The following is a 54,809-nucleotide window of genomic DNA, read 5'->3' as shown; positions in this document are numbered from 1 at the left end:
CCCCGGGCTTCTCGCTGCCCTCAACCTCCGGCAGCACCGTGAACCTGAGCGACTACCGCGGCAAGACAGTGCTGCTGTACTTCCATGAGGGTCTGGGCTGCCAGCCGTGCTGGGACCAGATCCGCGACCTGGACGCGGCCCGGCCGGAGCTGAAAGCAGCCGGGATCGACCAGCTCCTGACCATCACCAGCGGACCGGTCAACCTCATCGCCCAGAAAATGGACGATGACAAGCTCTCCGCCATCGCCCTGGCCGACACCCGACTGGACATCTCCCGCACGTACGAGGCCAATAAGTACGGCATGATGGGCGATTCCCGCGACGGACACAGCTTCATCCTGGTCGGGGCGGACGGAACCATTCAGTGGCGGGCGGACTACGGCGGAGCCCCCGACTACACCATGTACGTTCCGGTCAACAAGCTCCTGTCCGACCTTCTCAATGGAAAGACAACCAAGTGACCGATCCGCAAACGACAGACATCACCATCCTCACCAAGGCCTCGTGCGCCTCCTGCGTGCAGGCCAAGGAGGTCCTCTCCGGGCTGCGCCAGGACTACTCCCTGGAGATCCGCGAGGTCAGCCTGGAGACCGAAGAGGGACGTGAACTCGCCGGCCGGACCGGCGTCGTCTTCGCGCCCGGCATCCTGATTAACGGGAAACTGTTCAGCTACGGACGGTTATCGGAAAAGAAACTCCGCCGCCACCTCACGCACCCCCCGCCCCCCGTTCAATAAGCCGCATCTGGCCGGAGGAGCAGAGGAGCAGCCAGAAGGAGGCCCCGGCATGTGACTGGCCCGCCTACAGGGCTCAGAGAACGGCAAGCCCTCGTGGCGGAAATGCGGCCCAAACAGCAGCGGCAGGAATTGCGGAGGGCGCTGGGATCTACGGAACCGCGGCCGTTTTCATCCTTGCCCTGGCGGCCGCGGTGCAGGAATAGTCCAGACCACTACTGGAGCGTCCCGGCCAATCAATGGGCGTCCAAAGCTTTGGCGGGCTGGCCGAAACCTCTCCGCCAGCGGGCCGCCCTACCCGCAGACACCGCCGATCGGCGGGGAACCTGCACCTTGATGGCTCAGTTGCGGGACCTGCACCCGGCCGGTCAGCCCTTGGCCAGTGGTGCACTCCCTCGGAACACGGCGCCGTCTGGCTCATCTACTGCCCGGACCTGCGGAAAGGAGCAGATCGACGTACTGGCCAAGACGTATTGGCCAAGCAGGCGGCAGCGGGCTGCCGAGCCCTTTCCCGGGCCTTCAGTCAGCGGTGGTGGCCGGCGCTTGGGGCAAGCAACTGATGCTGGAGAGCGCCGGTTACCCCCACCTGCAGGCGGGTCCTGAAGTCACACCTTCAGGGCCTGCAGACTCCGGAGCCCGGCCGGCATCCAGGGCTGAGCCCCACTGTCCGCTAAGAAACCGCGCCGGTGTCCCTCTGGGATACTATGGAGGATAGTTCAGTGCGGCCGCCCTGGCCGGACTAAGAAAGGCTCGTCCCGTGGTGCGTCAGCTCGGAGAACTCGAAAAGTTGGTCATGGACCGGGTGTGGTCCTGGGATCATCCTGTTGCCGTGCGGGAGGTCCTTGAAGACCTCCAGCGCGACAGGGTCCTGGCCTATACGACGGTCATGACCGTCATGGACAACCTGCACCGTAAGGGTGTGCTCACACGGCAGAAGGACGGGCGGGCCTATATGTACCGTCCCGCGCAGACCCGCGAACAGCACACGGCTGCCTTCATGAGCGAGGTCCTGGCCGGCAGTGCTGACCGGGAGGTGACCCTGCTCCATTTCCTGGAGCAAATACCCCCCGAAGAAGCAGCCCGCCTGCGCCAGGCACTGGGTGGACACGCCCCGGACGGAAGCGCACAATGATTGCCCCGGTCGTCCTGACCCTTCTCGCCGTGGTGCTTGCCGTGTTTGGCCCGATGCTGCTGAAGCGAAGCAGCTGGCTGGAGCGCGCCCCGCGGATCGGCATTGCCGCGTGGCAGGCCCTGAGCATCTCCCTGCTGTCTACGGTCGTGCTCGCTGGGCTGGCCCTGGCTGTTCCCGTGATTCCCTGGACGACAGACCTGGCACAGCTCGTCCGCGCCTGCGCGATGGCCCTCCTGGAGCAGTATTCCACCCCGGGCGGTGCCATTGTCAGCACAACCGGCCTCGTCGCCGCCGGCGCCGTACTGGCCCGGGTTGGTTACAGTCTTGCCAGGGGCCTGACGAATGCTGCCCGGAGCAGAAGGCGGCAGCTGGAGGCACTGGCCATGATCGCCAGCCCGCACGAGAACCTGGACGCGCTGGTCATCGAGCACACCGCCCCTGCCGCCTACTGCCTTCCCGGGCGGAACAGCCAGATCGTTCTGACCAGTGCAGCCCTCTCGGCCCTGGACCCGAATCAGCTCGACGCGGTGCTTGCCCACGAACGCGCCCACCTGAGCGGACGCCATCACCTGATACTCGCAGCGGCCGATGCCCTGCTGCACGCCTTCCCCGGAGTTCCCGCGTTCCGCGAGGCCCGCGCTGCGCTCGGACGTCTGGTGGAGATGCTGGCCGACGACGACGCCGCGGAAAGCAGTGACCGCCTGACCGTGGCCACGGCCCTCGTCCGCCTGGCCGAGCGCAGCACGACCCCCGCGGCGGCCCTGGGCGCCGGCAGCGAGGCTGCCATGAGCCGTGTCCGGCGCCTCGTCGCCCCGGCCCGTCCTCTGGGCACGGGACGCACTGTTGTGGCAACGATGGCAACGGGCGCCATCCTGGCCCTGCCTATGTTCTTCGCCATTGTCCCGGCAGCCGCCGCAGGGACCATGCCCCCCTGCCCGGTGGACGGCATTTCGACGGCTGCATAACGCCCGGGCTGCGGATGGTCGGGTGCGCCCCCGGCACCGTACCCGCTCCTCAAGCGGCGGGTACGGTGACCGCTGATCAGGATGTGGCTGCCAGCAGGATGACGGCACCCAGGACGAGGATGCACACCGCGATCGTCAGTGTCCGTCCCCACAGGGTCCTGGAGTCCTCGCGTAGCGGGAACAGCAGTTGCCGGCCGAGGGTGTAGGCGGTCACGGTTGTGATGAAGACCAGTCCTGGAATGTTCGGCGGCCCCGCCAGCATGAAGGGCAGCGACCCGAGTCCGATCAGCAGTGCCAGGAATGCCTCGTACAGCTGGACAGGGTGCCTGCGGCGGCCCAGCCGCCTGTCGGAGGACCATAGTCCCCACCGTGAGGCGGTGGGGCGTCCGGCGCAACAGCCTGTGAAGAAACAGCCGGGCCGTCCCAGTGCCATTCCGAAGAAGAGTCCGGCCGCCGTTGCATCGAGGATTCGCCCCACGGGCAGGCCAAAGATCAGCGAACCGACAATGACGGTGGCCAGTGCGCCGGCCAGAAAGCCCTGGATGCAGGCACCTGCCTGAAGAAAATTACCCAGCGGCTGGCGTTTCAGCGCCAGCCACCAGAGCCGCGCGCCCACTCCTCCCACGGTATTCGCAAGTACTGTCAGCCAGAGCGCTCCAACAGGGTCAATGCCCTGCAGTGTCAGGAAAATGGCCTGGAGCACTACGGCCAGGATGGCACCCGAACCCACCAACAGCGGCCACGAGGCGAGATTGACGCCTGGTCCTTGGGCGAGGGCGGCAAACCGGGTCTGAACTGTCGAGGATGCCGGCGCCGTCCCTGGCAGCGCTGTGCGCGCGGCGGGTGATGCTGCGCGCTCGGCCCGGGGAACAGGTGACAATGTGAGGTTCCAGGTGCCCGCGCGGATGCCGGTCACCCGCGATGTGACCGCGATCCGACCGGTTCCGGGCATGATGGAATCCACGTCTTCGTACGTCTCGAATTGTTCGGGAGGTGCTCCGGGTTCGCTGGCGGCCCTGGTGCCGGAGAACCGCACCGACACGATTTCTGGGCCCTCCCACGTGTCGGTGTCGATCCAGTACGTCCCCGCCAGCCCCTGCGGGTCCAGGCTGTCGAAGAATCCGCGGTGATCCTTGTCTGCGGTGGGAGCCGGGACTGAGTCTGCGGGCGGAGCCGGCACAGGCGCGACCGTCGAAGCCGTCGCGGACGCGGCCGCCATGCGCAGGGCAGGGCGTGGCGCAGTTTTCGGGAAGGGATGGGGGCTGCGTGGTGCGTCGGCGGGTTCGTCCGTCCGTCCCCGTGCCCCGGCGGGCGCGCTCTGCCTGGCGGCTACGGCTGCGACGATGTCGATTCCCCCGGGATGGCCGGGAACGGGACGGGGTGCCCCGCGGGGATGGTTCGTGGTGGCCTCGTACGGCCTCTTTTTTACCGGCCTGTGCTGTTTCTTGGTCATGGTGAAAACGTGTCCTTTAAAATGATGGGCCGGGAATTTTTCGCTGTTAGGGTCCCGGAAGGGTTGGCGGGTTGCCGCAGAGGGGCAATTGCGAGATCAGTTGGGAACTGACGACTGCCGGGGCAGGCCGGAATGAACGCGGCGGCCAGGGCAGCGGGACCATCTGCGGGCAGCAAAGCCACGGCGGACGGATCTGGATGGGGGCTCTATGTCCGGCTGATCGAAAGCTGCGTCAGAGACGGTGTGCTTGGGGGGCGTGTCCGGATAACCCGTGTCGCCCCGGGAAGCGCGTGCGGAGCGGCCATTGCGCGGGAGATCGGCGTCGCGTCAGCCAGCTGGGCCAACTGGGCCGGCTGGGCCTGGTCCCGTGCGCTGGCGGGGACAGGAATGTCACTGGCGCACGGTGCAATCGGAGCGGGTGCGGCAGCCTTCTCGCTTCCCGGGGCGGTGCATGATTCGTCCGGAGCCGGTGTCGCCGCTGCTGATTGCACGGCGGGAAGAGGTGCCGCCGCAGAGCCCGGCACCGCGGAGAAGTCGGTGCCGGACGGAGGAAAGTTTGTGGCACACACAAAAGAGAGGGCCAGCGCGATCAGGACCAGCAGCGCCGAGGCTGCAGGGGTCAGCCGCTGTCCTGCCAGCCGGCGCCTGGATGGACCCGCCGAGCGGGCGGCCGTCACCGCAGGCCCTTGCCGACGGCGAGCCCCGCGGGCCTGTCAGGGTCAACGGGCGGGAAAGGACCAGTCGCGGGGCACAGAGCGGCAGAGGCCAAGCCAAAACAGCTCCGCGGCTTAGAACCGGACATGGAGTTTCCTTGCGGTTAGGGGGGCGGTGGCTGGCCGGGCTACTTGGTTTCCGGCATTGCCGACTGCGTGCGCAGGGCGGTGATCTCGGCTTTAAGGCGCGCAGCTTCCTCTGCGGCCGCGGGGTCCTGGCACGCCGTGCCGCTACCGGAGACCGTCTGGCCCATAGCGCAGCTGCCCTTGCGCATGGGCCGGACGCAGAAGAAGTAAGTTGCTCCAAGAGAGAGCAGCAACACCATGAGGGCGATGACGGTTCCCGTCATCGGGGTCCCTTGTCGGCAGCGCCGCTTTCATGAGCGAGGCTCTGGCCCGCGCGCAGCCTGTCAAGATCTGCTCGCAGCTGGGCGAGTTCGGCCGCGGACGCTTCAGTAGGGGCGGCATCTCCTGACGTTTTTTTGCCCGAACGCATCATCAGCCACATCATCGCGCCCATGCCCAGGGGGCAAGCCAAAACTGCCAGGCCGTAGAAGATTTGTTCCATTGTTGTGCTCCTCGAGTCAGTGATTGATAAAGACGTTCTACTACGTTACATAGTAGTCCATGCGGGCTGCAGTCGTCGAGTGCTTGCGTCCCGCCGAACCTCGCCCGACCCCTTACGGACCGTCCAGCACGGTAAGGCGCCGCCTGAACTCCTCGTCGTCAATGTCGCCCGCCGCGAAGCGCCGCCGCAGGATCTCACCGGCCTCCTACCCTCCGCCCCCGACCCCTCCCTGCGCGGCGGGCGCCCGCCGGACGAGCCAGGCGACCAGCAGCGCCACGGACGCCACGGCGGCCAGCACCAACATCAGGGCCAGAATGCTCCATGTAAGGGACCAGCCGCCCATCATGGAATTCCCGTTCCAGCCGCCCATCATTCCGTCGCCGTAGCCCATCATCCCGATCTCACTCTCTCTCGCGCTGCAGTTGCCATCACTATAATACTATTCCCCATAGTAGATGGGAAGAAGCAGCATGCGCACGTCGGGTTGGAAAGCAGCAGCAGCCGGCGCCGAAGCGGTGCCGAGGCAGGTTTCACCGGCCGCGGGATCCGTGCTTTGCGGTGATTCGCTGTAGCGGCCCAGTGAATATGTCAGTCTGATCGGAGCCCACCAGGACGGCCCGAACGGTACCCACCTAAGCGAGATACCGGACCTGATGACGGCTTGAATGGTACCCACCTGTTGAGCGTTGATTCCATCAATATCGGGGTCAGGTGCAGGAGGGCCGGGATGTAGTTGTTCGCGAGTATCCGCAGGGACGCCAGAATCGAGGGCGCGTCGATCCGGGAACTTGCGCGCAGGCACCACGTGGCGAGAAAGACTGTGCGGAAGGCTTTGAACTCCCCACTACCGCCGGAGCGAAAATCTCCGGTACGGTCCTTGCCCCGTCTCGATCCGTTCAAAGCAGCGATCAACGCAATGCTCATCGAAGACACCACGGCGCCGCGGAAGCAGCGCCATACCGCCCGCCGGCTGGCTCTATGACCGGATCGGGTTGAAGGTACTCCTTGCTCTTCCGGTACTCGCCGCGGCCGTCCCGTGGCTCGGTTTCAGCAACAGCACGCCGCTGGCAGTCATGGGAGTGCTGCTCTGGGGAGCCGCAATGGGCGTTCAGGAAAGCACCATGCGGGCCGCCGTCGCCGAGCTGGCCCCGGCAGGAAGGCGAGGCAGCGCCTACGGCATCTTCACCGCCTGCTACGGCATTGCCTGGCTGGCCGGAAGCGTACTCATCGGGGTCCTCGACGAGCAGTCCGTCTTCGCCCTCGCCGTCACCCTGACCACCATCCAGGCCGCCGCCCTGGCCATATTCATCGCCGTCAGGCCCCATCGGGCTGCAAACGGCGCCTAATCCAAGACCTTGTTCTGATGTGAACCCCGCAAGTTGGAGTCGCAGCAAAATCAAGGATTTACCCGAGGGCTTGGAAGAGGGAGGTCCTGTCCGGTGCAGACCTCATTCGTGATCCGGGTGGATTCAGTCCCCTTCGAGAGAGCCTGCGGAAATGTTGCTAGCCGTGGCTCCAGACTTTGATCGAGGACAGCAGCAGGAGCAGGACGAGGAGGGGAATGAGGACCACGCTGGGAACAATTCCCAGCAGGAGACCGCCGACCACGGTCCCGCTGATCGAACCCAGGGTCATCGCAACGAGGAAGGGCTTGTTCTGCCCCAGGACGGAGAAGCTTTTGTCTCTGCTGAAGCGGGCGAACGCTACGAGCATCGTGGGAAGTGAAACGGCCAGGGACAGGCTTCCTGCGATCTTGATGTCGGTGCCAAAGAGCAGGACGATCGTGGGGATGAGCAACTCCCCGCCGGCGACGCCCATCAGGGCCGCCACGATGCCGATGATGATCCCGGCCGCGATGCCCAGCACGGTCCTGGGGGCCGGGGCAATGTTGAGCGGGTCCATCGCGAAGAAGTGGGTGACGAAGAGCAGAGCCGCGATCAGCACGAGCAACACCGCGATCACGCGGTAGAGCGTTTTGGATTTGAGCCGGGTGGCCCAGTGCGCCCCGATCCAGGCACCGAAAAGACTTCCGGCCAGGAGGTTCAGGACAATGAACCAGTAGGGCGAGAGCTCGCCGAGGGGAACGCCGACGAGGCGGGCCGGCAGGGCCGTGATGACCACGATAAGGCTCATGGCCTTGTTCATGATCACAGCCTGCAATGCGGCGAAGCCGAAGACCCCAATGAGCAGGGGCAGCCGGAATTCGGCACCGCCCAGGCCGATCATGCCGCCCAGGACACCGATGATGGCACCGGCGAGGAAGACCAGGGCCAACAACTGTTGTCGTGCCGGCCCTGGTGGTAACAGCGGCAAAGCAGTGCTTTCCATGCCTAGAAATTATCAGCTTCACGCCTTTAGACATGGCGCCCGGAATTGGTGCTGACACATTCGTGAAGCTTTTGCCCTGGCAGAACTGCCTCAACCCTGCCAGCAGCTTGATGTACGAAAGGAGGGCCCCGCCAATTCAGCGGGGCCCTCAGCGCAGCTATCGTAACCGGCCGGCGTCAGCAGCACGCGTTGCCGCATTCCTCCGGCGAGCAATTACCGTCCTGGCAGCAATCATTCATGTGAGATCACCTCCTCCCTCTGGGAACTCTGCGGGGAAGCCTTGTTCAGTCATCGTCATCGTCGTCTTCGACGAGTTCGCCCTCCCAGGCTTCTTTGCCTTCGTGGATGGCGAAGGCCGCGATGATGAACCCGGCCACGGGATCGAGCCAGGCGGCGCCGGTGAGCATAAAGATTCCAACACCGAGCAGGGTGGAGATGCTCAGGAGCACGCAGATTTTCGTTTCGGCCGCGTCGGCAAGGATCAGCTTGTCGTTCAACCTGGTCCCGACGCGCCTTTTCATTACGGCAAGGAACGGCATCACGATCAGAGACAGCACCAAGATCCCGATGCCCAGGGGTGAACTTTCCGGGGCCTCCCCGCCCACCAGAGACCGGATGCCTTCGAAGACGACGTAGGCGGCCAGGATGAAGAAGCTGACGGCTACCAGCCTAAGGGCCAGGCGTTCCTTGCGTTCGTCCGCATGGCCGTGACGGAGGCGGGCCGCGAGCCGAATCCCCACCAGGACCGCGGCGATGGATTCAATGCCCGAATCAATGCCGAAACCGACCACGGATACCAGGCCTGCCAGCACGCCGGCAGTGACCGCGATGATGCCTTCAACGACGTTGTAGCCGACTGTGAACTGGGCCAGGCGCAGCCCTTTGCGAGTGAGCTGTTCGGTATCTTCGGCGGTAAGGGTCGCTGCCGTGTCCACCTACTTCCCTCCTGCTTCCGGAGTGCCGTAGTTGGAGCAGAGCGCGACCTTGTATCCGGTGGCGGCCAGCAGTTTCTCTGCCGAGGCCAGGGTATCGATCAGCTCCGGCCGGCTCAGCACGTAGAAAGTCTGGCGTCCTTCAGGACGACCCTCCACCAAGCCGCAGTCCCGCAGGCACGCCACATGGGCAGAAACCGTGGACTGCGCCAGCGCGAGGTGTTCCACCAGATCACTGACGCGCTGCTCGCCCTGGGCAAGCTGCTGGATAATCGCCAACCTGGCAGGGTCCGCCAGGGAACGGAACAATGCGACAGCAGGGGAAACGTCGGGCTTGCACTCTTGAATCGTCACACGCCGATAATATCGTTAAACAACGATCAATAGTAGCGGGGCTGCCGGGCATAACTCATGAGAAGTGGGTCGGGCTGCAAAGAGAGCTTGTTCACTTCCTCGACCGCAGCTGACATCCCATATCCCGGCCGATTCAAGCTCTGATTGATCAACGCTCACAGGTGGGTGACCATTCAAGCCGTCATTAGGTCCGGTATGTCGCTTAGGTGGGTACCGTTCGGGCCGTCCCGGCGGGCTCCGATCAACTTGACACAATCAGCCCAGACCGGTGTTGTGCTCAGACCGGTGTTGTGAAGGTCCCGATAAGGTTCTGGAGCCGGTAAATCCACTGGGTCCAGACGCCGGAGACCATGAGCAGACCCAGGGCCGCCAGGATGATGCCGCCGCCGATGTTGAATTTACGAATGTGCCGCCTGATGAACGAGACCGCTCCGCTGACCCAGTTAACACCCAGCGCCACCAGGAGAAACGGGATGCCGAGGCCGATGCAGTAGGCGAAGGCAAGCAGGGCGCCACGCCAGGCAGAGCCGCTGGCGGTACTCAGAGCCAGGACGGCACTGAGTGTGGGTCCGATGCACGGCGTCCAGCCCAGACCGAAGACAACACCCAGGAAAGGTGCGCCCGCAATCCCGGACGATGGCTTCCACGGCAGTTTCACTGTCCGCTGCAGGAAGGGCAGACGGCCTATGAGCACAAGACCCATCACGATGACCACGAGGCCCAGAATTCGGATCAGCAGATCCTGCCACCGGGCCAGCCAGCCGCCGACCGCCCCGAAGGCAGCACCGTAGAGCACAAAAACCACCGCGAAGCCCAGAACGAACAAACTGACCCCGAGGACGATCCGGCGCTTTGCCCGTGCATGGTCCGCGCCGGCCAAGCCCGATACGTAGCCAAGATAGCCTGGCACCAAAGGCAGCACGCAGGGGGAGATGAAGGAAACGATCCCGGCGATAACGGCCAACGGGACCGCGATCAGGAGCGCACCGGACAGCGCCGTCTGCGCGAAGAATTCACCGGGACTCATTGTGCTCCTGTAATTCATCGGGAACTGGAGGCCCGCTAATACTACCGGATATAGTACTGGCGTTCTGTGAGGGCACCCGTCCAGGAGAGCGCGCCTTCCCGGCAAACGCCTATTCCGGCACGCCGGATGCCGGTCCACCCGGCGGTTGGTCCGAAGACCTGGGCCCCTGCAGCGGGGAACCACGATCAAGGATTCGGCCGGGCGCTCCATGAAAGGTCAGCACAGTAGCTTAAGAACGGGGGAGTCACACGGGAGCAGGAAGCCACCAGGCGGCGTCCCGCTTCAGGAAGGTGGGTAACCTCGGATGGCGGTTCTTGTGAAATATTCCCTGATCCGGTCCGGCTTGCCCTCTTCGTGCCACTGCTTTCCCTGTTCGTATTCCTGAAGTTGGGTTGGCTGTTGGCCGTGGTCTGCGCGGGACTGATGTCCTACGCCATCACCTACCTGTTTTTCCAGAAGCAGCGCGATGCCGCTGTTTGCGAGGCAATTTGCCCTTAGGATCGGGGGCGGCAGCCGGTGTCCGGACAGCGCGCCCTTAGGCACGGGCAGTCTCCTAGGAAAAATCAGGGAGAGAACAGGACGGGCCGGACGTTAGGAAACTGTGCAGGCAATCAACGACTTCATCCTGGCGGCCGCGGCCCAGCCTTGGGTGCTCCTGCTCGTGCTGGCCTGCAGCACCATTGACGGCTTCTTTCCTCCGATTCCCAGCGAATCCGTCGTGGTGGGGCTGGCCGCCCTTTCCGCAAGCGCCGGTGTGCCCAACACGTGGCTCCTGTTCCTCCTGGCAGCTGTCGGCGCATTCACGGGCGACAACATCGCCTACCTCATCGGTCGGAAGGTGGGCCTGGAACGCTATCGTTGGATGCGGTCCGGGCGCGCCCGGGCCGCCTTCCGGTGGTCCGGCAGGGAGCTACGCCGACGTCCGGCCTCGGTGATCATCGTCGCCCGGTTCGTCCCGGTGGGCAGAGTCGCGGTCAATCTCACTGCCGGCGCGACGCATTACCCCCATAGCCGTTTCACGGCATTGACAGCCGTTTCCGGAGTCCTCTGGGCAGGCTATTCGGTGACGATGGGATTGTTCTTTGGGCAGTGGTTCAGCGACAACCGTCTTCTGGGCGTTGCTCTGGCAATCATCTGCGCCGTCACTCTTGGCATCGTGCTGGATGTGGTCATCAGCCGGTTCCTGAACAGACGCCCTGACGGCATGGAGGAACCTGCAGCGGACCCCTAGGCTCCTCCCGGAAACATGCCCTGAGCCCGCCTGGTCACCTCACCCTTTGTGACCATACGAGGAACAGCAGCCTTCACTCCAGCCGTGCCAACTGCGATCCGCATACAGCGCGGCTCCCGCCAGGCCGGTTTAAGCGCCGGCACGCGGCCATGGGTTTTGCGTGTGGACATGAAAGGGCCTCTCCCTATGCCTGCGGGGTGAGCTGTGGCGTTCGGGTGGGAGACACCCGGCCGTCCGCCCTGCCCAAGGCGGGGGCGCGGCTTCCCCCCGCGGCCAGCGGAAGCTGGCCAAATTGTCGTTCCCCGTCTCTGCCGAACGAATTGTGCGAAGGGGTCCCGCGGCGGCGAGTTAGGCAATGCGGCTCGGGAGTGCAGTCCTGAAGATAACCGGCACGGACCCGACCGTACGTGAAAGCTTCCCATTGCCACATTTGGGTAACGGTGGGGGAGTGTCGCATCTGGATGACACCAAAAGCGCAGGGATGGGGCGGGCCGGAGGCGCACCTTGACCACTATGCACGATAGTATTCAAGGGGCGGCGCTTGCGATACGGCCCAGGTGGCCTGGGCCGCCCGCTTCGCTGGCGGGGCCGCCGCCGCGACGTCAAAAGGGCCGGCCCGTCACCGTGCAACTGCGGAGTCGGGACGGGTAGTGGCAGAGTTTCGTGGATGGGAGAAGGGCAATGGACCTTGTCGATGTTGTGGTGATTCTCGCTGGCGTGGTCCTGGTGGGGTTTCTTGCCTGGTTCTTCTTTGCCCCGCGCCGGGCGGTTTCGGCGCATCCTCGCGGCGGTGTGCAGGTCGTCGACATCGCAGTCCGGGGTGGATACTCGCCTAACTTTGTGCGCGTCACCGCTGGGGTTCCGGTGCAGCTTCGCTTTGACCGGCGGGACAACAGCGACTGCACGAGCCGGGTGGTGTTTCCGGATCTGCGCAAGAGCGTCTCGCTGGCAGCCTTCGACACGACGGTCCTGGACCTGACCGTTGATGAGCCGGGCGAGTATCCCTGGGCGTGCGGGATGAACATGCTCCATGGCCGGCTGCTCGTTGAACCCGATGGCGGCGCGGCGGGCCACAGCACCCGGAATGATGACACGGATGAGCCCGCGGCGCCGACGGGCCCCACCGCTGCCGGCGGCACACCGGCAGCGGAGACGCATGTCCCGGGCGGGGAGACCGCACGGGCCGTCGGCGTCGGTCCGGTGGTTGAGCCGCAGGACCGGCCCGAACGGGCGGAGTTCATGCTTCCCGGTGCACTGCGGAGCATGCCGATTGATACCGGCCGGGCTGAGGGGGTCCTCCGCCGGATCCCGGGCGTGGACAGCGCCACCGTCAATTTCGGTGCTGAGCGGGCCGTGATTCTCTATGATCCGCAACAGGCCGATGTGCGGGACCTCGAACGGGCCGTCGCCGACGCCACAGGTTTTCCCGCCCGGCTGCGGGCCGAGCCGGGCTCGGCGGAGACTGAGGACGCGGAGGCCCAGGCACGGGAGGCCGAACTGCGTGATCTGCGCTGGCGCGTGGGCCTGGGAACGCTGTTGACCCTGCCGGTCCTGTACGGGGCAATGGCGCCATATTTTATCGACGAACTGTTTGTGCCGGATATCCTGCAAAGTCCGTGGGTGCAGCTACTGCTGACTCTGCCGGTCATGGTCCTCGTCGGATGGCCGATACACAGGATCGGATGGCGCGCCCTCGCCAACCGTTCGGCGGAGATGAACAGCCTCATCACCCTGGGCACTACGGCCGCCTTCGCCTACAGCCTTCTCGTTACCTTTGCTCCTCAGATTTTGCCTGCCGATGTCCGCGACGTCTACTACGAGGTCGTGTCCTTCATCATTACGCTGATTCTCCTGGGCCGGCTCGTGGAGGCCAGGGCGCGGGCAGGCACCGGCAATGCCATCCGGGCGCTGATAGCCCTCACCCCCGCAACCGCGAAGGTCATCCGGAACGGACAGGAAATTGAAACGGCAGTCGAAGATGTCCGGCCCGGGGACGAGATCCGGGTCCGGCCGGGTGAAAAAATCCCCGTCGACGGTGAGGTCATCCAGGGCCGATCCGCGGTGGACGAATCCATGGTGACCGGTGAGAGCCTGCCGGTGACAAAGCAGGCCGGCGACACCATCATCGGCGCCACCGTCAACGGCACGGGGACCTTCAGTATGCGCGCCACCCGTGTCGGCGCCGACACGGCGCTGGCGGAGATCATCCGGCTGGTTCAGGAGGCCCAGAGCTCAAAGGCTCCGATCCAGCGGCTTGCAGACGCTGTCTCCGGATACTTCGTGCCCGCCGTGGTGTTCATCGCGATCGCCACCTTCGTTCTGTGGTTTACGGTGGGAGATTCCCTCTCGCTGGCCGTCGTCGCGGCTGTCAGCGTCCTCATCATTGCCTGCCCGTGCGCGCTTGGGCTCGCGACGCCATTGTCCATCATGGTTGCCACCGGCAAGGGCGCAGCACTGGGCGTGCTCGTCAAGGACGCCGCGGCCCTGGAAACAGTAGACAAGCTCCACACTGTGGTGCTGGATAAAACCGGCACCTTGACGCGCGGCGAACCTGCACTCACTGACACCGTCCCAACCCCCGGATACGAGGCCGGGCAGCTCCTGCGCCTGGCCGGGGCGGCGGAAGCGGACAGCGAACATCCGCTCGCGGCGGCCATCGTCGCCGCGGCCCGCAAAAACGGCGGCCTTCCGCAGGCAACCGCCTTCGACTCGATCACCGGCAAAGGGATCCGGGCAGCAGTGGAACACCACGAAGTGCTCATCGGAAACAGCCGCCTTCTGGCCGATGCCAACATCCCAACCGGCGCATTGGAGGCCGAGGCGGAACGGTTGGCCAAGGACGGGAAAACACCCATGTATGTTGCCGTGGACGGAAAACCGGCCGGAATCCTCGCCGTGGCCGACACCCTCAAGCCCGGCTCCGCTGCCGCCGTCGCCCAGCTGCAGCAAAGGGGGCTGGAGGTGGTCATGATCACCGGTGACAACAAGGGGACCGCGGAGGCAATCGCGCGTCAGACCGGCATCACCCGCGTGCTCGCGGACGTGCTGCCCGCGGACAAGGCAACGGCAATCCGGTCCCTCCAGGATGAAGGGAAACTGGTGGCGATGGTAGGTGACGGCATCAACGACGCCCCCGCCCTGGCCCAGGCCGACGTCGGCATAGCCATCGGCACCGGAACCGACGTTGCCATCGAGGCCGCCGACGTCACGCTGATGTCCGGTGAACTCTCCGGCCTGATCACCACAATCGCGCTCTCCCGGTCCAGCATGCGCAACATCCGGCAAAATCTTGTGCTGGCCTTCGGCTACAACACCGCCGCAATCCCGCTGGCGGCCGGCCTGCTATACCCAGTGACGGGCGCACTCCTGTCCCCTATGGTCGCCGGAGCCGCCATGGCGCTCTCAAGCATCAGTGTTGTCCTCAATTCCACCCGCCTGAACGCCTTCAAAGCCCCTCCTATCACCGGATCCCGACACGACGACGAAGCCCAAAGCCGAAAAATGGCCCAAGAAAGCCGCTAATAATCTCATCAGTCAAACAAGCATGAATCACGAACAAGCCGATCCGTCCCCTTCAATCTGCGGGGCGGCCAGCGGGCTGCAGAGCGCACAACGGCCCCCGCAATTTCCTCCCCGCCCCGGCACGACCCGCACCGCCGGTGCCCTGCCTCCGCAGGATCCGCTCCCAGTTCCGGCAATCCGCATCCCTTCACACAGCCCCGTCCCTTCACCCTCACCATCACTTCCAGGAGCCTCCATGCCGTCCAGCCCCCGTTTGCTCACCATCCGATACGCCAGCATCCCGGCGACCGCTGCCTCGCTGCTGCTGGTACTGGCCGCGTGCACCGCACCAGCAGGAGCCCCGGAGTCATCCTCGTCCGCCGCCACCGGCTACCCGTCCGCCCACGTCCATGGCATCGCTGTTGACGAGGCCACCGGAAAGATCATGGTGGCGACTCATGAGGGCCTCTTCGATGTCACCGCCCGGCCGGCGGTCAAGATCAGCCCGACCATCGACCTGATGGGGTTCTCGCCCACGGAAGATCCGGACGTCTTTTACGCCTCCGGCCACCCGGGGAAGGGCTCGACCCTTCCGAATCCCGTGGGCCTGATCCGATCCGGCGACGGCGGCAAGACTTGGGAAGAGCTTTCACGCCAGGGCGAGTCCGATTTCCATGCCATGACCATGACCAAAAGCGGCGTTGTAGCCTTTGACGGAATCCTGCGCACCAGCCCGGACGGGAAAACCTGGAACACGTCCTCCGCAGGGTTCCAGGCCGCCGTGCTGGCCGGCAACCCCGGCTCCGACACCGTCCTGGCCACCACGCAGCAAGGACTGCAGCGCTCCACCGACGGCGGCAAGACCTGGCAACTGCTGGGTTCGGGGCCCCTCGTTCAGTTCGCCGCGTTCGCCACCAACACCGACGCGATCGGCATTGAGCCCTCCGGCGCGGTGCACTACTCCGCAGATGGCGGCGCAACGTGGGCCCCCAAAGGCAGCCTCAACGGGGAGATCCAGGCGGTCACCACGGCCAAAGCGGCCGATGGTCAGCTGAACATCTGGGCCGCCACCGGCGACGGTGTGCTCGTTTCCAAGGACAGCGGCGCCAGCTTCACCCCGTATGACCCGTCCTGACTGACTTCCCTTCGAGGGTTTTCTTCCCTCACATGAGGAGAAGCCACCGTCCAGGCCTAGTCTCGCGAACAACTGATCGCGAAACCACAAGCCAGGCCCGCCGCCGTTCTCATGAAACTGGCGCTGCGGTGTTTTCCTGGCACAGGATGACCTGAAGCACGGCCGGATGCAGGACAATACCGGGACGGGCCGCCACTGTTCCCCACGGCCTGCCGGCAAAGTTGAGTTTCATTCCCTCTGTCATCTGCAGGACAGGGCGGGGGCCTCGCTGCGCGCATCCGCAGACATCGGTCCGGGCGCCTGAATCACTGGATTGCAGGGCTGACCGGCAGCGCCGTTTTGCTGTCAGCCGTCGACGCCGCCGGTGCAGACGGCGCCGGGTTCGGGGGCCTCGGGGCTCTGCCGGTATTTTTTAATGAAGGTGGCGATGCGTTCGTCGCTGCTGCTGTCCACCGAGAGCTGTTTACCCCAGGCGGTCGCGGTAACGGGCGAGGTCTGATCGGTGACCGGGCTGAGCAGAAGGTAATCCTGGGCGCCGGCCAGTGAGGTCAGTTCGGCAACCTGGTCCTTGGGAAGGTCCTGCCGGTAGGAAAGCCAGACGGCCCCGTGTTCAAGGGAATGCACCGCCCGCGTCGGTTCGATCGGGGCGGTGTAGATGCCGCAGTTCGTCCATACGGGTGCGTGGTCACCGCCGGTCGGCGGGTTCCGGGGGTAGCTGACAGGCCCGCCGATGTGGTTTCTGGACTGGTCGGGGAAGTCCTGGACGCCTTCGACCGGCCGGGCGGCCTCAGCCTTGGCGGTCTCCTGTTTCTGGACCTCGCCGACGACGACGAAGCCCGTGGCAGCGATGATGGAGGCGACGACGGCGCTGCCGGTGCCGTATATCAACCAGGCCTTGCGCCGATCGGCCGCGCGGTGTTTGGACCGCATTGCCTTGACAAGGGCTTTTCGTTCCTCAGAGCTCATCCTGGGTGACGGCATCTGTGTTCTCGCTTTCCTTAGGGCGGTCAGAGTCTGCGGCGCAGCTCTTGGAGGGCGGTGATTTCCGCGGTCTGGGCGTCCACGATCAGGGCCGCGAAATCCCGTACCGTCGAGGTCTTAGCCAGGCGTACTCCGGCAGAGGCCATGGCGACGCCGCCCTGGTGGTGGCGGATCATCAGGTCAGTGAACAACCGGTCCGCCTCGGCGCCGGAGGACCGGCGCAGCGCCTGCATCTGCTCTGGGGTGGCCATGCCCTCCATCGCACCGTCAGCACCGCCGGCGCCACTCTGCGCGGCATGCGGCGAAGCGCTTCCATGACCGCCGGCCCCTGAGCCCATCCATGCCATGGGCGGGATCGGGCGTGCTTGCGACAGCCCCCAGTCCTGCAGCCAGGCGTACATCTGCCCATTCTGGTGCTGCTGGCTGGTGGCAACGTCGTAAGCGACAGCCCGGATCTCCTCGTTACTTGACCTGTCACGGATCAGCAGGGCCATCTCGACAGCCTGCGCGTGGTGTGCCTGCATGTCCCGGGCAAACCCGGCGTCCGCGCCCGTATCCGACACGGGCCGCGGCGTGGCGGACGACCAGCCAATACCGAAAAAGATCAGCGCAGTGAGGACAACAACAGCAACGGAACCAAGCCACAGATATCCGGCCGGGAGCCGGGAAATACCCGGTCCGACGCCCTCCGGCGGGACTGCTGATGAAAGCGGCATCGGGAATCCTTCGGGTGTCAACGTCCGCTAAGACGTTCGTTCTACGGTGCTGGCCGTCGGCGAATCCCCAACGTCATATGAACTGGTTTCGGCGTGATCGACGGTTGAGCGGAAAGGAGAAAACCCCTTTCCTCCCTCAACCGGTCGTATCCATGTTAGCCAGCCCGCGAGGCGAGGCCCCTGATGGTCGATCAGTTCCCGCGTGCGCTGAAGGCCGGAATGCCAGCCTCAAGGACCGGGTCCTTGACCCCCCGCTGGATCAGCCATCGGACGGCCGGGTAGGCGGTAGCGAATCCGAGGATGTTTCCGATCCCCATCAGGAACAAGAAAGTCACGTCGGTGGGTGCGGGCATGAACATCCCGAAGTGCAGGAAAATCATCCAGCCGCCCATGCCGATGTCAAAGGCCAGTACTGTCACCGTCGCCGCCAGCAAGGCAGCACCTGTGCCCTTCCTGGCCTGAGGCTCGCCCCAGACAGGGGATGCAAAACGCTCGAAGAAGAACAGGATCGCGATCGCAAGTAGGGCGATCACGATGATCAGCACCCACAGTTTGATTCCGGCTATGGTGAGGCCGCTGGCGATCACCAGGGGAACACCAATGACGTGCGCCACCGTGGCCGCTGCTCCGCCGGGAGTTCCGCCGGCCAGCGCCTTCAACGACAGACGTTGTTCAGGAAGAGCCCCGTTCTCCTGCTGCCATTTCGGGCTGCCTGCGCGGCCCAGCCGGTAGTAGGCCCACAGAGCGAAGGGCCCGAGGTACAGGGCCGTTATGGGCCATACGATCTCCATCATGCGTTCGCTTTGGCGGTAACGCCGCCCGTAAAAGTCATAGAGAACGACGGCCGCCGATAGAACTCCCACTGCGACATAGATCCAAGCGACGGGGGTCAGCCACTCGGGGATGGCGGATTCCATGGCCATCATTTCTGTGGGGTCATTGTGCATGCTCATACAGGTTCCTTCGCAATAACTGTCGATTCGGGGTGCCGGCGTGATTTCTTCCCATAGGCAATATGTCTCTGACCGCATCGCGGTTGAGACAAGACACCCCGCGGGCGAAGTACTACCCTACATAGGATGTGCGGCAGTACTATCCTACATAGGAGCAGGACAAACCTGAAACGGTCACTGCTGCGCCTTTTACCTGATGATCGCGATGCCGCCGCGTCGACACTGCAGGGGGCCTTCCGATGACCGGTGAAAGTGTTTTTCCTGACTTCGGGGCTTTGGCCTCGCTCGGTGACGTTCTTTCACAGCTGCCCTGGTCGGACCCCGACGGGGCGATTGAATTTTTTTGTCCGCTGCGTTTTGATGCCCCGGCGCTCGTGTTTCCGCTGCTTGACCGCCGACGTGGAGGCCGGCTGCGGGCAGGCCCCCTCAGCCCCGGGCGAACCCTTTTCCTGCAGCCGCCGCTATGGTCCGGCCAGCGCCGTCCTGAACCTGGAATGAGCCGGGCCCGCAACAAAGGCACGGCTGCAGATGGCCACGACGTGGCCCCCGCGCGAATCAGGCCAGGAACTCCCTTGGCTGCTCGATGGAAGGAACGGAAGGGCCGTTTACCATCGCCAGCTTCTGGCTGGTCGAAGCCCTCACCTGGCCGGGCGGGGCAGGCAGACCAAAAACTCTTCGAGGACCTGCTGGCCTGGGCGCAGACTTGGGAATCTTCGCCGAAGAGATTGATCCGCGCACCGGCGCACAACTGGGAAACACCCCTCAGGCCTTCAGGCATGTCGGTCTCATCAACGCCGCACTGCGTTTGGCCGGCACCTCGGCCAAAGGCGGCAAGGCAAGCGCGCCGGCGGCCGCGAAGGACTGACCCAGTACAGCGGCAAGCCTGTGGAAATTATGAACAGCGGCGAGAAGTACTCGCGGGCTTTATGAATCAACCCTTCTCGGCCCAACCGTAATTGTCGATATTGGACCTTCCGTCAAGCTTAGGGTGGCGAGGAGCAGGGGAGTAGCCTATTCGCTCTTCCAGGTTAGGCCGAGGAGCTGAAAGGCGTCCTTGATCGCGTCGCTGTTGTGGTGGAGTTCCTCTAGCCTCGTGCGCCGAAGCTTCGGGCTGACAGCACCGTCGCCTGGTCGTTCGAAGATTGCCCATAGCCGCAGATCGTCGCCGTGGCGGGAGGTGAAGGTAACGCCGTCGAGGTCTGTGGTCTCGTAGATCCAGGCGGCGACTGCCTGGGTTCAGTCGGCGTGGTCGGGCGTCTTTCAAGGCTGCGCCGTCAAGGTCCGCCAGACCAAGGCTGAGAGCCATGCCGATGAAGTGGGGATACAGGACTGCAATGGACTTGGAGTCTGTCACAGTGCAGTATGTGCCTATCAGGTCGGCTGAGGTCGCAGCCCGGGCGCCAACCCATTCGGGAGCTGTGCGTTGACTGGGAACTTCGGGACCGGGCTGCAATCCGGCCGCCACCGTAATGGTGTCGACCTTTTCCCGGGACTGGACCCATCCGTGCCCCGCACTGTGTCGAAGCACTTTCAAAGCATTACATGAGGACGAACTATTCCCCAGGGTTCTGGGGGCGTTTCTGCCGGTCTGAGAAAGTGGCGGGGACCGAAAAGTATTTGCCGGTGGACACCGGCAGTTGATCGGAGGTGGGATGGACCGCACAACCCGGAACATAGTCCCTGCCCTCCGCTTGCTCCTTGTCGGTGGGCTTTTCGCGATGTTCTGGATCATCTTCGGCGCCGGCAGCGCCCACGCCGCCGCGCCCCCTCCCCCCGGTGAGAGCTCGCACACCTCCGACGGACTCGTCCCTTCCCTGACGGCACCCGTGAAACCGCTCATCACCACGGTTCAGGCCCGGACAGAACCGTCACAGGCGAGCACAGCAGCGCCCGCGCCCGCCCCGGGACCCGCATCATCGGCCCCGCCCTTGGGCGGCAACACTCCGGCCGCCGCTCCCGTACGGACCGCCACAGTGCCCCTGACCGACGCACCCACGACGGTCCAGGGACCAGCAACCGTGATCCAAGAGGTAACGGCCCCGGTCATGGGACTTGCCGGCAGCTCCGTTGCCCCGCTCACCGCCCCCGTCACCGAACTCATTACCAGTACTGTCCAGCCGCTCCTGGGCCCGGTTACGGGACTTGCCGGCAGCTCCGTTGCCCCGCTCACCGCCCCCGTCACCGAACTCATTACCAGTACTGTCCAGCCGCTCCTGGCCCCGGTTACGGGACTTGCCGGCAGCTTCCTCATCCCGGTAGCAAACCCGGTGGATGCCATCACTCACCCCGTGGCAGGGTTGATCAACGGCACTACGTCGGCAAAAAATTCCCCGGGCGGCGCCGACCAATCCACCACCGTGGAGTTCAGGCCGGCTGCGGTTAGCAGCGCAAACCCGTCCCCCTCCACCGTGCTTCCCCGCCTGCTCACGGGCATTACGGACGGCAGCGCCCCGAGAGGTGCCGCGTCCATGGACGGCGGCGGTCCTTCCCTTCAGAGCCCGTCTGGGTTTCCCCGCGGAAACGAAACCGCAACGGCGCCGGTGCTCTCACCGGTGTCCGGCGGGGCCGGTGCATCTAGCCCGACCGGTGCCGGTGCACAGGCTGCAGGGGATCTTTCCTACCGTTTCGTCCTGCCCATGACCCAGGGCGGGGAAGGATCACTGTTCAGCTTCGCCCTTCCGGGGTCACCGGACGATGACCCCGGGTTCTCACCGGATTGATGATGCCCGCGCCGCGCACCTAATACCGCGGCATATGCAGGCATACCGGCCCCCTGGCCGGAACAACATTCATTCCATGTGAGGAAAAACAGTCATGAATTCATTTGTCCGCAACACCCTCTGCGCCGCAGCTTTCGCCGGCGGCGTCCTCGTGCTCGGCGCCGGAGCGGCCTCAGCCGACACAGGCACAAGCACCGGTCTTGGTATCGGTACGCAGAACCAGAGCAGCATCAGTTCCGCGTCCTCGACCACAAACCGCGACAGCATCGCGTCGAACCTTGGCCTGAACCTGGGCGCCAACGCCGGTGTTGCCAGCACCATTCAGAACACCACGGATGAGAACAGCACGACCGGGACTGACGGTGGTTCGTTCGCTTCGGCGTCGAACCNACGCCGGTGTTGCCAGCACCATTCAGAACACCACGGATGAGAACAGCACGACCGGGACTGACGGTGGTTCGTTCGCTTCGGCGTCGAACCTTGGCCTGAACCTGGGCGCCAACGCCGGTGTTGCCAGCACCATTCAGAACACCACGGATGAGAACAGCGGAATCATCGGCGGCTAATCCAGCCAGCCGGGGGGCCGGATGCCGTGTTCGGCATCCGGCCCTTTCCGTCCAACCAATGTCGCCGCCCCCGCACTGGCACAGGGCCTCGAAGCAGACAACCAGTTCGATCCCGGCGAAAATTTGGCGAAGGCACCCATCCCCGAGAGCATGAGGTTAGCCGTCGGGGAGCCTCGCCGGTGAAGAGCAAGTTTTCCTTGACGAACTCCACGCGCACGCCTTTGCGGTCATTGCTTGGACCACTGAACGCAGGCCATCGAGGTTGCTGGCGAGCCGGTCCATGCTGTGGACCACGACAGTGCCTCAGTCACGGGCGAAGCGCTTCAGTTCGGCCAGCTGGGGACGGGGTGTACGACCGGAGGCCTTGTTTCTGAAAATCCGATCCCGACCTGCGCGCCGAGCCCGTCTGGGACCGGCGCGCAGACTGGATGAAGCATCGATGGCCCGGGCGCGGCAATTGGTCGGATTGAAGAGCTACGTGACCGTGAAGACGAAGGGAACCCATGAACAGCGCACCGTCAGTCATTGTTTTCGATGTCAACGAAACACTTTCGGACATGTCGCCTATGGGGGTGCGGTTCGCCGAAGTCGGCGCTCCGGCCCAATTGGCGAAACTTTGGTTTGCCACGCTGCTGCGGGACGGCTTCGCGCTCACCGCTGCCGGCGGCAACGGCGCCTTCGCCGAGATCGGCGCAGAGGCCCTGCGCGGGCTGCTACCCACTTCGGACATAGGGATGGACCTGGACCAGGCGGTGGCGCATGTCATGGCGGGAATGACAGGACTCAGCCTGCATCCCGACGTCCCGCATGGCGTCCGGGCCTTGCGGGCAGCCGGATACCGGCTGGTCACGCTGACCAACGGCTCCGCCCAGGTCGCAGAAAAACTGTTCACGCCCGCCGGAATCCTGGACCAGTTCGAGCTACTTCTTTCCGTGGAGGATGCCCCAGCGTGGAAGCCGGCAGCGACCGCTTACCACTACGCCTCCGGGGCCTGCGGCGTGGAACCTGGCGAAATGATGCTCGTTGCCGTGCACCCCTGGGACGTCCACGGGGCAGCCCGGGCCGGGCTGGGAACAGCGTGGATCAACCGGAACGGGGCCAACTACCCGGACTATTTCGCCGCCCCCGACTACACCGTCGCGACCTTGACCGAACTCCCGGAAGCGCTGGGGCAGTGCGGGCGTAGCGTTCCTTAAGCGGTGGAGGTTAACCCACCGACGGCAGGGCTCCACTCCACCCGCGGCCGGACGGGCGGAGGAGTCAGCTCAGGCACCGAGCTGGTGAGCCAGCCCGGTGATGCTCGACGCCGTGAGGTCCCAATCGCTCTCCGGCGTCAGGTCCGCATCCTGGCTCGGGCCGTATTCGGTGGGGCGCGCGATGAACGCCGTTGCCAGCCCGGCCTCCCGGGCAGCACGCAGGTCGTTGTTGTGTGCGGCCGCGAGCATCACCTCACCGGGCCTGAGGTCCAGGAACTCCGCAGTTCGAAGGTAGGCCGCCGGCAGCGGCTTGTACGTGCGCGTCATGTCCGAGCCGATGATCACGTCCCACGGAAGCCCTGCGTTTCTGGCCATGTCCACAAGCAGCGAGGTGTTGCCATTGGACAAGGGGCCCACGATGTAGCCGCGGCGGACGGCGGCCAGGCCCTCCACGCTGTCGGGCCATGGGGGCAGGCGGTGCCAGGATTTGTTCAACTCCTCCAAGGCCCGTGCGTCCAGCAGGTCCGGATCGAAGCCGTGGCTGCGGAGCACCTCGTCCAGGTTTTCACGGTGGAGTGAGTCCAGCGTGGCGAATTCACGGGATCCGGAGCGGATGGCCTCCATGGCTGGCTGGTATAGGGCGCGCCAGTCATCAGCGAACGCCTCGGCGTCGAGCTCCTGCCCGCGCGCCGCGGCGAAGGCGGCGGCCTGCCCGGCGACGCCGGTGCGCCAGTCCACCACCGTGCCGAAGGTGTCGAAGAGGACGGCGCGTACCCCGCACCCCGTTGATGGTGAATGGTATGGCTGGAACGTCATGTCCTGTGTCCTTTCCTTTGCTTACCTGCCCGTAGTCTGGCAGCATGCGAACTGATTTCAGCCCCACTGACACGTCCGCCCGCGATTTCTACCGGCTGCTCACCGCGGTGGTGGTGCCCCGGCCCATCGCATGGGTGTCGAGCGTATCGCCGGAGGGCGTTGACAATCTTGCCCCGCACTCGTTCTTCACCGTTGCGTCCACAAATCCGCCCATCGTGCAGTTCACCTCCGTGGGGGAGAAGGATTCGCTCCGCAACATCACCGAGTCCGGAGAGTTCGTGGTGAACCTTGCCCCGGCCGCGCTGCTGGAGGAGGTCAACGCCACCGGCACAAATTTCCCGCCGGATGTCAGCGAGTTCGACGCCGCCGGCCTCACCCGGGAGCCGAGCCTCACCGTGGGCGCGCCGCGGGTCAAGGAATCACCGGCGGTGCTCGAATGCCGCCTCCATACGCTCCTGCCGATGGGAGACTCCATCCTGGTCTTCGGCGAAGTGACGCACGCTGCCGTGAGCGACGCGGTGCTGGAAGACGGCCACCCGCGGATCGACCTGTTGGAGCCGCTGTCCCGGCTGGGCCTGGACGAGTGGGGCACCCTGGGCACGATCCATGACCTCAACCGGATCCGGCTCAAGGACTGGCCCGGGCACTTCCGCCCGAAGGCGTAAAAAGTTAGGGAAGCGGGAAAGGGGTGCCCGGCCAGGACACCCCTTCCCTTCAGCTTCGCAGTGTTTAGCCGAGGCCGAGCTGCACGAACACGAACCACACCAGGAGCGGCACCACGGCGATCATCGCAATGGCCCACACCAGCAGCGCCCGGAAGAACATCCGCTCGTCCTTGGGCTGCGCACTCGCCATCAGCAGGGCACCGCTGGTGGACATCGGGCTCACGTCAACCACCGAGGAACTGATGGCAATGGCCGTCACAACCCCAATGGGGGTGAGCAGCGGATCCATGGCAATGGGTGCCACCACCGGGCTGATCACGCCGAGGGTGCCGGTGGTGGAGGCGAAGGCCGAGACGATGGCAACCACATAGCTGGTGAGCAGAGCGGCAAGGGAGCTGTTGCCCAGGCCGGCGATGCCTTCCTGGAGTTCCTTCAACGCACCCATCTTTTCCAGCATGCCCACGTAGGTGACGATGCCAGTCACCAGGATGATCGCGGACCACGGCATGCTTTCCACTGCCGGCTTCTGCACGCTCGAGTCCAGGACGATCAGCACGGTGGCAATGACCAGCGAAGCGACGCCGACGTCCAGGCCCAGGACGGTGGTGAGCACCAGCAGGGCGCCGATGCCCACCAGGGTGAGGATCCGCATGGGCGTTGCGGCCACCTTCTCGGGACCGGTCCTGATGGTGGTTCCGGCAGCCACGGAAGTGTGCGCCGGGGCGGTAAGGACAGCCGTTGCTGTCCCGGACGGGCCTGTCGCGCTGCTTCCGGCGGGAGCGGCAGCACCGCCGTCGTGCCTTGCATCTCCAGCGTCACCGGTCTGGTGACGGGCCCCCACCTTGGCGGCGCGGCGCTTCATAATGGCCTGGACCAGGACGTAAGCGATCGCGGCCAGGATGGCATTGAAGACGAAGCAGTAAGCGTAAAGCTTGAAGGAACCGTCCGAGGCGCCGGCGCCGTCCAGCATCTTGTTGGCCAGCACGCCGAAAGGGTTGACCGGGGAGAAAGCGCCGGCGTTGGCGCCCTGGACTATGACGAGGCCCATGGCCAGGGTGCTGATGCCGAACCGCATGCCCAGCGCCAGGCCCACCGGGGCCACGATGGCGATGGCCGCGGGGGTGAACGCGCCGGCCGAAGCCAAGGCGGCCGTCAGCAGGAACATCAGGATGGGGACCAGGATCTTCCGGTCGCCGGCAAGCCGTTCAGCCCAGTACGCCAGCAGATCGATGGTTCCGTTGATCCGGACAATTGCGAAGAGCAGGGTGGCACCCACCAGGATGAAGAACAATCCGGCGGGGAACTGGCCGATGACGTCCTTGATGGACATGCCGGCCAGGAGGGTTCCGACGCCGAAAGCAGCGACGGTGGCCAGCAGACCGGCGTTGATTTTGGTGAAGGAACCGATGGCGAAGGCCGCCACCAGGACCAGGAACGCGATAAGTGACAGGGACATGGTGCCGGCCGCCTAGGAGTCCGCGGGGGTGAGGACACCGGCGCCGGACAGCAGGCTGCCGGCACCGGTGATGGCGGGCTGGTGACCGAGCGCCTTGAGGATCTCGTACGTGGTGGCGATGGCCGCAGTGATGACCGGCAGCCCGAGCTCGTCCTCAACTGCCTGGACGGCAGCCAGAGAGGGCATCTGGACGCAGGCGGAAAGTACGACGGCGTCCGCGCCTTCGCGCTGCAGGCTGCGGGCAAGCGCGGGCAGGTTCTGCGGGTCCAGGCAGCCGACGTCAAGGTTGTCGGCCACCTCGAGGCTGATCGCGTCCAGCACCGTGATGCCCGAGCCTTCGATGTAGTCCACAACCATCTGGGTGAGCGGCTTCATGTAGGGGGTGATCATGGCCACCTTGCGTGCCCCGATTTCCTGCAGGGTCCGGACCAGGGCGCCCGCGCTGCTGGTGACCGGGGCAGGGTGGCCGTTGCCGGCGGCGGCCTCCGCGATAACTTTCTCCGAACCCACATGGGCCTCGGGGCCCTGGGCCATGACGGCAACCAGGCACGCGTAGGCGATGACGTCCACGTCGGCGTCGGAGACTGCCTCAGCGCAGTCCGCTGCCTTGCCCACCATGGCCAGCAGCTCTTCGTGGGTGACCTTCTTCATGCCCGCCCGGGCGGAGTGGAACGTGTATTTGTGGCCGGTTGCCTCGGCCTGGCGGCGGAACAGCTCCGGCAGTTCAGTCTCCATGGTGGTGTTGGAGCTGGGGACGATCAGTCCCACCCGGGAGGAGCCCGGGCGCTTGGGCTCGGGCGCGGTTTCGCAAGTGACTTCGGGGGTGCTCATGGTTTCTCCACGTCTTTGTGCTGGGGCTTGAGGGATATGACCCACACCGTGGGTTCTTGTCCCATGATGTGGGTCACCCGGCTAGGATGTCAAATAGATCACGTTCCGAAGGTCCGCTTCCGGCTCACTAAGCTGGAGGCTCTCACGGAACAGTAGCTGAAGGGATGTACAAAAAGTGGCGATGGAACCGGGCGCTGGGGCCTCACCCCTGCTGGTCCTGCATAAGGTGGCGGAGATCCTGGACTGTTTTTCGGTCGACGCTCCGGAGCCGACGCTTCAGCAGATCATCCGGAAGACGGGCCTGCCTTCCAGCACCTGCCAGCGGCTGGTGCAGAACATGCTGCGGGAAGGCTTCCTGGACCGCGAGGGCGACCGGTACCGGATCGGCATCGGGCTGGTGCGCTGGGCTACTCCCGGGACGTTCGGGCTGGACGTGGTCCGCTTGGTGAAACCGGTCTTGCAGCAATTGCGCGACGACACAGGTGAGACCGCATGCCTATACGTCCGGGATGGGGCCTTCCGGACCATCGTTGCCGTTGCCGAGACGCGCCACGTGGTGATGCGGCCGTTCATGGTGGGCATGGTGATGCCGCTGCATGCCGGAGCCCCGGGCAAAATTTTTCTTGCATTCGACCCCGAGGCGTGGGATGCCCTGGACGAGCACGGACTCGACAGTTTTACCCCCGGCACGCCGGCGTCCTTGGAAAAGCTCCAGAAACAGGCGGCTATGGCCCGGGAACAGGGGTTTTATGCGGCTTTTGGGGAACGGAACGAGGACGTCGGTTCCATCAGTGCACCCGTATTCGACCACGCCGGGCGGCTCACTTGCGCTATCGGCCTGGGGTTTCCTAACCAGCGGATTGGGCCCGCCGACGTCGAACGGCTGGGACCCGTGGTTGCCCGCGCTGGCCTGGAAGCCAGCCGTGCTCTGGGGTATGACTGCAGTGCGTCAACTTAGATGGACACGGACACGGAACGGGAGTTCTCGCATCCACTGCAACTCCCGCGCTTTGAAACGCCGATAACCCACCTTTCGTCAACCTGACATCAAGGAACACGGCTGGCCACGGAAGCTCCGGCCAGTGCGGGTGCGCTTGCGATGATGTAGTCCAACGCGGCCGGTCTTGTCATCGCCAGGCCGTTCCTGCTTGGCAGGATGCCCTTGCGTCGCAGTGCGCGCAAAATCTTCTGGAGATTCGACTGAGTATGAGTTCAGCAGGCACCAACTCGTATTCAGCCCGTAGAGCTCCTCATAACCCAAGACCTATGTAGCTGCGTGCCGCTCTGGGAACGTAGGACACTATCCGCAGAAGGGGCGGCCCAACAGGTGAGCCGCCCTTCTACAGGAGATCACTCTCAAGGGCTATGGACGAGATTGCTCAACCGAAGCACTGTATGACCAGCCCTCAACGAAGCCGTCGTCAGCCTTCGTTAGCGCTTGAATGAGTCCGACCGGGACGAGCACACCATGCCCCGGGTAGTTCGGATTGTCAGCACCATAGTTCATTCCCACCAACAGGCCAGATGAACTTACAACTGGGCCACCCGAGTCGCCCTTTAGCCCCTCAGGTTTACAGAGCAGTAGTTCAAAGAACACCTCACTCAAGGTATGCGTTTCAGTACTGAGTGCAGGCCATGGGCGGCGGCCCAGCATGGTGACAGTATCGCCCTGCCTGTAGGGAGCAATGGCGCCCGGTAAGTGGAAAATGTCCGACATACTCGACATCGGTTCCTCAGGGGAAAGTGGCAGCAGAATTACGTCAGCCAGAACTCCAGGCGTGTCAGTAGAACGTCCGTACTTGAACCTGGGGATCTTCACGCCCTCATCGTTCACGTCGAAAAGTGGAACTCTCGCCAAAGCCGCCTGCTTTTCGTTGTGAAGGGTAATCTCGTCGGCCCAGAGCGACCAATCGTCCGTTTGCGACGTCTCACCTGTGGCGAGATGCGCCACTGTGACCAGATAAATTCGACCATCCGACTGGACGAGGAAACCGCTTCCGACGTTGCTCTCGGGACCCTGTTGCGTGGGTGCCGCTAGGGGAGCCACCATACTGTTGAAGTTCACAACACGACCGTACCGGCCGCATCAAAGATGCTGCACTATTTGATGCCGTTTTCTCTTACCGGATGCGGGATTTTGGCGTCTGATGCGAGGCCTAGCTGAACGCCGATAAGAGATAATGCTAAAGCTGGTTGCCCTTAGGCGACAGTTCTGCTGACTGATTGTTCAGCCAGCAACCTCCGACATCCTCACCAAGGGGACATGCACTGTCAGCCCCAACCCATAGGATTTGCGTGACGACAAACCGAGGAGACAACTATGGGCCAACTGTGGGAAGGCATCAACCAGTACTTGGCTGACCGCGCTCCAAAGGAATGGGAGAAGGCTGAAGTGCGCCGGTACCGTCAGCGCCTGCACGACATCTTTAATGCCAAGTACCGGCTCATGTCGTTCTACCAGAGCGGCTCGTTCCAGCACGGAACCGCGATCACCCCGCATAGCGACGTCGACTACGTCGCAAGAATTCACTTCGAAGACCGGCCCGTCTCGTCGACCACCGTCCTCAATAACGTGCGGCAACTGCTGAAGGACGAGTTGTACGAGGCAATCAGCGTGAGCGTTTCCCGCCCCACAGTGACCGTCCAATTTCCGGGTCTAGTCACCCGTTACGAAATCACGCCCGCCTACCTTATTCGTGGAACTTCGGATGATGACCGGGTGGTTTCCATCCCAGCTGCCGGCGGAGGGTGGCGTGAAGCTGCACCGAAGGCACACAACAAGTTCGTTGCCGATGTTGATCGGCAGCGCAATGGGAACGTCCGGGAACTCGCGCGCCTGCTCAAGGCGTGGAAGTACGAGCACGGGGTTCCCATTTCATCGTTCTATCTGGAAATGCGCTGCGCTGAGCATGGGAAGAACAACGACTTCATCTGGTCGCTGTCCTCGCTGAAGGCGATCGTCAACAGACTCATAACGACAAACCTGGCCGCGATGAACGACCCGACTGGCCTTGTTTCCCGCATCAGCCCATGCTCAGCGGAGAGCAGTCGCTTGACGTCGATGGCTCGACTCCGAGACCTCCACAAGAATCTGGACGCGGCATACACCGCCTGGGCAGCCGGGGAGTCGAGACGATGGGAGATGAACCAGGCACTGCGGGCCATCTGGGGAACCAGTTTCCCCTACTGCGACCCCTACTCCGCGTGAGAGGCGATGGTACGACGGCGGCCGCTCGGACTCCGATCGCTGTGGCCCAAAACACCGACCATTCCCAGCGCCTCCTCGCCGCTCAATCACGGCTGTACACCGATGCGAAGAGGATCCACGACGGCCGGGTGATCATCGTGGTCCTCCTCGCCGTTGTCACCATCGCCGTTGCCCTCGCCGTCCCGGAGGCGCGACAGGCGGTTGGCGCTACCGGAGGCGCGCTCACCTTCCTGTGGTCTGTCCTGGGCAGCAGCCGGGAAAAGCGCCGACGCCGCGAAGCCGTTAGTGTTCAAGAGGAGTTCGACACTAACGTCTTTGACATTCCCACAAACGAGTTTGCCATCGACAGGCCCTCGCCCACGCTCATTGCTGAGGCCGCAGCCCGTTACAAAGGCAACCGAACCAAGGACTGGTACCCTGATCCGCGGCCCGTCGCCCGTCCGCTGGACGTCCTGATTTGTCAGCGGAGCAACCTCGGATGGGGCTCGTCAGTACACCGGTACTACGCGGCATGCCTCACGGCCGGTCTCCTCGCGCTCATCTTCTCCGGGTTCGCTGTCGCCGCGGTGGCAGGCCTGTCTATGGTCGACGCCCTGGTCGCCGTGCTGGTGCCGCTCCTCAGCCCCGCCCGCGAACTCATCGAGGCGATTCGTGCCAATCACGACAGCGCCGACATGAAAGCAAAAGCTGAGTCAAAGGTCCTCAGACTCTGGCAACGCGGTCTGGAAGATCACGGCGCTATAACCGCTGAGGATTGCCGCAGCGTTCAAGACCGTATTCTCCAGATCCGTCAGACCAATGCGCACGTCCCGGACTGGCTCGACAACTTGAGGCGCAGCCGCAACGAGACCGTGATGCACGAAAGTGCTCAGCACCTCATCGAAGACGCGATCCAGCACGGTCGTACGACTTAAAGGCTTGATCAACCAGGTACTCGGCCCAGGAACAAGGTCCGCCACGATGATTCTGACTTAGTCAGAGTGCCTCCCATACCTCAGCGCCGCAACAGGTGCCGCTAACGGGTCAGGCCTTTCTGAGCTTGCTTGTAGGGTCCGGCCGCTGTGCGAGATTTTCGCGCCTTGGACCCGCGCGTGGCCGGAACCTATCGCTGATTTACGCCGATATTGGATTTCGTCAAGCTACTCTCAAAGACGGGGAGCCCTTGTTCCTGAGAGAGTTCCTGTAACCGGACGGCCTAGGACGCCACTTGCTAATGGCAGGCACAGACCCTTTGGCGGGCACTCCCCCGTTCGTTTTCTTACGCCGATAATGGAGATTATGTAAAGCTAATGGATTGAAGCTTCAACTAACGGCCTCTTCTCAGCCTACACGGGCGGGCTCTCCCGCGGCTAACCGGACGTCGCCAGGGCCAGCGAAAACATCAGTGCTGCCACCGCAGTGTGCTTCCGCGCACCGAAGGTCCTGTGCGAGGTACTGCCCAAACATTCGCTCCACAGTACTTGGCGGCAGCGGAAGTGCATGGTTATGACGCCTAAAGGGGCCCCGAACATAGCGGTTATCCCCGCGGTCCGCCCTAGCCCGTGAAGGAGTTGGGGATCGCAGACCCTTCTGCGGGGACCTGCCCCTTCACCTCGCAAGCGACCAGCGGACCTGGGAAATACAGCAGCAGGGAACCGGGTATGGCCGCTGAATACCAGTACTTCACGTTTTGGACGGTGTGCTTCCAGCTCTGACTAATGGCGGTGTACGCCACCGAGGCGCCCGGTTCAAGGACGAACTCGCCCATGCACGGCTGTCCGGGCGGCGGCGCCCAGTCATACGTCCCGTAGAGCTCGATGACAATGGACTGCCCTCTGTCATCCAGCCCTTGGAAGTTAGGGATGTCATCTTCCCCCACGGCGATTGGAGAGGACGTGCCGTTGGTCAGAACGCCGCGCGCTCTTACATCAATGTCGTACATAGTGGGGTTTTCCACATCAAATTCCACAGACGTAAGTCGGGCAGATACCGCACCGGACGGGCATTCCCTGCGTTGCTGCGGACCAGGTACATGGACTGGGGGAGGCGCGTCAGCCAATGGTGCCGGAATGATTGGCTGTTCGGGCGCAAGCACGGGTGCAGGTTCGGGCGCCGGCAGAGCAGGCTGAGTTGAGGGATCTGCGGCCGCGGTCTCGGTCTCTTCGGGCTCTTCCCGCCAAGTCGGCTGGATAGTTTCGCTTTGCCGCTCGGCCGCCGCGGTCGGCGCCTTCGCTAGGGGCTTCTTCCCTGATTCGATTACCCCTGCCGCGATCGCACCAGCTGCGACGGCCACTGCCAGAATCACAAGGACCACGGTTACCCAAACCGGCATCCCGGGCCGTGAAGATTTCATACGGGCATATTACGTCCGGGCGCCCTGAGACCTATCAGTGGAAGCGCGATACGGGGTTTCGTTACGTGTTTTCAACTGGCTTCCTTGCCCTTCCCTCAGAAGAGGGTGAGCTGTCCTTCGGAGACATCCCGCCAGTGCGCCGGCCGGTCACGTGCCACCCAGGCGCACTCGATGGAGCAGAACTTCCGACCCTTCGCCCCTTTCCATCCAGGCAGCGTGAAGGTCTTCGCGCAGAGCGGGTTCAGGCAAACCTTGTCGATCGTTGTGCTAGTGCGCGATTTGAACACGCACTCCTGCGAGCAGTACTTGCGCGTCCGAGCCAGGTGGGCTCTGATCAAATCCGTTTTTCCGCACTGCGGACAGGTCCAATGGACCCGTGGCTGGCGCTCGGTACCCTCGTCGCGGGCGCTGCCTTCACGTGGTGAGGGATGCCGGAAGTTGGCCCGAAGCGACTCGGCCGGCAACGGCCAGGCGCCTCGTTTCGTCGTGTTGCACCTCTTGCAGATGGGGCGAAGGTTGGACAGGCAGTGGGACCCGCCCTTGGAGATGGGTTTGACGTGATCCTCTTCGGTCGCGTCGGCAATCCCGCACATCCAGCAGTGTCCGCCCCAGAGTGCGAACCGTACCGCTTTCTGGGCCGACGTGAAGTTGACCATGATCCCGCCGGGCGCCGCCTGGTACTGGTAGCGGCGCCGCTGATAGGCGCCCTTGTTTTCCTCGTAGTAGGCCCGGCTGCAGTCCTTGCAGTCGTTGGAGAGCCCGTTGCGGTGCTTGCGTTCCTTGGTAAACCGCTCGGCCGGCAGGATGTGTTTGCACCTGCGGCAGACCGCGAAAAGCTCACCGGTCTCGCGGGCGAGCTCCTCCAGTTGGGAGGTCAGCGCACACCGGTTCGAGCAATGAGTGTCCCCCGCCATTCTGCGTTCTTCCGGCCGGATTTTCGAGCAGACCGCGCAGCCCCACTCTGCGAACATGCACTTGCGGCTGCAGAAGTGGCGGTCCGCTGCTTCGCTGGCTTTCCTGCTGAAAACCAGGCCGCAGTGTTTGCAGGTGACGTCCCGGCGGCCGGATGCGGACCGGCAGGCAACCGAGCAGAACCGTGCCTGCTTCTGCCGCGCCACGGTCTGGCGCCCCTTCATGGTGAACTGCTCCTTGCAGTGCTCACATGCCTTGTAGATGTACGTGTGCGCCATGGCCTACCCTCCCCCCTGGATTGAAAAGAAACTACCACCTGCGTGCTGGACTGGTGTTCCCTCTAGGCTGCCTGAAGCTGGTGGTGCCAATGTCCATACATGAACCGAGAGCCACGAGGAAACATGGGACGGCAAAGAAGCTGGAGCAGCGGAAAGCATCGCCCAATCACCTCCACAGAGCGACCGGCAGTAGATCGCGGCGCTGTGGGAGGGCCTGTCTTCTCGTTACTGGTAAGCGTGCATATTGGATCTCGAACTAATCGTGCCCTCTGAGGCGCGAGATCGTCCGACTGCGCACACCCCAACCTGACGAACAGGACGCGTATGTCTTGACGTTCTTCTGGGGCGGGCCTAGAACTCAACCTGACAGAACAGACTGGGGAGGTCTTGACTTTCAGCTGGAGCGGGCCTAGAAGTCATCCTGACAGAACGAAGGTTGGAGGAAATCGTGGCTGGCCAGCGGATCGGATACGTGCGAGTGAGCACTCTGGATCAGAACGAGAAGCGCCAGCTCGAAGGCCAGGTTCTGGACCGGGTCTTCATGGACAAGGCCTCCGGCAGGGACACCGCCAGACCACAGCTCACAGAGCTGCTGCGGTTCGCCCGTGACGGGGACACCCTGGTTGTGCACAGCATGGACCGGCTCGCACGCAACCTCGATGACCTTCGCGCCCTGGTTCACGTCCTAACCCGCATTGGCGTGCGGGTGGAGTTCGCCAAAGAAGGCCTCGTCTTCACCGGCGAGGACTCGCCCATGGCCAACCTCATGCTCTCCGTCATGGGCGCCTTCGCCGAATTCGAACGCTCCCTCATCAGGGAACGCCAAAGGGAAGGCATCGCTCTGGCCAAGCAGCGCGGCGCCTATAAAGGACGAAAAAAGACACTCACACCGGAACGGGCCGCCGAACTGGTCCAGCGCGCCAGCAGCGGTGTACCTAAAGCCCTCCTTGCCCGTGACTACGGGATCAGCCGGGAGACCGTCTACCAGTACCTGCGCCACGCCAAGCTGGACTGAACCTCTTGCCGCCGGCGCGGCTGTTACTGCTAGGGAACGCAATTTGCTTGATGGAAGGTCCCATATCGGCCAGTTTCGAAGAGGGTCGGAATGCGCAGCTCTCGTGTCCGGTTTCAGTTTTGTTGGCAAGAATCTCAATAGCCCTGGCAATCTACGGACTGTCGGGATCTGCCTCGCCGTACTTGGCAAACGCAGCTGGCGGACTCTATTGGCGTTACCTTGCTAGGGGCACCTCGCGGCCGCTCACCGGACTTCGGCTCCGCCTACGATGGCACCGAAAGACATTTTCGAATCCGGATCCATGGCCGAGTCCACGCCACATTTCACCGCGGCCTGCGCAGCGATGCGGTTGCGGAGGCCAGCTGCCTGGCGGATGTGCCTTCAGTCTGGGCCCTGGAGACCGCTAATCTCCGGGCTGGCAGCTCTGATGGACACGTAGGACGGCTCTTCTCCGCTGAAGGTTCGCACGCCTCCTGCGGGCCGGGTAGCTTGGGACCATGAGACTGAAAATGTGCAGCATCCATGTCCAGGATCCGGTCACCGCCCATACGTTCTACACCGGGACCCTCGGGTTCGAGACACTCATGGCGATGCCTGAGTACAACCTCTTCATCATCAAGGATCCGGGCTCCGACGCCGGGTCGGTGGGGCTGCTGCTGGAGCCTAGCGACAACCCGATCGGCGCCAATTACATGAACGCACTGCACGACGCCGGTATCGCGGCCATCACCTTCGGGGTTCCGGATGTACAGGCTGAGTACGACCGGCTGGTGGCTGCCGGTGTGAAATTCCAGGGCGAACCGTCAGAGGATCCGTCTGGGATCAGTGCGGTCTTCGACGACGGCTGCGGCAACTTCGTGCAGCTGCACCAGGACTGATTAGCCGGCCTTCGGCACGGCGAGGAATGTGCTTTCCTGAAGTTCACACGTGGTTTCGATGCTGCCTGGCAGGTGGTACCAGCGGGGTGCGGGGCCGAAGTTGAAGACTCTGATGAGGTGGAAGACCTCAGCTTGCTCTTGGGAAAGCTGTAATTCGTTGCGGGACACGAAGAACGGCGTCTCGGCGCGCGACTTTGTGGTTTTGACCTCGAGGAGCCGTTCTTTTCCGCTCTCTTCGAAGGACAGGATGTCGTACCCGAGGCCATCCCCGCGGGTCTTGGACACCTGCTCAACCGACTCCGCAAGCTTGCGCTTTCCGGCACTGTGCAGCCGCCGTCGTTCAAGGTCGACGACGGCTTCCTCGCCGCCTTCGCCGAGCTTGCGGTTGCTGGACTCTACCGTGGCGTAGTCGTAGTGACGCGCTGACCGGGCGCCGGCCCGGGCGTCCGGGAGGACGATTTCGGGGATCGGGGACCACTCGAAGTCGAGTGCGCCAATTGCTGCGGCGTCAGGCGTGTGCAGCGCCTCGGCCAAGACTTGCTCAATGATCGACGGCGAGGACGCCAGTTGCGCTTGAACTTCAGCGATCAGCGCGTGCTGGTAGTTCTTGGCTGGCTGGTATCCCTTGATGGGGCGAAGGCCCAGCCTCATCATGACGGCCGAGATGTTCTGGTGCTTATACTCGACGGCGGTGCTGGTCCGGTTGTTCAGCAGGGCCAGCAGCCGATCCCGGAACATCGTTTTACTGTAGGGCTGCCCTAGCACTTCCAATCGCAGCATCTCAAGGTAGCTGGCTACGGTTGCCGCGATTTCAGCTGCTGACCAGTCTCTGGCCGTCAAGGTGTTTCGCTCCCGGTGCGCATAGCGTCCAGGCTATCGCTTCGGCGCACGGACCTGGCCCGGAATGGGTTGGATTGTCAGTCCCGCACTCAGTCGCCTGCCTCCAGGATCTCCACCACATCTTCGACCAACTCGAAGTCCCTGGCGTTGCGGGTCATCAACGGGATGCCAAGAGAGTGGGCTTGCGCGGCGATCATTATGTCCTTACTCCTGGCATGTTGGGGCCTCAGGCGCTTGACCCGCGCAGCCAGCTCGCCATAACTCTCGGCGGCATGCTCGTCAAAGAGAATCCAGTCCATCAGTTCCCGCCAGACGGCAAGGCGGTGCACCCGGGTCCGGCGGATCTCCTCAGACGCTGACGATCGGATTCCGAATTGGAGCTCCGCCAGCGAGATGATGCTCGAGCCGAGTACGGCGCCGGCCGGCCACACGGCCGGTGGTGCGATCAGGACATTCGTGTCAAGGAGGATCACTGGGTAGTCCACGGATCAACAAGGGGATCGGCATCTCTTGATTCGTCATGTTCCTCGAGCCACCCGGTCTCGTCTGCGCCGAGTTGGGCAAGCTTCAGGGCAATTGCCACTTCAGCGGCTGACGTCCACTTCTTGCGATGCGTTACAGGTGAGATCACTGCAACCGCGCGGCCCTGAAGGGTTATCTCAAGAGTGGCTCCGTGCTCGACCCGCTCAATGACAGCCCTCGGATTTTGCTTGAGTTCCCGAACCCCTACCTTGTCCATGGCTGCATTCTACGCTTGATGTAGCCCTTGTTCTACGGGTGGCAGACCAGGAAAACAACAGAGGCCTGTCCGCGGATCCAAACCTTCAAGGTTCGGATCCGCGGACAAGCCTAGGAAAGCGCAGGTGACTCAGAAAGCGAAGGCTACTCGGCCTGGGCGCGGGCTTTCTTGGCGTCCTTTTTGGCGGCTTCGTCCTTGACGCGCTGGGCTTCGGTGCGGACGGCGGCGTGGGTGGAGCGCTCGGTGACCAGCCAGGCCGGGGGAGCCTGCAGCAGCGCGGTGATTTCCGCCGTCGTCAGCGCTTCCTCAACACCGCCGCGGGCCAGGCCGCTGATGGAGACGTTCAGCTTCTGGGCCACCACCGGGCGGGGGTGGGGGCCGTTGCGGCGCAGCTCCACGAGCCACTCCGGCGGGTTGGACTGGAGTTCGGCGAAATCGGCGCGGCTGATGGTTGAATCCTGGAACTCCTGCGGTGTTGCCGGCAGGTAGATGCCAAGCTTCTTGGCAACGGTGGCCGGCTTCATGGACTGGGAGTTTGCAGAGGTCATGGTTCAAGGGTATCCGGCTGCTTGCCTGAAAGGCACCAGTCCCGCACCAGCTCCGCGCCATCTCAGCGCCGGTTCCGGCATTGCGGGGCCGCGCGGGCGGTACTGTGAAGACGTGCCCGCAGACAATGAATCCCCCCAGAACGCCAGCCCCGACGAATCGCCGGAGCAGGAGGCGCCCCGTGTGCTCCGCTTCGCCTATGTGGCCGGCGTAACCCCGGGCAAGTGGATCCGCCGCTGGGAAGAGCGCGTGCTGGACATCCCGCTGGAGTCGTTTATGTCCGACGACGGCGCCCAGCTTTCCGTATTGCGTGACGGTTCCGCGGACCTCAGCTTTGTCCGGCTTCCGGTGGAGCGGGAAGGCCTCAACGTGATCCCGCTGTATGAGGAGCAGCCCGTGGTGGTGGCGCCCAAGGGGCACGAGATTTCAGTGTTTGAGGAAGTGGCCCTGGCCGACCTGTCGGCAGAGACTTTCCTGGACGTCGCCGAAATGGGTGGCCCGGAAGCGGCCATGCAGGTGGTGGCGTCCGGTGCGGGCCTGGTGATTTTGCCCATGTCCGTGGCCCGGCATTTCAACGTCAAGGACACCGTGGCCCGCCGGCTGACGGGTGCCCCGGTCACGGAGATCGCGCTGGCCTGGCCCAGCGATTCCTCGGACGACATCATTGAGGAGTTCATCGGGATTGTCCGCGGCCGCACCGCGGCGAGCTCCCGGCAGCCGTCGGCCCAGCAGGAGAAGCCCAAGAAGGAGCCGAAGCCGGACCGGCGCGGCAACGCGGTCAAGAAACCGAAGGTGGCCCAGCGCTACGCCCCGAATCCGGACAAGGGCCGCGGCAAGGGCTCACGCAAAAAGGGCAAGCGCTAACTTGTGAGCCCGCGTTGCTCTAACAGGAACAGCCGGAACTAAGCCGAGCAGGCTTCCGTCAGTGCTGTGACTGACTCAGCCGGCACCTGGTCTCCGGCTTCGGCGATCTGGCCCAGCGGCGTCGTAATTTCCGCGGGCACCCCGGCAGTGTCCGCGGCGGACACCAGCCCGCCCAGCAATGCCTTGTCCTGGACGCTGACCAGCCCGTCCTCCACAACGGTGCAGACCTGCTTCCTGACCTCGTCCGAGGCTGCGGTAGCCACCTTGGAGGCGGCATCGTTTGCGGTGTTTTCAGCGACTTCCTGGACCGATCCGCAGGCGGAGAGGAGGAGCATCAGGGGGACGGCGGACAGGGCTGCAAGGCGGCGTTTCATTCGTCCAGCCTAACGGCTCAGTCTGTTCCGGCTTCGCCGTGCACCTCGCTCAGGTTGTCTTCGGAGCGGTCCAGATACGCCAGGAGAAGGGCGCTCGCGCGGTCCAGTTCCCCGGCTTCCAGGGCCAGGCAGATCGCTTCGTTGTCCGGCAGGTAGTGCTGGTAGAACTGCGCGTCCACGGTGGCTTTGTGGAAGAACAGGCGCATCTCGGCCAGGACCTGGCCCATGATGCTGTTCAGCCGCGGGCTTCCGGCCATGGCCACAATGGCGCCGTGGAAGTGCTGGTTGGCGGTGCCCAGGGCTTCGTCGTCACCGGCTGCTGCAGCTCGTTTGCCTTCCTCGACGGCGGCCCGGACGGCGGCCACGTCCTCCGGGCTGCCTCCGGCGCGCAGCGCGCTGACCTCGATGGCGCGGCGGACGGTATAGACGTCGTGGACGTCCCCTGCCTCCAGGCTTGCCACGAAGACGCCGCGGTTGGGATGGCGGACCACCAGGCGTTCGCTGGCAAGTTCAACGAAGGCCTCGCGCACCGTGTTGCGGGAGACGCCCAGGTCCTCGGCGATGGTGGATTCGGTGAGCCGCGTTCCGGGAAGCAGTGCTCCCTCCGCCAGTTGCAGGCGGAGTTCATCCGCCACCCGCTCCGCCACGGACGGAACGGCGACGCGAAGGCGGCCTGCAGCGGTCCGCGTCGCCGCGTGATTCACCGATCCCCGCGGAGAGACGGACGAAGAGGGGACGATCGGTTCTGAAGAGGCCATACTCGAGAATTTACACGATCGTCACATTGTTGAATCGAAGGATTGTTGAACAATCCGTAAATTTAGTGCATCCTAGTAGGACCACTCAATGAGACGGGGATCACAAATGGCAACGATTGACCTGAACAGCGACGTCGGCGAGTCCTTCGGCCGCTGGAGCCTCGGCGATGACCTGGCCATGTTCGGCTCGGTTTCGAGCGCGAACGTGGCCTGCGGATTCCACGCCGGCGATCCCAGCGTCATCCGCAGGACCTGCCGCGAGGCAGCTGCTGCCGGCGTTGTCATCGGTGCCCACGTCGGCTACCGGGATCTCGCCGGTTTCGGACGCCGTTTTATGGACATCAGCCCCACGGAACTGGCCGACGACGTGGTGTACCAGATCGGTGCCCTGCAGGCCCTGGCCGCCGTTGAAGGAACCCAGGTCCGGTATGTGAAGCCGCACGGCGGACTGTACAACGCCATCGTCACGCACACAGTGCAGGCCCAGGCCGTCGTCGACGCCGTGAAATCGGTTGACCCCAACCTTCCGATCCTCGGCCTCCCAGGTTCGGAAGTCCTGCGGCTTGCAGAAAAAGCCGGCTTGCGCGCCGTGACCGAAGCGTTCGCGGACCGGGCCTACAACCCGGACGGCACCCTGGTGTCGCGCTCCCTCCCCGGAGCAGTCCTTGAGGATCCGGAACAAGTGGCGGAACATGTCCTACGGATGGCCACGGAATCCTCAGTCCGCGCAATTGACGGGTCCACCCTCAAAATCCGCGCGGAAAGCATCTGCGTGCATGGTGACTCACCGGGGGCCGTAGCGATGGCCACTGCAGTGAAGTCCGCTCTCGGGGACGCCGGCGTGAGCATCGGCTCGTTCCTCTAGCCCCATCCCATGGCCGCACCCAGGCCCCCGCACTACCCCTCATCCCCCCGGAGGAAACCATGACCAGCACAAACAAGGCCGCAAAGGCCGCGACAAGGAAGCCGCCGCCCGGCGCGCTCAAGGCGTACGTCGCCAGCCTCACCGGCACCTCGCTTGAGTACTACGACTTCGCCATCTACTCGGTGGCGTCAGCCCTCGTCTTCCCCAAGATTTTCTTCCCCTCGGACGATGAATTCGTGGGGCTCCTCCTGTCCTTCTCGGCCTTCGCCGTGGGCTACCTCGCCCGCCCGATCGGCGGCATCATCTTCGGCCGCCTCGGCGACAAGGTGGGGCGCAAGTACGTCCTGGTCTTCACCCTGGTGCTGATCGGTATCGCCACCGTCCTCATCGGTGCGCTGCCTGACTACTCCGTGATCGGCATCTGGGCCCCCATCATCCTGGTGCTCCTGCGCCTGGCCCAGGGCATTGGCGTCGGCGGCGAATGGGGCGGCGCCGTGCTGCTGTCCAGCGAATTTGGCGACCCCAACAAGCGCGGCTTCTGGTCCTCCGCAGCCCAGATCGGGCCGCCCGCCGGCAACCTCATGGCCAACGGCGTCCTTGCGATCCTGGCCGCCTCGCTGAGCACCGAAGCGTTCCTCTCCTGGGGCTGGCGGGTAGCCTTCCTTGCCTCCGCCCTGCTGGTGGTCTTCGGCCTGATCATCCGCCTCAAGCTCGAGGAAACCCCGGTCTTCAAGGCCATCGCAGCCCACGGCGACCAGCCGAAGGCGCCCATCAAGGAAGTCTTCACCACCCAGCCCCGCGCGCTGATCTCCGCCGCCCTGTCCCGCGTCTGCCCGGACGTGCTCTACGCGCTCTTCACGGTCTTTGTGGCCGTCTACGCCACCAAGGAACTGGGCATGACCACGGGCAACGTGCTGGCCGCGATCCTGATCGGCTCCGCGTTCCAGCTCTTCCTCATCCCGCTTGCCGGCGCACTCACTGACCGCTTCAACCGCCGCTGGGTTTACGGCATTGCCGCTGCCGCCACCGCCGTCTACATTCCCCTGTTCTTCCTGATGATCGCGGGCAAGTCCGTGGTGATGCTGATCATCGGCGTGGTCATCGGACTGGCCCTGCACGCCTTTATGTACGGCCCGCAGGCAGCCTTCATCACTGAGCAGTTCCCGGCCCGCCTCCGCTACGCCGGTAGCTCCCTGGCCTACACGCTTGCCGGCGTCATCGGCGGCGCTGTGGCTCCGCTGATCTTCACCGCCCTTTACGGCGCAGCGTCCGGCGGCTGGTACCTGATCGCCGGGTACATCCTCCTCACGGCCATCATCACGATCGTGGGCATGCGCCTCGGCCGCGACCCGCAGCCGGAAGAGGACCTCCGCCTGCTGCACCGCGACGACGCGCGGGAGAGCCACGCCTGAGCGGCGCGGCCTGATCCCCATGGAAACAGTCACTAAGCCAGCTTCCGCGGCCCGCGTGCTCGCCGTCCGGCCGGTAGGTACGACGGCGGTGCTCGCCGAACTCTCCGGGCTCCACGACGTCCTGGCCCTGCAGGCCCTCCTGCTGGAGCAGCCGCTGCCCGGCCAGGTGGACGTCCTGGCCGCCGCCGAAACCGTGATGGTGAAGGCGGATTCACCCGCTGCGGCGCGCAGGATGACGGCCCGGCTGCTGGAGATGGACCTGACGGTCCAGTCCCACGCCGAAGGCAAACTGGTGCAGATTGAGACCGTGTACGACGGCGACGACCTCGCGGAAGTGGGGCGGCTCACCGGGCTGGGCACTGACGGCGTCATTGCGGCCCACACCGGGCAGGTCTGGACGGTTGCATTCGGCGGCTTCGCGCCGGGCTTCAGCTACATGGTGGGGGAGAACCAGGTACTGGAAGTCCCGCGCCGGAGTTCGCCCCGCACGGCCGTCCCCGCAGGTTCGGTGGCCCTGGCCGGCAACTATTCGGCCGTGTACCCGCGGAAGTCCCCGGGCGGCTGGCAGCTGATCGGCCGCACCGCGGCTACCATGTGGGACCTCAGCCGGGAGCAGCCGGCCCTGGCCGCGCCCGGTGACCGCGTGCAGTTCCAGGCGGTACGCGAGCTCATTGAAGTTACGGCACCGCGTGTTGCTGCCTCGGCTTCCCAAGCCTTGGCTGCCCGGAAACCGGACATTCAGTCCGGCCTGCTGATCCTGTCGCCCGGGCTCCAGAGCCTGATCCAGGACCTCGGCCGCCCCGGTCACGCCGGGCTCGGCGTGTCCTCGGCCGGTGCGCTGGACCGCTCCTCCCTGCGACGCGCCAACCGGATCGTGGGCAACGACCCGTCGGCCGCCGTCGTCGAATCCGTTGCCGGCGGGCTGCGCGTGCAGGCCGTGGGGGACCAGGTGCTGGCAGTGGCCGGCGCACCGTCGGCTCTGACTGTTGTGACGCCGTCGTATTCTCCCGATCCGGTGGCTGAAGACGAAGGCGACCAGTCCGAGTTTGACCAGTCCGAGCAGGTGCGCGAGGTACCCATGGCCACGGCGTTTGCCCTGCTGGACGGCGAGATCCTGACCATCGGCGCACCCGAGCGTGGCTTCCGCAGCTACCTGGCCATCCGCGGCGGGGCAGCAGTGGACACGGTGCTGGGGAGCCGGTCCACGGACACCATGTCCGGGATCGGGCCTGCGCCGCTGGCCGCCGGGCAGCTGCTGGGCGCTGGCGCTGCAACGTCCTCCAACGTGGTGGGCAACCCCGAACTGCAGCCCGACTTCCCGGACACCGGCGTCACGGTCCTTGACATCGTGCCCGGGCCCCGCGAGGACTGGTTCGACGCCGCAGCACTGGAATCCCTTTGCGCCCAGGACTGGGCGGTGACGCCCCGCTCCAACCGCGTGGGCATGCGCCTGGACGGCCAGCCGCTCAGCCGAAGCCGGGACGGGGAGCTGCCCAGCGAGGGAACCATGGCCGGCGCACTGCAGATCCCGCCGGAGGGACAGCCGGTGCTCTTTCTGGCCGACCACCCCATCACCGGCGGCTACCCGGTCATCGGGGTGGTGGTGGACCACCAGCTGGACCTGGCCGCCCAGGTTCCCATCGGCGGGTCCATCCGGTTCCGCTGGGCTCCCGGCTACGGGCTGCCCACCGGCTTTTCCGATTCTTCCCCCGGCGTTTCCCAGACAAAAGATTCCCAGACGAAGTGAGCAACTGATGCGCAAGGTCCTGATCGCCAACCGCGGAGAAATCGCCGTCCGCATCGCCCGCGCCTGCGAGGACGCCGGACTGGAGTCCGTGGCTGTCTACGCGGACGTTGATGCCGACGCCATGCACGTGGGCGCCGCCACCGAGGCGTACAGCCTGGGGGGCAACGCGCCGTCGGAAACGTACCTCGATATCCCCAACATCCTGCGCGTGGCCGCGGAGTCCGGGGCCGACGCGGTGCACCCGGGCTACGGCTTCCTGTCCGAGAACGCTGGCTTTGCACAGGCGGTCCTGGACGCCGGCCTGACCTGGATCGGCCCAAATCCGGACGCCATCCTCAAGCTGGGCAACAAGATCACGGCGCGCGAGATCGCTGTCCGCGCCGGAGCCCCGTTGGTGGCCGGCAGCGACGGTCCGGTGGATTCGGCCGCGGAGGTCCGCAAGTTCGCCGAGGAGCACGGCCTGCCGATCGCCATCAAGGCGGCGTTCGGCGGCGGTGGACGCGGGCTGAAGGTGGTCCGCGAGATGGACCAGATCGAGGAGTCCTTCGATTCCGCGGTCCGTGAAGCGGTGGTGGCCTTTGGCCGCGGCGAGTGCTTTGTGGAGCGGTACCTGGACCGGCCCCGGCATGTGGAGGCGCAGGTGCTGGCGGACCAGCACGGCAACGTGCTGGTGGTGGGCACCCGCGACTGCTCGCTGCAGCGCCGGCACCAGAAACTGGTGGAAGAGGCGCCTGCACCCTTCCTGACCGAAGCGCAGACCCAACAGATTTACGACGCCGCCAAGGCAGTGTGCCGCGAAGCCTCCTATTCGGGGGCTGGGACGGTGGAGTTCCTGGTGGCCGCCGACGGCACCGTCGCGTTCCTCGAGGTGAACACGCGACTGCAGGTGGAGCACCCCATCACCGAGGAGACCACCGGCGTGGACCTGGTCCAGGAGCAGTTCCGGATCGCCGCCGGCGAGCCGCTGCGCTTCACCGCCGATCCCAAACCGAGCGGCCACTCATTCGAGTTCCGGCTCAACGCGGAGGACGTGGGCCGGGGCTTCCTGCCGTCGCCCGGCACCATCGCGACGTTCAGCGGCCCGACGGGTCCGGGTATCCGGCTGGACTCCGGGGTCCGCTCCGGTTCGGTTGTTGCTCCGCAGTTCGATTCCCTGCTGGCCAAGCTGATCGTCACCGGCGCCGACCGGCAGCAGGCGCTCCGCCGTGCCCGCCGTGCCCTCGCCGAAATGGAAATCACCGGCGTGGCCACCGTCCTGCCGTTCCACCGGGCCGTTGTCCAGGCGCCGGACTTCACGTCCGAGACCGCGCTGGGCATCCACACGCGCTGGATCGAGACTGACTTCGCGGATTCCATCGCGGCGGATCCGGAGTTCGGTACGTCCGTTCCGGACGGTGAGCGGCGCACCATTACCGTCGACATCGACGGCCGGCGCCTCGCCGTCGGCCTTCCCGCTGACCTGCTGGATGGCTGGGCGCGCTCCGGTGCGGCCGTTCCTGCGGGGGTTTCCCTGGACGGGGCTGGTTTCGATGGCGCTGCCGACGGCGACGCTGCGGCGGGTGCCGCTGATTCCGGCGAGCTGCGGGCCGACATGGCCGGGACCGTGGTCAAGTGGCTCGTGGAGCCGGGCGCCGAAGTGTCGGCGGGGGACGCCGTCGTCGTTCTTGAGGCGATGAAGATGGAGACCCAGGTGACCGCCCACCGCGCCGGTACGCTGGCCGGGATCCGCGCAGAAGCCGGCGGGGTTGTGAACGCCGGCGCCGTGCTGGCGCTGATCGGCTGAGCCGTTCGGGCATGCCTGGCTCCAGCGAAAAGGTCCGGCCGTGTTCTCACCCCGCCGGACCTTTCCTGACGTGTAGAGGTACTTCAGTCGACGTGCTTGGACAGGGCCACCAGCACGCCTGCCATCGCAAAGTACTTGTTGCTGCCGAGATCGCGGACCGTCTTGATCCCCATGCTGGCGAGGACTTCAGCGTGCTTGTCCGTGAGGCCGGCCAGTGCGGACGGCGGGGCGTCCAGGACTTCCTCCAGGCTCTTGTTCTCGTAGTCCTTGTCGAGTTTCCTGCCCAGCTCAATTGAAACGGCCATGATCATCCTTTGCTTGAACGAAACAACAGTCACAACCCGGCGGCAGCATCACCGCGGATCCCGGGGCCCCGAAACTACCCGATCCCCAGATGAAACACACTCCAGTACTACGGCCTGCGGCGCAGCCTGGATCCGCGCCGGTGGGGATTGAAGACGAAGGTGCTTGACTATGCGTCATGACACTAAATCGAAACCTGGTGGTTGACTCTTTTCTTGAGTCGCTGGACCAACCGTTGAAGCCTGTGATTGAGCGCCTTCGGCTGGCTGTCCTGGACGCGGATGACGCCATAACGGAGCGCATTAAGTGGAAGGCACCCAGCTTCTGTTTCGAATCTGTTGACCGGGTCACCTTCAACTTGCGGCCGCTTCATCACGTGCAGCTGATTTTTCACCGCGGTGCCAAGACCATCGAGGATGACTTCGATTTTGATCCCTCTAAATGGAGCGGGCTGTTGGAAATGATCGGGCAGGACCGCGGCCAGGTGATTTTTCCAAGCGCGGAGGCCGCGGCGGCCCGGCAGGAGGAATTCGTGGCGCTGGTGCGGGAGTGGGTTCGAGCCTGACCTGCGGGTTGACCTGCGCATACCGGCAGTGAGTGCATGATTCGACGGCTTTGGCTGGCGGTGCCCTGACATGATTCTGATAGTCTTCAGTCATCCACGGGCCTCCCGGTCGCTTCTTAGGCCGGTTGTAGATAACGAGTGGGAGCTCGCGATTTATCGCGAATGATTAGGAGGCTTTTTATGCATCTAACGCCACGCGAAAGCGAAAAACTGATGATTGTGGTTGCTGCCGATCTTGCACGACGGCGGCAGAAGCGCGGACTTAAGCTCAACCATCCGGAATCCATCGCGATCCTTACCTATGAGCTGGTCGAGGGCGCCCGCGACGGACGCCGGGTCGCCGATCTTATGAGCTATGGCACCACCATCCTGACCAGGGAAGATGTCATGGAAGGTGTCGCCGACATGATCCATGACGTCCAGGTCGAGGCGACGTTCCCGGACGGCACCAAGCTCGTCACCGTGCACAACCCCATTCGCTAGGCGAAGGAGAACCCATGAAACCCGGCGAATACGTCCTCCGCCCGGAGCCCATCACGTGCAATGCGGGCCTCATTCCCCGCGCCCTGGCCGTGATCAATCGCGGTGACCGCCCAATCCAGGTGGGGTCCCACTATCATTTCTTCGAGGTGAACGATGCCCTCGAGTTCGACCGGGATGCGGCCCACGGCTTCCGGCTGGACATCCCGGCAGGCACTGCTGTGCGGTTCGAGCCCGGTGATGCCAAGACGGTCAACTTGCTTGCTCTCTCGGGCGAGCGTGCGGTGTTCGGATTCCGGGACCGCATCAACGGCCCGCTCGAGCCGAGCCGCGGCCTGATCTCCCTGCAGGACGACACCAAATGAGCTTCGAGCTGAGCCGCAAACAGTACTCGGACCTCTACGGCCCCACCACGGGAGACGCAGTTCGCCTGGCGGACACTGATCTGTTCCTCGAGATTGAGCACGATCACACCAACTACGGTGAAGAAGTCGTGTTTGGCGGCGGCAAGGTCATCCGTGACGGCATGGGCCAGAACGGGCAGCTGGTCCGCGACGACGACATCCCGGACACCGTGATCACGAACGTGATCGTGTTGGACTACACCGGCATCTACAAAGCCGATGTGGCCCTGCGCGACGGGCACATCTTCAAAATCGGCAAGGCTGGAAACCCCCAGATTTCCCAGGGTGTGAACATCACCATCGGTGTCGCTACCGACATCATCGCGGGCGAGGGCAAGATCCTCACCGCCGGCGGCATTGATACGCACGTGCACTTCGTAAGCCCCGATCAGGTGCCGGTGGCCTTGGCGTCAGGGATCACCACGCTGATCGGTGGCGGTACCGGACCGAGCGAAGGGACCAAGGCCACCACCGTTACTCCGGGCGCTTGGCACATTTCGCGCATGCTTCAGGCGGTTGAGAACCTGCCGATCAATATCGGCCTGCTCGGCAAAGGCCACGCCAGCGCCATGGAGCCCCTCGCGGAACAGATCCGCGCCGGGGCCATCGGGCTGAAGGTGCACGAGGACTGGGGCGCCACCACGTCCTCGATCGACATGTCATTGCGCGTGGCTGACGAGTATGACGTGCAGGTGGCCATCCACTCCGACACGCTCAACGAGTGCGGCTTCGTCGAAGACACCATCCGGACCATCGGCGGCCGCGTCATCCACACGTTCCACACCGAAGGCGCCGGCGGCGGGCATGCCCCGGACATCATCAAGATCGCGGCGCTGCCCAACGTCCTGCCGGCGTCGACCAATCCCACCCTGCCGTACACGGTCAACACCATCGACGAACACCTCGACATGCTGATGGTCTGCCACCACCTGAGCCCGGACATCCCCGAGGATGTGGCCTTCGCCGATTCGCGTATCCGCGAGGAGACCATCGCAGCGGAGGACGTGCTGCACGACATGGGCATCTTCTCCATCACCAGCTCCGACTCCCAGGCCATGGGCCGGGTCGGCGAGGTGGTCCTGCGCACCTGGCAGGTAGCGGACGCCATGAAGCGCCAACGCGGAAAGCTCGACGGCGACCCCGAGGTGGGAGACAACTTCCGGCTCAAACGCTTCGTGGCCAAATACACGATCAACCCGGCGATCGCCCACGGCATCGCGGACTCGGTCGGAAGCGTCGAAGAGGGCAAATTTGCCGACCTTGTGCTCTGGGACCCGATGTTCTTCGGCGTCAAGCCCGAGTTCGTGCTCAAGGGCGGGCAGGCGGTCATGAGCGTCATGGGGGATCCCAACGCCTCCATCCCCACGCCGCAGCCACGCACCCTGCGCGGCAACTTCGGGGCACTCGGCACCGCGGTACATGCCTCATCGATCACGTTTCTTTCCCAGGCCGCCATCGCCGCCGGAGTCCCCGAGCAGTTGGGCCTGCGCCGCGTGATCCGGCCGGTGAGCGGTATCCGTACCCTCACCAAGGCAGACATGAAGCACAACGGCGCGACGCCGGATATCGGCGTTGACCCGGAAACCTACGAGGTGACTGTCGACGGCGAGCCAATCTCGGCGGAGCCCTCGACGGTGCTGCCCATGGCGCAGCGCTACTTCCTCTTTTAGACACATATCCCTAAGGGGGCATATATGATCATCGACCACGTCATCGCCAACCGGCATGATCTCCCCGAGGACGAGCTGGCTGGCCTCCATGAGGAGCAGGTTCTGCTGCCGAGCGCGGAACTCGTCAAGAAAATCCAGCGGGTGACCACCGACCACGGCCGTGAACTGGGCATCCGGCTCAGCGATGCCGCAGGCCCGGTGCGGGATCTCCGCGACGGCGACATCCTGTTCCGCGACGACAAAACTGTCATCGTGGTGACTGCGCTGGCAACCAACGTCCTTGTTATCGCAGCGCGCAGCATCCGTGAAATGGGGGTTGTTGCGCACAACCTCGGCAACCGGCACATGCAGGCGCAGTTCTTCGACGCCGACAGTGAATATGCCGCGGAGGTGATGGTGGTGCAGTACGACCACACGATCGAGGACTACCTGATCCACGTTGGCGTGCCGTACTCGCGCCAGGAGCGTGTGGTGCCCGTGCCGTTCCGCCATGCCGAACACACCCACTGAGCGCGTGAACGAGCCGCCGTCGTACCTGCTGCCGCTGTTGCAGCTCTCTGACTCCGCGCTCCCAACCGGCGGGTTCAGCCATTCCTTCGGGATGGAAACGTTCCTGGAACGTGGCCTCATCGACGGCGAAGTGAGCTTCGCCAGCTGGCTGAGCCAGTTTGTGAGCATCCAGCTGACCTACAGTGACGGGTTCGCCCTGCGCCTGGCGTACGAGGCGTCCTCGGTTGACGATATTGCCCGGGTCGACCGGATGATCGCCGCGGCGGCGCTGCCCCGTGAGGTCCGCGAGGCGGGGACCAAGATGGGCGCACGGATGCTGGCCATCGCCGGTACCGTGGCGCCGGGTGCCCGGCTCGCGGGCTACGCGGCCGACGTCGGATCCGGGCGGTGCGCCGGGCATCCGGCCGTCGCGTTCGGCGTCGCCGGCCGGCAGTTGGGCGTCCCGCTGGAGGAATTGCTCGCGAGCTACCTCTTCACGGCGGTCACGTCGCTGACCCAAAACGCCATCCGAGCCATCCCCATCGGGCAGGACGCCGGGCAGCGTGTGCTGCTGGGAACACATCCCAGGATCATGGATGCCGTCCGCCGGATCCAGGCACTGGATGCCGACGACTTCGGGATCACGGCCCCGGGTCTCGAAATCGCCCAGATGCGCCACGAACGCCAGCGCGTCCGCATGTTTATGTCTTAGCAGTCCGCGGTTCGCCGTACCCAATACGTAGCAAGGAGCACCATGAAACTCATCAAAATCGGCGTCGGCGGTCCTGTCGGCGCAGGCAAGACCCAGCTCGTGGAACGCCTGACCCGCCACCTCAGCGCCGAGATCTCGATGGCCGCCATCACCAACGACATCTACACCATCGAGGACGCCAAGATCCTCGCGGCCAACGGGATCCTGCCACTGGACCGCATCATCGGCATCGAAACCGGCGGCTGCCCGCACACGGCCATCCGAGAGGACACGTCGATGAACTCGGCCGCTGTGGAGGAGCTGCGGCTGCGCCACCCCGGCCTCGAAGTCGTCTTCATTGAAAGCGGGGGAGACAACCTTTCGGCCACGTTCAGCCCGGAGCTTGTGGACTTCTCGATCTACATCATCGACGTGGCGCAGGGCGAAAAAATCCCGCGCAAGGCCGGCCAGGGAATGATCAAGTCCGACTTCTTCATCATCAACAAAATGGACCTGGCCCCGTATGTGGGTGCTGACCTCTCCGTGATGGAGGCGGACACTCTCGAGTTCCGCGGCAACAAGCCCTACTGTTTCACCAACCTCAAGACCGACGAAGGCCTGGAGCACGTCATCAACTGGATCAGGCGCGACGTGCTCATGCTTGATCTCCGCCAGTGACGGGTGCGCCGGCGCCCGAACTCCCGGTGCGCCGCGCCGCCGTCGAACTCGCCGGTACTCTCGCCCTCACCGTGGGTGTGCGTGGCGACCGCTGCATCGCCACGAGCCAGTACCACCAGGGCGCGCTGCGTATCCTGCGGCCGCACTACCTCGATGACACCAGCCAGGTCTGCTACGTGGTGGTCAATCCCGGGGGCGGGTACGTCGGTGGCGACGAGTATGAAATCGACATCACTGTGGAAACAGGGGCCCGGCTCCTGCTGACCACACAGTCAGCGACAAAGGTCTACCGCACGCCCGAGACCCGCGCTGAACAGCGGACGCACATCCGGCTCGGTCCTAACGCGAGCCTGGAATCTGTGCCGGACCCGCTGATCGCCTACCGCGGGGCGACTTACCGGCAGGCCACCGTGATTGAGATGCACGGCAGCGCCTCGCTGGTGATGGCCGAGATCGTCACGCCGGGCTGGTCACCGGACGGCGCCCTGTTCGGCTACGACGAAATCCGCCTGCGGAACGAGATCTCGGTCGACGGGCGCCTGGCGGTGCTCGACAACCTGCTGATCCGTCCGCTGACCGGTGCCGCCCCGATAGACGGCATGGCCTTCCTCGAGGACTACACCCACGTCGGTTCCCTCCTGGTTATGGATGCCCGCGTGGACGCCGCGCTGCTGAACGAGCTGCATGAGTTGCTGGTGCCCCTTGCCGACGGCTGCAAGCTGGGCATGTCACTGCTCGACGGCGGCCTGGCTATGCGAGCCCTGTCCCACGCCACCGAGCCGCTGGACGCCGCCATCCGCGCCGGCATCGATTTTCTGCGGTTCCGCTGGCACGGCCAGCCCCGCCTCAACCTGCGAAAGTACTAAATGAAAGCCCTCTTGAACCACCACGAGCGGGAAGCCCTCCCGACGGCCCGCCGCTTGGCGGTCACCTTCGCGGCAGTCGCCGCCCTCCACATCGTTATGCTCGCGCTGCTGGCCGATTCACTGCGCACAAACCACAACCCTGTGGTGCTCGGCCTGCTCATCACCGCCTACCTGGCCGGTGTGAAGCACAGCTACGACTGGGACCACATTGCGGCGATCGACAACTCCACCCGCCGCTTCGCCGCCCAAGGCCGCAGCCCCGTCAGCGTGGGCTTCGCCTTCAGCATGGGCCACAGCATGGTCGTCGTGCTTGCCGGCGTGCTTGTGGTCAGTGGTGCCGGCATCATTCAGGACGCACTTAATGACGGCTCGTCCGCGAACATGGTTTTGAGCATTACCGGGGCATCTGTCTCGGGCCTGTTCCTGCTGACCATCGGTGTTTACAACGCCGCCGCGTTCCGGCGTACCGCCTTGTTGTACCGCCGGGTCAAGGACGGTGCCACCGTCACGCGCGAGGCGCTGGCACCGACCGGGCTCGTGGCCCGCCTGCTCGACAAACCGCTCTCCCGCGTCAACCGCCCACGTGACATCTTTGTCCTGGGCTTCCTCTTCGGCCTCGGCTTCGACACGGCCTCGACCATCGCGTTCCTGCTCCTCACGGCGACGGCCGCCCTCGCCGGCATCTCCCCGGTCGCGCTGATGGCCCTGCCCTTCGGCTTCATGGCGGCTATGACCTTATGCGATACGGTGAACGGCGTCGCGATGATGAAGATGTACCGAAGCGCCGTTGTGGACCCCAAACGCCGTATCGGTTTCAACATGATCATCACAGGTGTGTCCGCAGCCTCTGCCCTGTTCATCTCGATCATCACCATCGCAGGCGTACTGCACGCGATGCTCGGACTCACCGACCCGGTGACCACCTTCCTTGCCGAACTCGACCTCAGCCACGCCGGGCTGGTCCTCGTGGCGCTGCTGCTGTTCATCTGGGGTGCGCATACCGGGGTGCGCCGCGTCGGCGACGCCGCCTCAGCCACAACGGGCGGAAACCCGCAGGGATAGGGCTCCACGGCGGGATCGCCTTGGTGCCGCCGGCGCCAGGCCGGGGGCCGCGCTACTCGGCGGACGGCCGCTGCCGTTGCCGTTTCGTCGCCGACCGCTGCTCCTTGGCGGCGAGGCGACGGCGGTTCGAACCCCGGGTGGGTTTGGTCGCCCGACGGCGGGGGCCTTCGGGTGCCAGACCTTCCGCCACAAGCTCGGCGAGCTTCGCCAGGGCGGTCTCTCGGTTGCGCAGCTGGGAGCGTTGCTCGGAGGAGGCCACGGTGATCACCCCGGCGACGAGGCGTGGTCCAAGCCGCCTGAGCAGCATCAGCCGCTGGTCATCCGTGAGCACGGCGGAGCCGGCGATGTTCCACGAGACTTCCGCACGGCTGTCTGTCGTGTTGACGTGCTGACCGCCTGGCCCGGACGACCGCGAGAACCGCCAGCGGAGTTCCGACGCCGGAATCGTGAGCGCGGGCGACACCTCCAGATCCATGCAACCAGCGTTGCACACTATGGGCGCTTACCCGCTACGGCTGCGGCAGGGGAGGGAGGTACTGGCAGACCCCTGATAACCAGAGCCCTCGCTAGGACAGGCATGACCGCGTTGTATTGAACGTGAACCGCAGTCCTGCCCCTACCCACAGACCGGAGCCAGCGTGACCGCCGTCGTAACCCCGATTCCCGCACGCGAGCAGACAGTCGGCCGCCCCCTGGCGATTGTGCTTGGCCTGCTGACCATCTTCGGTCCCATCTCCATGGACCTCTACCTCCCGGTCCTCCCAGCCCTCACCGCTGAGCTGCAAAGCACGACGTCGGTGGCCCAGTTGACCATCACCGCCTGTCTGCTGGGCCTCGCCATCGGCCAATTAGTAGCGGGGCCGCTCTCGGACCGCCTCGGGCGGCGGACGCCGCTGCTGATCGGTGTCGTTGCGTACACGGTCACTTCTGTCTTTTGTGCGATCAGCCCGACCGTTGAGACGCTCATCGTCGCGAGGTTTGTCCAAGGCCTCGCCGGAGCCGTGGGCATCGTCATTGCGCAGGCCGCCGGGCGGGACGTCTACTCGGGCGCCAAACTCATTCGCTACTACGGCCGCCTCACGGTTCTCGGCGGACTGGCCGCCATCATCGGCCCGGTCATCGGCGGGCAACTCGCCACCGTCACCGACTGGCGCGGAGTCTTCCTATTTCTCGCAGCCGTCGGCGTCGCCGTCCTGCTGGCGTCATTGGTGGTCTTCCAGGAGACCCTGCCGGCGAACCGCCGGGTGACCGGAGGGTTTTCGCAGACCCTCCACGGTTTCCGCCGGCTCCTCGCTGACCGCGTATTCGTCGGGGCCGTGCTGATCACCGGTTTCACGTACTCGGCGGTCTTCGCCTATCTGAGCGGGGCAACCTACATACTCCAAGGCATGTATGGGCTCTCCCCGCAGGGCTACTCGTTCGCGTTCGGCCTGAATTCACTGGGCTTTGTGGTCTTCGGGTTCATCGCCGGCCGGCTCGCTGAACGGTGGTCCGAACGTGGGACGCTCACCGCGGGCCTGATAATGACGGCGGCCGGCGCCTTGGGGCTGCTGGCGGCGGCGGCCCTGCACCTGGCGCTGATTGCCATTGTCCTGTCCCTGTTCACCATGGTCAGCGGCGTGGCCGTCACCAGCCCGCCGGCCACGTCGCTTGCCCTCAAGGATTATCACGATATCGCTGGGACGGCATCCTCATTGTTGGGACTGGCCCGGTACGCCTTCGGCGGCATCGCCGCTCCCTTGGTGGGCATCGGCGGCGCCAACGACGCCGTCCCCCTCGGCATCGTCGCGACCGCTTCAGCGGCAGCGGCCGTGCTTTGCCTGTGGCTGGTCAAGAGGCGGCGTGGTCAGGATCGAATTCGCTGACCCGGACCACACTCGCACACTGTCTATGGGTCTTTGTCAGCGAGGCTTGTAGACGTCCGCGCGGTGCTCGATGCGGTGGACATATAAGGTGTGCTCTTCAACATCGAGGGTGAACAACACGCGGTAGTCACCGCGGCGTGCGGTGCGCAGGCTCAGGAGTTCACTTGTGAGGGGCTTGCTGAGCCGGCGTGGATTGTCGGCCAGAACTCCAGT

Annotated in this window: 59 protein-coding genes and 3 pseudogenes (2 of these 62 only partly in view); 34 read left to right on the top strand and 28 right to left on the bottom strand. The window is 64.5% G+C overall.

Translation table 11 applies throughout. The features are described from left to right. From ACX80M_RS12235 to ACX80M_RS12220, 4 genes are all read left to right on the top strand, one after another. On the top strand, positions 1-461 hold the 3' portion of the coding sequence (locus ACX80M_RS12235) for a peroxiredoxin family protein (RefSeq protein ID WP_252602572.1). It extends 220 nt beyond the left edge of the window; the window shows 461 of its 681 coding nt (coding positions 221-681); the start codon falls outside the window, past its left edge; the stop codon is at positions 459-461. Next, positions 458-736, top strand: a complete 279-nt coding sequence (locus ACX80M_RS12230) for a glutaredoxin family protein (RefSeq protein ID WP_252602569.1) — start codon at positions 458-460, stop codon at positions 734-736. Before ACX80M_RS12235 ends, ACX80M_RS12230 begins: the two co-directional genes overlap by 4 nt. A gap of 754 nt (positions 737-1,490) precedes the next feature. Continuing rightward, entirely contained in the window at positions 1,491-1,865 is a 375-nt protein-coding gene (locus ACX80M_RS12225; RefSeq protein ID WP_252602566.1) for a BlaI/MecI/CopY family transcriptional regulator, read from the top strand. After that, complete coding sequence (locus ACX80M_RS12220; protein WP_252602563.1) at positions 1,862-2,830, top strand: M56 family metallopeptidase; 969 nt, start codon at positions 1,862-1,864, stop codon at positions 2,828-2,830. The genes ACX80M_RS12225 and ACX80M_RS12220 overlap by 4 nt, the downstream gene beginning before the upstream one ends. A 76-nt stretch (positions 2,831-2,906) precedes the next feature. Here ACX80M_RS12220 and ACX80M_RS12215 read toward each other — a convergent pair whose 3' ends face one another. From ACX80M_RS12215 to ACX80M_RS12195, 5 genes are all read right to left on the bottom strand, one after another. Continuing rightward, positions 2,907-4,283 (bottom strand): prolipoprotein diacylglyceryl transferase, encoded by a 1,377-nt coding sequence (locus ACX80M_RS12215; protein WP_252602560.1) that lies wholly within the window; start codon positions 4,281-4,283, stop codon positions 2,907-2,909. 841 nt (positions 4,284-5,124) lie between these two features. Then, the gene (locus ACX80M_RS12210; RefSeq protein WP_252602558.1) at positions 5,125-5,346 is read right to left on the bottom strand and encodes a hypothetical protein; all 222 of its coding nucleotides are present in this window, start codon (positions 5,344-5,346) and stop codon (positions 5,125-5,127) included. After that, on the bottom strand, positions 5,343-5,564 hold the full coding sequence (locus ACX80M_RS12205; protein ID WP_252602555.1) for a hypothetical protein: 222 nt from the start codon (positions 5,562-5,564) through the stop codon (positions 5,343-5,345). The genes ACX80M_RS12210 and ACX80M_RS12205 overlap by 4 nt, the downstream gene beginning before the upstream one ends. Before the next feature lie 112 nt (positions 5,565-5,676). Then, positions 5,677-5,754, bottom strand: a complete 78-nt coding sequence (locus tag ACX80M_RS12200; RefSeq protein ID WP_374210055.1) for an SHOCT domain-containing protein — start codon at positions 5,752-5,754, stop codon at positions 5,677-5,679. Between the two features lie 15 nt (positions 5,755-5,769). Then, positions 5,770-5,958, bottom strand: coding sequence for a hypothetical protein (locus tag ACX80M_RS12195; protein ID WP_252602552.1), 189 nt, complete (start codon positions 5,956-5,958; stop codon positions 5,770-5,772). Between the two features lie 339 nt (positions 5,959-6,297). Between ACX80M_RS12195 and ACX80M_RS12190 the strand changes: the two are divergent. Then, a pseudogene (locus ACX80M_RS12190) lies at positions 6,298-6,537 on the top strand (IS21 family transposase); the annotation flags it as partial. Positions 6,538-6,556: 19 nt separating this feature from the next. Continuing rightward, positions 6,557-6,910: an MFS transporter gene (locus ACX80M_RS12185; RefSeq protein WP_252602549.1), complete on the top strand. Its 354-nt coding sequence runs from the start codon at positions 6,557-6,559 to the stop codon at positions 6,908-6,910. Positions 6,911-7,067: 157 nt separating this feature from the next. Here the strand turns inward: ACX80M_RS12185 and ACX80M_RS12180 are convergent, their stop codons facing one another. From ACX80M_RS12180 to ACX80M_RS12165, 4 genes are all read right to left on the bottom strand, one after another. Next, positions 7,068-7,892 (bottom strand): sulfite exporter TauE/SafE family protein, encoded by an 825-nt coding sequence (locus ACX80M_RS12180; protein ID WP_252602547.1) that lies wholly within the window; start codon positions 7,890-7,892, stop codon positions 7,068-7,070. A 284-nt stretch (positions 7,893-8,176) separates the two neighbouring features. Next, positions 8,177-8,827: a cation diffusion facilitator family transporter gene (locus tag ACX80M_RS12175; protein ID WP_252602544.1), complete on the bottom strand. Its 651-nt coding sequence runs from the start codon at positions 8,825-8,827 to the stop codon at positions 8,177-8,179. Beyond that, complete coding sequence (locus ACX80M_RS12170) at positions 8,828-9,178, bottom strand: ArsR/SmtB family transcription factor (protein ID WP_252602542.1); 351 nt, start codon at positions 9,176-9,178, stop codon at positions 8,828-8,830. It abuts the gene before it with no gap. 277 nt (positions 9,179-9,455) lie between these two features. Next, on the bottom strand, positions 9,456-10,205 hold the full coding sequence (locus tag ACX80M_RS12165) for a cytochrome c biogenesis CcdA family protein (RefSeq protein WP_252602539.1): 750 nt from the start codon (positions 10,203-10,205) through the stop codon (positions 9,456-9,458). A gap of 321 nt (positions 10,206-10,526) precedes the next feature. On the opposite strand from ACX80M_RS12165, the pseudogene ACX80M_RS12160 reads away from it, so the two are divergent. From ACX80M_RS12160 to ACX80M_RS12145, 4 genes and pseudogenes are all read left to right on the top strand, one after another. Continuing rightward, a pseudogene (locus ACX80M_RS12160) lies at positions 10,527-10,679 on the top strand (DUF4229 domain-containing protein); the annotation flags it as partial. Positions 10,680-10,806: 127 nt separating this feature from the next. Next, positions 10,807-11,436, top strand: coding sequence for a DedA family protein (locus tag ACX80M_RS12155; protein ID WP_252602537.1), 630 nt, complete (start codon positions 10,807-10,809; stop codon positions 11,434-11,436). 681 nt (positions 11,437-12,117) lie between these two features. Then, complete coding sequence (locus tag ACX80M_RS12150) at positions 12,118-14,958, top strand: heavy metal translocating P-type ATPase (protein ID WP_459309760.1); 2,841 nt, start codon at positions 12,118-12,120, stop codon at positions 14,956-14,958. Positions 14,959-15,193: 235 nt separating this feature from the next. After that, complete coding sequence (locus ACX80M_RS12145; RefSeq protein ID WP_252602533.1) at positions 15,194-16,072, top strand: F510_1955 family glycosylhydrolase; 879 nt, start codon at positions 15,194-15,196, stop codon at positions 16,070-16,072. Between the two features lie 345 nt (positions 16,073-16,417). Here the strand turns inward: ACX80M_RS12145 and ACX80M_RS12140 are convergent, their stop codons facing one another. The 3 genes from ACX80M_RS12140 to ACX80M_RS12130 all read right to left on the bottom strand — a co-directional run bounded on the left by ACX80M_RS12140 (position 16,418) and on the right by ACX80M_RS12130 (position 18,722). Continuing rightward, positions 16,418-17,038, bottom strand: coding sequence for a DUF3105 domain-containing protein (locus tag ACX80M_RS12140; protein ID WP_459309759.1), 621 nt, complete (start codon positions 17,036-17,038; stop codon positions 16,418-16,420). A gap of 41 nt (positions 17,039-17,079) precedes the next feature. Further along, entirely contained in the window at positions 17,080-17,769 is a 690-nt protein-coding gene (locus ACX80M_RS12135) for a DUF305 domain-containing protein (protein ID WP_252602530.1), read from the bottom strand. Between the two features lie 191 nt (positions 17,770-17,960). Next, entirely contained in the window at positions 17,961-18,722 is a 762-nt protein-coding gene (locus ACX80M_RS12130; protein ID WP_252602528.1) for a DUF4396 domain-containing protein, read from the bottom strand. A 583-nt stretch (positions 18,723-19,305) separates the two neighbouring features. On the opposite strand from ACX80M_RS12130, the gene ACX80M_RS12125 reads away from it, so the two are divergent. Further along, positions 19,306-19,587, top strand: coding sequence for a glycoside hydrolase family 15 protein (locus ACX80M_RS12125; RefSeq protein WP_252602525.1), 282 nt, complete (start codon positions 19,306-19,308; stop codon positions 19,585-19,587). A 787-nt stretch (positions 19,588-20,374) separates the two neighbouring features. Further along, the gene (locus ACX80M_RS12120; protein WP_252602523.1) at positions 20,375-21,442 is read left to right on the top strand and encodes a hypothetical protein; all 1,068 of its coding nucleotides are present in this window, start codon (positions 20,375-20,377) and stop codon (positions 21,440-21,442) included. Positions 21,443-22,127: 685 nt separating this feature from the next. On the opposite strand, the pseudogene ACX80M_RS12115 reads toward ACX80M_RS12120, so the two are convergent. Further along, a pseudogene (locus ACX80M_RS12115) lies at positions 22,128-22,392 on the bottom strand (recombinase family protein); the annotation flags it as partial. Between the two features lie 119 nt (positions 22,393-22,511). Between ACX80M_RS12115 and ACX80M_RS12110 the strand changes: the two are divergent. Further along, positions 22,512-23,204 (top strand): haloacid dehalogenase type II, encoded by a 693-nt coding sequence (locus ACX80M_RS12110; RefSeq protein ID WP_252602518.1) that lies wholly within the window; start codon positions 22,512-22,514, stop codon positions 23,202-23,204. 69 nt (positions 23,205-23,273) lie between these two features. Here the strand turns inward: ACX80M_RS12110 and ACX80M_RS12105 are convergent, their stop codons facing one another. After that, on the bottom strand, positions 23,274-24,020 hold the full coding sequence (locus tag ACX80M_RS12105; protein WP_252602516.1) for a haloacid dehalogenase type II: 747 nt from the start codon (positions 24,018-24,020) through the stop codon (positions 23,274-23,276). A gap of 44 nt (positions 24,021-24,064) precedes the next feature. Here ACX80M_RS12105 and ACX80M_RS12100 point away from each other — a divergent pair, with 44 nt between their 5' ends. Then, positions 24,065-24,685, top strand: a complete 621-nt coding sequence (locus tag ACX80M_RS12100; protein ID WP_252602514.1) for a flavin reductase family protein — start codon at positions 24,065-24,067, stop codon at positions 24,683-24,685. A 64-nt stretch (positions 24,686-24,749) separates the two neighbouring features. On the opposite strand, the gene ACX80M_RS12095 is transcribed toward ACX80M_RS12100, so the two are convergent. Together ACX80M_RS12095 and ACX80M_RS12090 are read right to left on the bottom strand one after the other, a co-directional pair. Next, on the bottom strand, positions 24,750-26,141 hold the full coding sequence (locus tag ACX80M_RS12095; protein WP_252602512.1) for an SLC13 family permease: 1,392 nt from the start codon (positions 26,139-26,141) through the stop codon (positions 24,750-24,752). A 12-nt stretch (positions 26,142-26,153) separates the two neighbouring features. After that, a complete protein-coding gene (locus ACX80M_RS12090; protein ID WP_305884761.1) occupies positions 26,154-26,972 on the bottom strand; it encodes a maleate cis-trans isomerase family protein in 819 nt (272 codons plus the stop codon). Between the two features lie 181 nt (positions 26,973-27,153). Here ACX80M_RS12090 and ACX80M_RS12085 point away from each other — a divergent pair, with 181 nt between their 5' ends. Further along, positions 27,154-27,930 carry an IclR family transcriptional regulator gene (locus tag ACX80M_RS12085; protein WP_252602510.1) on the top strand — a complete coding sequence of 259 codons (777 nt, stop codon included), beginning with the start codon at positions 27,154-27,156 and terminating at the stop codon, positions 27,928-27,930. Between the two features lie 405 nt (positions 27,931-28,335). Here the strand turns inward: ACX80M_RS12085 and ACX80M_RS12080 are convergent, their stop codons facing one another. Then, complete coding sequence (locus tag ACX80M_RS12080) at positions 28,336-29,037, bottom strand: trypsin-like peptidase domain-containing protein (RefSeq protein WP_459309758.1); 702 nt, start codon at positions 29,035-29,037, stop codon at positions 28,336-28,338. 255 nt (positions 29,038-29,292) lie between these two features. Between ACX80M_RS12080 and ACX80M_RS12075 the strand changes: the two genes are divergently transcribed. Further along, positions 29,293-30,180, top strand: a complete 888-nt coding sequence (locus tag ACX80M_RS12075; protein ID WP_252603938.1) for a nucleotidyltransferase domain-containing protein — start codon at positions 29,293-29,295, stop codon at positions 30,178-30,180. A gap of 41 nt (positions 30,181-30,221) precedes the next feature. Then, positions 30,222-31,094, top strand: a complete 873-nt coding sequence (locus tag ACX80M_RS12070) for an S-4TM family putative pore-forming effector (protein ID WP_252603940.1) — start codon at positions 30,222-30,224, stop codon at positions 31,092-31,094. A gap of 620 nt (positions 31,095-31,714) precedes the next feature. Here the strand turns inward: ACX80M_RS12070 and ACX80M_RS12065 are convergent. Continuing rightward, positions 31,715-32,116 carry a hypothetical protein gene (locus ACX80M_RS12065; protein ID WP_252603942.1) on the bottom strand — a complete coding sequence of 134 codons (402 nt, stop codon included), beginning with the start codon at positions 32,114-32,116 and terminating at the stop codon, positions 31,715-31,717. A gap of 491 nt (positions 32,117-32,607) precedes the next feature. After that, complete coding sequence (locus ACX80M_RS12060; protein ID WP_459309757.1) at positions 32,608-33,702, bottom strand: HNH endonuclease; 1,095 nt, start codon at positions 33,700-33,702, stop codon at positions 32,608-32,610. A 448-nt stretch (positions 33,703-34,150) separates the two neighbouring features. Between ACX80M_RS12060 and ACX80M_RS12055 the strand changes: the two genes are divergently transcribed. Then, positions 34,151-34,717, top strand: a complete 567-nt coding sequence (locus tag ACX80M_RS12055; RefSeq protein WP_459309756.1) for a recombinase family protein — start codon at positions 34,151-34,153, stop codon at positions 34,715-34,717. A 497-nt stretch (positions 34,718-35,214) separates the two neighbouring features. Beyond that, on the top strand, positions 35,215-35,595 hold the full coding sequence (locus ACX80M_RS12050; RefSeq protein WP_252575075.1) for a VOC family protein: 381 nt from the start codon (positions 35,215-35,217) through the stop codon (positions 35,593-35,595). Here the strand turns inward: ACX80M_RS12050 and ACX80M_RS12045 are convergent, their stop codons facing one another. The 4 genes from ACX80M_RS12045 to ACX80M_RS12030 form a co-directional block, all read right to left on the bottom strand. Then, the gene (locus ACX80M_RS12045; RefSeq protein ID WP_252603382.1) at positions 35,596-36,333 is read right to left on the bottom strand and encodes a protein NO VEIN domain-containing protein; all 738 of its coding nucleotides are present in this window, start codon (positions 36,331-36,333) and stop codon (positions 35,596-35,598) included. A gap of 191 nt (positions 36,334-36,524) precedes the next feature. Next, positions 36,525-36,908, bottom strand: coding sequence for a PIN domain-containing protein (locus tag ACX80M_RS12040; protein ID WP_252603380.1), 384 nt, complete (start codon positions 36,906-36,908; stop codon positions 36,525-36,527). Further along, positions 36,905-37,174, bottom strand: a complete 270-nt coding sequence (locus ACX80M_RS12035) for a type II toxin-antitoxin system Phd/YefM family antitoxin (RefSeq protein ID WP_252603377.1) — start codon at positions 37,172-37,174, stop codon at positions 36,905-36,907. The genes ACX80M_RS12040 and ACX80M_RS12035 overlap by 4 nt, the downstream gene beginning before the upstream one ends. Positions 37,175-37,317: 143 nt before the next feature. Continuing rightward, positions 37,318-37,722 (bottom strand): DUF5997 family protein, encoded by a 405-nt coding sequence (locus tag ACX80M_RS12030; protein ID WP_252603374.1) that lies wholly within the window; start codon positions 37,720-37,722, stop codon positions 37,318-37,320. A 112-nt stretch (positions 37,723-37,834) separates the two neighbouring features. Between ACX80M_RS12030 and ACX80M_RS12025 the strand changes: the two genes are divergently transcribed. Beyond that, a complete protein-coding gene (locus tag ACX80M_RS12025; protein ID WP_252614894.1) occupies positions 37,835-38,584 on the top strand; it encodes a LysR family transcriptional regulator substrate-binding protein in 750 nt (249 codons plus the stop codon). Between the two features lie 38 nt (positions 38,585-38,622). On the opposite strand, the gene ACX80M_RS12020 is transcribed toward ACX80M_RS12025, so the two are convergent. Both ACX80M_RS12020 and ACX80M_RS12015 read right to left on the bottom strand, forming a co-directional pair. Continuing rightward, positions 38,623-38,958, bottom strand: coding sequence for a hypothetical protein (locus ACX80M_RS12020; RefSeq protein WP_252603372.1), 336 nt, complete (start codon positions 38,956-38,958; stop codon positions 38,623-38,625). A 17-nt stretch (positions 38,959-38,975) separates the two neighbouring features. Next, positions 38,976-39,716: a GntR family transcriptional regulator gene (locus ACX80M_RS12015; RefSeq protein ID WP_459309755.1), complete on the bottom strand. Its 741-nt coding sequence runs from the start codon at positions 39,714-39,716 to the stop codon at positions 38,976-38,978. Positions 39,717-39,822: 106 nt separating this feature from the next. Between ACX80M_RS12015 and ACX80M_RS12010 the strand changes: the two genes are divergently transcribed. The 4 genes from ACX80M_RS12010 to ACX80M_RS11995 are packed head-to-tail and all read left to right on the top strand — an operon-like array spanning position 39,823 to position 45,523. Continuing rightward, a complete protein-coding gene (locus ACX80M_RS12010) occupies positions 39,823-40,581 on the top strand; it encodes a LamB/YcsF family protein (protein WP_252614896.1) in 759 nt (252 codons plus the stop codon). Positions 40,582-40,640: 59 nt separating this feature from the next. Next, a complete protein-coding gene (locus tag ACX80M_RS12005; protein ID WP_252609363.1) occupies positions 40,641-41,993 on the top strand; it encodes an MFS transporter in 1,353 nt (450 codons plus the stop codon). A gap of 19 nt (positions 41,994-42,012) precedes the next feature. Further along, entirely contained in the window at positions 42,013-43,740 is a 1,728-nt protein-coding gene (locus ACX80M_RS12000; RefSeq protein WP_459309754.1) for a 5-oxoprolinase subunit B/C family protein, read from the top strand. Positions 43,741-43,747: 7 nt separating this feature from the next. Next, positions 43,748-45,523, top strand: a complete 1,776-nt coding sequence (locus ACX80M_RS11995; RefSeq protein ID WP_459309753.1) for an acetyl/propionyl/methylcrotonyl-CoA carboxylase subunit alpha — start codon at positions 43,748-43,750, stop codon at positions 45,521-45,523. A gap of 83 nt (positions 45,524-45,606) precedes the next feature. Here the strand turns inward: ACX80M_RS11995 and ACX80M_RS11990 are convergent, their stop codons facing one another. After that, complete coding sequence (locus tag ACX80M_RS11990) at positions 45,607-45,828, bottom strand: hypothetical protein (RefSeq protein WP_252609375.1); 222 nt, start codon at positions 45,826-45,828, stop codon at positions 45,607-45,609. Between the two features lie 176 nt (positions 45,829-46,004). Between ACX80M_RS11990 and ACX80M_RS11985 the strand changes: the two genes are divergently transcribed. The 9 genes from ACX80M_RS11985 (at position 46,005) to ACX80M_RS11945 (ending at position 52,731) form a co-directional block, all read left to right on the top strand. After that, on the top strand, positions 46,005-46,391 hold the full coding sequence (locus tag ACX80M_RS11985) for a DUF1801 domain-containing protein (protein ID WP_459309752.1): 387 nt from the start codon (positions 46,005-46,007) through the stop codon (positions 46,389-46,391). A 180-nt stretch (positions 46,392-46,571) separates the two neighbouring features. Continuing rightward, entirely contained in the window at positions 46,572-46,874 is a 303-nt protein-coding gene (locus tag ACX80M_RS11980) for an urease subunit gamma (protein ID WP_252567738.1), read from the top strand. Between the two features lie 14 nt (positions 46,875-46,888). Next, a complete protein-coding gene (locus ACX80M_RS11975; RefSeq protein WP_252567740.1) occupies positions 46,889-47,236 on the top strand; it encodes an urease subunit beta in 348 nt (115 codons plus the stop codon). Next, complete coding sequence (gene ureC / locus ACX80M_RS11970) at positions 47,233-48,945, top strand: urease subunit alpha (protein ID WP_459309751.1); 1,713 nt, start codon at positions 47,233-47,235, stop codon at positions 48,943-48,945. Before ACX80M_RS11975 ends, ureC begins: the two co-directional genes overlap by 4 nt. A 24-nt stretch (positions 48,946-48,969) precedes the next feature. Beyond that, positions 48,970-49,455 carry an urease accessory protein UreE gene (ureE, locus tag ACX80M_RS11965; RefSeq protein ID WP_252609381.1) on the top strand — a complete coding sequence of 162 codons (486 nt, stop codon included), beginning with the start codon at positions 48,970-48,972 and terminating at the stop codon, positions 49,453-49,455. Then, the gene (locus ACX80M_RS11960; RefSeq protein WP_252609382.1) at positions 49,436-50,146 is read left to right on the top strand and encodes an urease accessory protein UreF; all 711 of its coding nucleotides are present in this window, start codon (positions 49,436-49,438) and stop codon (positions 50,144-50,146) included. Before ureE ends, ACX80M_RS11960 begins: the two co-directional genes overlap by 20 nt. 42 nt (positions 50,147-50,188) lie before the next feature. Then, positions 50,189-50,803: an urease accessory protein UreG gene (gene ureG / locus ACX80M_RS11955; RefSeq protein ID WP_056347453.1), complete on the top strand. Its 615-nt coding sequence runs from the start codon at positions 50,189-50,191 to the stop codon at positions 50,801-50,803. After that, positions 50,800-51,669 (top strand): urease accessory protein UreD, encoded by an 870-nt coding sequence (locus tag ACX80M_RS11950; RefSeq protein ID WP_459309750.1) that lies wholly within the window; start codon positions 50,800-50,802, stop codon positions 51,667-51,669. Before ureG ends, ACX80M_RS11950 begins: the two co-directional genes overlap by 4 nt. Continuing rightward, complete coding sequence (locus ACX80M_RS11945; protein WP_252614908.1) at positions 51,670-52,731, top strand: HoxN/HupN/NixA family nickel/cobalt transporter; 1,062 nt, start codon at positions 51,670-51,672, stop codon at positions 52,729-52,731. 52 nt (positions 52,732-52,783) lie between these two features. Here the strand turns inward: ACX80M_RS11945 and arfB are convergent, their stop codons facing one another. Beyond that, positions 52,784-53,206, bottom strand: coding sequence for an alternative ribosome rescue aminoacyl-tRNA hydrolase ArfB (gene arfB, locus ACX80M_RS11940; protein ID WP_252609388.1), 423 nt, complete (start codon positions 53,204-53,206; stop codon positions 52,784-52,786). A gap of 163 nt (positions 53,207-53,369) precedes the next feature. Between arfB and ACX80M_RS11935 the strand changes: the two genes are divergently transcribed. Beyond that, positions 53,370-54,596: a multidrug effflux MFS transporter gene (locus ACX80M_RS11935; RefSeq protein WP_459309749.1), complete on the top strand. Its 1,227-nt coding sequence runs from the start codon at positions 53,370-53,372 to the stop codon at positions 54,594-54,596. Between the two features lie 36 nt (positions 54,597-54,632). Here ACX80M_RS11935 and ACX80M_RS11930 read toward each other — a convergent pair whose 3' ends face one another. After that, positions 54,633-54,809, bottom strand: partial view of a type II toxin-antitoxin system RelE family toxin gene (locus ACX80M_RS11930; RefSeq protein WP_252609390.1) — the 3' portion only. The gene runs 117 nt beyond the window's last position; 177 of the gene's 294 nt are visible here — the last part of the coding sequence; the start codon falls outside the window, past its right edge; its stop codon occupies positions 54,633-54,635.

The organism is Pseudarthrobacter sp. MDT1-22 (genome assembly GCF_054511035.1).
The sequence above is the reverse complement of the archived record's forward strand: the minus strand, read 5'-3'. Positions and strand labels throughout refer to the sequence as shown.

What these genes read in the sequence shown, in the direction of transcription:
- ACX80M_RS12220 (WP_252602563.1), top strand. Translation starts at nt 1,862, where the DNA reads ATGATTGCCCCGGTCGTCCTGACCCTTCTCGCCGTGGTGCTTGCCGTG.
- ACX80M_RS12215 (WP_252602560.1), bottom strand. Translation starts at nt 4,283, where the DNA reads ATGACCAAGAAACAGCACAGGCCGGTAAAAAAGAGGCCGTACGAGGCC.
- ACX80M_RS12210 (WP_252602558.1), bottom strand. Translation starts at nt 5,346, where the DNA reads ATGACGGGAACCGTCATCGCCCTCATGGTGTTGCTGCTCTCTCTTGGA.
- ACX80M_RS12205 (WP_252602555.1), bottom strand. Translation starts at nt 5,564, where the DNA reads ATGGAACAAATCTTCTACGGCCTGGCAGTTTTGGCTTGCCCCCTGGGC.
- ACX80M_RS12195 (WP_252602552.1), bottom strand. Translation starts at nt 5,958, where the DNA reads ATGATGGGCTACGGCGACGGAATGATGGGCGGCTGGAACGGGAATTCC.
- ACX80M_RS12180 (WP_252602547.1), bottom strand. Translation starts at nt 7,892, where the DNA reads ATGGAAAGCACTGCTTTGCCGCTGTTACCACCAGGGCCGGCACGACAA.
- ACX80M_RS12165 (WP_252602539.1), bottom strand. Translation starts at nt 10,205, where the DNA reads ATGAGTCCCGGTGAATTCTTCGCGCAGACGGCGCTGTCCGGTGCGCTC.
- ACX80M_RS12150 (WP_459309760.1), top strand. Translation starts at nt 12,118, where the DNA reads ATGGACCTTGTCGATGTTGTGGTGATTCTCGCTGGCGTGGTCCTGGTG.
- ACX80M_RS12145 (WP_252602533.1), top strand. Translation starts at nt 15,194, where the DNA reads ATGCCGTCCAGCCCCCGTTTGCTCACCATCCGATACGCCAGCATCCCG.
- ACX80M_RS12140 (WP_459309759.1), bottom strand. Translation starts at nt 17,038, where the DNA reads ATGAGCTCTGAGGAACGAAAAGCCCTTGTCAAGGCAATGCGGTCCAAA.
- ACX80M_RS12135 (WP_252602530.1), bottom strand. Translation starts at nt 17,769, where the DNA reads ATGCCGCTTTCATCAGCAGTCCCGCCGGAGGGCGTCGGACCGGGTATT.
- ACX80M_RS12130 (WP_252602528.1), bottom strand. Translation starts at nt 18,722, where the DNA reads ATGAGCATGCACAATGACCCCACAGAAATGATGGCCATGGAATCCGCC.
- ACX80M_RS12125 (WP_252602525.1), top strand. Translation starts at nt 19,306, where the DNA reads ATGGAAGGAACGGAAGGGCCGTTTACCATCGCCAGCTTCTGGCTGGTC.
- ACX80M_RS12120 (WP_252602523.1), top strand. Translation starts at nt 20,375, where the DNA reads ATGGACCGCACAACCCGGAACATAGTCCCTGCCCTCCGCTTGCTCCTT.
- ACX80M_RS12110 (WP_252602518.1), top strand. Translation starts at nt 22,512, where the DNA reads ATGAACAGCGCACCGTCAGTCATTGTTTTCGATGTCAACGAAACACTT.
- ACX80M_RS12105 (WP_252602516.1), bottom strand. Translation starts at nt 24,020, where the DNA reads ATGACGTTCCAGCCATACCATTCACCATCAACGGGGTGCGGGGTACGC.
- ACX80M_RS12100 (WP_252602514.1), top strand. Translation starts at nt 24,065, where the DNA reads ATGCGAACTGATTTCAGCCCCACTGACACGTCCGCCCGCGATTTCTAC.
- ACX80M_RS12095 (WP_252602512.1), bottom strand. Translation starts at nt 26,141, where the DNA reads ATGTCCCTGTCACTTATCGCGTTCCTGGTCCTGGTGGCGGCCTTCGCC.
- ACX80M_RS12090 (WP_305884761.1), bottom strand. Translation starts at nt 26,972, where the DNA reads ATGAGCACCCCCGAAGTCACTTGCGAAACCGCGCCCGAGCCCAAGCGC.
- ACX80M_RS12085 (WP_252602510.1), top strand. Translation starts at nt 27,154, where the DNA reads ATGGAACCGGGCGCTGGGGCCTCACCCCTGCTGGTCCTGCATAAGGTG.
- ACX80M_RS12075 (WP_252603938.1), top strand. Translation starts at nt 29,293, where the DNA reads ATGGGCCAACTGTGGGAAGGCATCAACCAGTACTTGGCTGACCGCGCT.
- ACX80M_RS12060 (WP_459309757.1), bottom strand. Translation starts at nt 33,702, where the DNA reads ATGGCGCACACGTACATCTACAAGGCATGTGAGCACTGCAAGGAGCAG.
- ACX80M_RS12050 (WP_252575075.1), top strand. Translation starts at nt 35,215, where the DNA reads ATGAGACTGAAAATGTGCAGCATCCATGTCCAGGATCCGGTCACCGCC.
- ACX80M_RS12045 (WP_252603382.1), bottom strand. Translation starts at nt 36,333, where the DNA reads ATGTTCCGGGATCGGCTGCTGGCCCTGCTGAACAACCGGACCAGCACC.
- ACX80M_RS12035 (WP_252603377.1), bottom strand. Translation starts at nt 37,174, where the DNA reads ATGGACAAGGTAGGGGTTCGGGAACTCAAGCAAAATCCGAGGGCTGTC.
- ACX80M_RS12030 (WP_252603374.1), bottom strand. Translation starts at nt 37,722, where the DNA reads ATGACCTCTGCAAACTCCCAGTCCATGAAGCCGGCCACCGTTGCCAAG.
- ACX80M_RS12020 (WP_252603372.1), bottom strand. Translation starts at nt 38,958, where the DNA reads ATGAAACGCCGCCTTGCAGCCCTGTCCGCCGTCCCCCTGATGCTCCTC.
- ACX80M_RS12015 (WP_459309755.1), bottom strand. Translation starts at nt 39,716, where the DNA reads ATGGCCTCTTCAGAACCGATCGTCCCCTCTTCGTCCGTCTCTCCGCGG.
- ACX80M_RS12010 (WP_252614896.1), top strand. Translation starts at nt 39,823, where the DNA reads ATGGCAACGATTGACCTGAACAGCGACGTCGGCGAGTCCTTCGGCCGC.
- ACX80M_RS12005 (WP_252609363.1), top strand. Translation starts at nt 40,641, where the DNA reads ATGACCAGCACAAACAAGGCCGCAAAGGCCGCGACAAGGAAGCCGCCG.
- ACX80M_RS12000 (WP_459309754.1), top strand. Translation starts at nt 42,013, where the DNA reads ATGGAAACAGTCACTAAGCCAGCTTCCGCGGCCCGCGTGCTCGCCGTC.
- ACX80M_RS11995 (WP_459309753.1), top strand. Translation starts at nt 43,748, where the DNA reads ATGCGCAAGGTCCTGATCGCCAACCGCGGAGAAATCGCCGTCCGCATC.
- ACX80M_RS11990 (WP_252609375.1), bottom strand. Translation starts at nt 45,828, where the DNA reads ATGGCCGTTTCAATTGAGCTGGGCAGGAAACTCGACAAGGACTACGAG.
- ACX80M_RS11985 (WP_459309752.1), top strand. Translation starts at nt 46,005, where the DNA reads ATGACACTAAATCGAAACCTGGTGGTTGACTCTTTTCTTGAGTCGCTG.
- ACX80M_RS11980 (WP_252567738.1), top strand. Translation starts at nt 46,572, where the DNA reads ATGCATCTAACGCCACGCGAAAGCGAAAAACTGATGATTGTGGTTGCT.
- ACX80M_RS11975 (WP_252567740.1), top strand. Translation starts at nt 46,889, where the DNA reads ATGAAACCCGGCGAATACGTCCTCCGCCCGGAGCCCATCACGTGCAAT.
- ureC (WP_459309751.1), top strand. Translation starts at nt 47,233, where the DNA reads ATGAGCTTCGAGCTGAGCCGCAAACAGTACTCGGACCTCTACGGCCCC.
- ureE (WP_252609381.1), top strand. Translation starts at nt 48,970, where the DNA reads ATGATCATCGACCACGTCATCGCCAACCGGCATGATCTCCCCGAGGAC.
- ACX80M_RS11960 (WP_252609382.1), top strand. Translation starts at nt 49,436, where the DNA reads ATGCCGAACACACCCACTGAGCGCGTGAACGAGCCGCCGTCGTACCTG.
- ureG (WP_056347453.1), top strand. Translation starts at nt 50,189, where the DNA reads ATGAAACTCATCAAAATCGGCGTCGGCGGTCCTGTCGGCGCAGGCAAG.
- ACX80M_RS11945 (WP_252614908.1), top strand. Translation starts at nt 51,670, where the DNA reads ATGAAAGCCCTCTTGAACCACCACGAGCGGGAAGCCCTCCCGACGGCC.
- arfB (WP_252609388.1), bottom strand. Translation starts at nt 53,206, where the DNA reads ATGGATCTGGAGGTGTCGCCCGCGCTCACGATTCCGGCGTCGGAACTC.